The organism is Nocardiopsis synnemataformans (genome assembly GCF_965343085.1).
In the GTDB taxonomy this organism is placed as follows: Bacteria; Actinomycetota; Actinomycetes; order Streptosporangiales; family Streptosporangiaceae; genus Nocardiopsis; species Nocardiopsis alborubida.
Genome location: NZ_CBDRFA010000030.1, coordinates 1 through 56,610, shown reverse-complemented (window position 1 = coordinate 56,610; position 56,610 = coordinate 1). Strand labels below are relative to the sequence as shown.

The window sequence follows — 56,610 nt, the reverse complement described above, 5'->3', positions numbered from 1 at the left end:
GCCCCCGCTGTGAACCTCTCCCCCGGCCGCCCAGGGCAGCCGACGCCTACAGTTACCTCCTGGGTCTGTACCTCGGCGACGGTGCCATCAACCTGACAGGTGACGGCAGCCGGGGCGTGTGGCGGCTGAGGGTCTACTGCGGCGACTCCTGGCCCGGCCTCATCCAGGAGTGCGAGAACACCATGGCGGAGGTGCTCCCCGGGCACTCGGTGGGCCGGGTCAGCTGCGTTGGATGCACCGAGGTCTACAGCGACTGGAAGCACTGGCCGTGCCTGTTCCCACAGCACGGATCGGGTAAGAAGCACGAGCGGCCCATCGTCCTGGAGCCCTGGCAACAGAGGATCGTCGACACGCACCCCGAATCTTTCGTCCGAGGCCTGATCCATTCCGACGGATGCCGGATCACCAACAGGGTCCGCAGGCGGGTCGGTGATGAATGGAAGTACTACGAGTACCCCCGCTACCAGTTCGTCAATGTCTCCGAGGACATCACCGGCCTGCTCACCGACGTACTCGACCGCCTCGACATTCCGTGGAAGCGCCACACCAGTCCGCGTCCGCCGAGGCGGGACAAGATCGTCGTCTCGGTGTCGCGGAAGGACGCTGTGGCGCGCATGGACGCCTTCGTCGGGCCCAAGTACTGAGGGACCGGACAGACGGGCCAGAACCTGCGTAACTACCCAGCCGGTACCGCCCCAAATAGGCCCTTTGTCACTTTATGCCGGGGCATCCTGGCGGAACCGGTCACATCACGGCCACAACCTGAGTACAACCCGTGGGTTCGGTCGTCTCCGCGGGCGCGCGTCCATGATCCTTGAAGACCGGAAGCGAGTTCTCAGGAGAGGAGCAGCGGGTGCTGACCGCGGTGGCCGGGATCGTCGGCGCACTGGTTATCGGCGCCTGGGTGGTGGTGGCGTGGGGTTCCCAGCGCCGCCAGCCGTGGCTGCTGACCCCTGTCGCGCTGCTCATCGTCCTTCTTGTGGCAATCGGCCAGCCGGGCTGGGCCTTCGTGCCCGTCGTGGCGCTGGTCGTCGGTTCCTTCGCTGAGCTGGTGGTGGGCTCGCGCGAGTCCCCCGCCCTGCGCACCAAGGACCCCGACGCGCCGTTGAGCACCGAGCGCTGGGCGGCTGCCGTGGCGGCGCCGTTCCGGGTGGCGCTGGCCGAGCCGTGGGACGTGGTCGCCCGGCCGTCGCTGCGCCGTCCCTACCAGCGGATGCTGGAGCGCCAGTGGGGGGTGACCGACCGCGAGTCGCTGTTGGAGGCGGTGGACGCCCTGTTGGAGGAGCTGCGCGCGGGTCCCAAGCTGGACCTGGTGGTGGATCTGAGTGCGGGGGTGGCCAGGTCGCGTCTGCCGCGTGAGCGGGGTGGGCAGGTGACGGGGGCGCACGTGCGGCTGGGTGAGGAGCAGGTGGCGCGGTTGCGCGCGGTCACGGGGGTGGCCGAGGCGGACGAGACGGTGCTCATCGGGGCCTACCAGTGGTGGAAGTCGGTGCACGTGATCCGGCTGGTGTGCGGGGGCGCGTCGTTGGATTGGCTGAGTCCGGTGGAGACGCAGACGCTGTTGCGTCGGGTGGCCTCGGACCTCCAGCGGCGGTACGCGTCGTGGCAGCAGCTGTCGATGGCCTTCCACGCGGGTTACCTGTTGTGGCCGGAGAAGGGTGTGGAGGGCGACCACGGCGGGACGGACCGGGTGTGGGCGGCGCTGGGTCTGCTGACGGAGGACGAGCGCAGTCCGTGGAACCTGTTGCCGTGGGACATGCCGTTGGAGCGTGTGCTGCCCGAGGGCGGCGCGGCGGCTACCGGGCCGGAGCCGCGCGGGGAGTCGGCGGCCTGAGGGCGGCTCAGCGTCGGGGCCGCACCTGGTCCTGACCCGGTGGGCGGCGCGGCTCATACGCCGTGTCCTCCGGGCCGGACCTGATGCGGCACGTCGGGGGCGCCCTGTGTGTGGGGCGCCCGGGTTCTCCCTACCGCGCCGCGAGGGCGACGGCGTCGCCGAGGCGGTGGACGCGCAGGGAGTTGGTGGAACCGGTGGTTCCGGGCGGGCTGCCCGCGACGATGACGATCTTGTCGCCCTTGTGGTAGTCGCCGAACTGGAGGAGTTCGGCCTCCACCTGGCGGACCATGTCGTCGGTGTTGTCGACCCAGGGCACGAGGTTGCTCTCGACTCCCCAGGTGAGGGAGAGCACGCCGCGGGTGGTCTCCTCGGTGGTGAAGGCCATCAGCGGGATGGGCGAGCGGTAGCGGGCCAGGCGTCGGGCGGTCTCACCGGACATGGTGAAGGCGACCAGGGCCTTGGCTCCGACGGTGGCGCCGATCTCGGCGGCGGCGCGGGCGATGGCTCCGCCGGTGGTCTCGGGCACCCGGTTGAGGATGTGCGAGGCGCGCAGGGACTCCTGCTCGGCGGCGCTGACGATGCGGGCCATGGTCTCGACGGTCTCGACGGGGTACTTGCCGACGCTGGTCTCTCCGGAGAGCATGACGGCGTCGGCGCCGTCGAGGACGGCGTTGGCGACGTCGGAGGCCTCGGCGCGGGTGGGCCGGGGTGATCCGATCATGGATTCGAGCATCTGGGTGGCGACGATGACCGGTTTGGCCTTGTCGCGGCAGCGTTCGACGGCGCGTTTTTGCACCATGGGGACGTTTTCGAGGGGGAGTTCGACGCCGAGGTCGCCGCGGGCGACCATGACTCCGTCGAAGACCTCGATGATGTCCTGGAGCCGTTCGACGGCCTGGGGCTTCTCGACCTTGGCGATGAGGGGGACGGTGATGCCCTCCTCGTCCATGATGCGGTGGCACTCCTCGGCGTCCGCTGGGCTGCGGACGAAGGAGAGGGCGACCATGTCGACGCCCTGGTGGAGGGCCCAGCGCAGGTCCGCCTCGTCCTTCTCGGTGAGTGCGGGGACGCTGACGGAGACGCCGGGGAGGTTGAGTCCCTTGTGGTTGGAGACGGTGCCGCCGACGATGACGCGGGTGTGGACGTCGGTGCTGGTGGTCTTGGTGCACTCCAGCGCGATGCGGCCGTCGTCGATGAGGACGCGGTCGCCGGGGCGGACGTCCGCGGGGAGTCCCTTGTAGGTGGTGGAGACGCGGTTGGCGTCTCCGGGGACGTCGTCGGTGGTGATGGTGAACTCGTCGCCGACGTTGAGGTCGACGGGGCCGTCGGCGAAGGTGCCGACGCGGATCTTGGGTCCTTGGAGGTCGGCGAGGACGCCGACTGCTCGTTGTGCGGCCTCAGCGGCGCCTCGCAGGTTGGCGAGGTTGGCCCTGTGGTCGTCGTGGGTTCCGTGGCTGAGGTTGAGTCGGGCGACGTCCAGTCCGGCTTCGACGAGCCTGCGGAGGACTTCCGGGCTCGAGGTGGCGGGACCGAGGGTCGCGACGATTTTTGCTCGACGTGTCACGCATAACACTCTAGAGCGTCTGGAGGATGGAGTGGTCTAAACCAGGTTGCGAATGGACGTATGTGGGGCTGCGGGAAGTCGAACGGCGGGCACCCTGGGTGAGGGTTCGCTGCGGTGGGTGGGGTTGTGGGCTTTGGCTGGTGGGTGGGGGGTTGTGGGGTTGTGCCGGGTCGCGGAGGGGACGCTGAGGCGCGGGGGACCCGGCCTTGGTGGGCCCGGCGTGGGCCGGGTTCGGTGTGTCAGCCGTCGCGGCGGCGGGGTGGGAGGGAGCCCTGGACCCGGCCGTAGGCGCACAGGATGCGCAGGCGTTGGACGGTGCGTATGCCTTCGCGTTCGAGGGTGGCGGCGGTGTCCCAGTGCTGCCAGGTGGCGTCCCAGCCGCCGTCGGGTCGTTGGGTCTGTTCGAAGAAGTCGAGGTTGCGTTGGATCTCGGCGTCGGTGAACAGGGGTCGGGCGATGTGGTCTGGGTGGGTGGCGAGGTCGAGTGCGGTGTGGGCGTGTCGGCGCGGGTTGGGTTTGGGGTCGGTGTCGATGACGGCGCGGATCATGGGGTGGAGTCGGCTGGTGGCGCGTAGGGCGCGGTCGCGGTCGGGGGCGTGCTGGAGGAAGGTGCAGATGCCGATGGCCTGGTGTGGGTCGGTCCAGTGCAGGGCGTCGATGCGTTTCCAGCAGTAGGCGGTGGCGTTGTCGCGCCAGGTGTGGCTGATGTTGTGTTTGTGGAGGTATCCGGCCAGGAGTGCGGTGAGGCCGAGGTCGCTGGTGAAGTCGTGGTGCTGTCGCCACCAGGGGGCGGATTCGGTGTGGCGGACGCTGGGTCGTACGCAGGGCAGACCGCCGTCGGGGTTGGTGACGGTGACGAGGTAACGGCAGATGCCGGTGCCGAGGCTGGTGGGGATGCGGCCGAGGTCGTCGAGGTAGCGCAGGGCGAGTTCGGTGGCGGCGGGTTGGCTGGTGTGTCCGCGCAGGTCGGGGTCGAGTCCGTTGCCGTAGCCGCCGTCGAGGTTGCGGTAGGCGGAGAGTGCTGAGCGGATGGGTTCGGTGGGTCCGCTCTGGAAGAGGTGGGCGAAGCGGAGCCGGTCGATGAGCCGGGCGTTTCGCATGGTGAAGTGTTCTGCGGCGCGAAGGGATTCCCAGGTCACAACGGTCATGTCTTCGACGGTACGTCCGTGTCTGGGACGGGGAAATGGTCGGTGGGTCAATCCATTCGCGATTTTTACGCGCGGTCCGGGGTGGTGTTGCGTCTGCGTCTTCGGGTGAGGACGAGGAGTCCGGCCCAGGAGGCGAGGACGGCGAGGGCGACGGCGAGCTGTGCGGTGAGCAGGTGTTCGGCGGGGTAGACGATGCCGGTGAGGTAGTGGTCGATGAAGCCTTCCGGGGGGAGTCCTTGTTGTCCGGCGCGTCGGCGGGCCCAGTTCTCGACGTGGGTGAGGGGGCAGGGCCAGCCGATGAGGGTGATGGCGAGTCCGTAGAGGGCGCAGCCGAGGTGGATCCAGAGGGTGCGGGGCCACTTCCAGGCGAGGAATCCGCCGAGGGCGAGGTAGGCGAGGAAGGCCAGGTGCACGACCATGGCGGTGTCGGCGATGAGTCGGTAGGTCATCGTCCGCCTCCTGGCTGTGCTGTGTGGTGGGTCCTCCTGGTTTCCAGTATCGGCGCCGCTTCTCGGCGGGGCCAGGGGGTGTTGGCGGTTGTGGATTCTTCTGGTGGAAACCCGGATGGCTCCTCGCGTGGCACGCGGGGCCTCGGTCGTGTCCGGGGCCTCGTCCGGCCCCGGCGGTCGGGGCGGGCCGCGAGAGCCTCGGGTGGTGGACAGGTCGGCCAGACCGCTCTGGTAGACGCGGGGTTCCCAGTAGAGAAGGTTGCTCATGCCAGCGCCCCCTGACTCTGCCGCTGCTCGATCCAGAGGCGGGTCACGGAGGCCAGTTCGCCCCACTCGGCGTACCGGGCGGGCTTGGTGGGGCTGGTGGGACTGGTAGGGCGCGCGGCACCGAACTGGGGCGCGGGTTCGCCGAGCAGGTCACCGCTGGGGATGTTCCTCCGCTGCTGGTACAGGACGGCGGCACCTGTCTTGGCGCGGTCGAGCCCGCGCAGGACCTCAACGGTTTCGCCGCTGTGGGAGGCGGCGCTACGGGGTGCGGCTGCTCGGGGTGCGGGAGCCGGGTTCGTGGGAGCCGGGTTCGCGGATGCGCGCAGGCGTTCGTGGGCGGCGTAGTAGGGCCGCACGAGGGCAACGGCTTCAGCCGGGATGGTCTCGCTGGGCGGAGCCAGCTCGGGAACCCGCACGCGGGGTGCGGCCGCAGGCGCGGGTGCGGGTGCGGGTGCGTAGCGACGGACGCGGGTGGAGCGGCGGCGACGACCGGCCACGGTGGAGTGGCGTCCGCACGGGGAGGAGAAGAGCGCGATCAGCGGGCCGAGGGCACGGCTGAGAAGCGCAGCGCTAAAGTAGAGCACGCTGGCAAGTCCTGTTCTTGAAGGTACGTAGTTGCTGGCCACGGCCCCGGACGGTTGTATCCGTCGCGGGGTCATTGTGTCGGGTTCAGTTGTGTTCGCAGCCAGAGTAGAGCACAGCTGAACGGCCTGGACGAGGCTTTCGCAGAAACAGTCGAAAAAAGCTCGCTGGTGACGCGTCTTCCCAGCTCATGACACATGAAAAAGGGGTCAGCCGTATTTACTGACCCCGCCCAAAGTATTCCTCTTGCCCGGATTGATTGTTTTGCACCTCCGGAAAGCGTCGGACCCCCAAGGCTGTCCCTTGGGGGTCCGATGAGGCGGGAGAGAACGTCAACGACACAGGGATGTCCCCGGGACAGTGACCGCGATGATCGGCTCAGCCGACCGTCACCACTCCGTTCAGCGCGGCGAGCAGCGTCTCGCTGTCGAACTCGCCGTCCTTCACGCCCGCGACGAAGGCATCCCACTCGGCGCGGGTGAAGACCAGCGGAGCCCGCTCGGGGTTCTTCGAGTCGCGTACGACGAAGACCTCTCCCTCGCTGCTCTTGTTCGCCACGGTCACGTCTCGGCCCGGGAGCGTGGTCACCTCGACGCAGTGTCCGCCGTTGTTGCCGCTTCTGCGGCTCTTGCGCCACTGGGCACGGGACAGGTCCATCTGGGACTCCTGTGCGTTCTCGTTGATCACTTCAGGTCGTTCACCACCTGCTCCAGCATCCGCTGGGACTCCGAGCCGCTGAGCGCCTTTTCGCGCAGGTGGTCGAACATCAGGCTATACCTTTTGACCTGTGCAGGCTTCTCCACGTAGAGGCTTCCCGTCTGGGATTCCTGGTACACGACGTCTGGGTCGCCCTGCCCTGGGAAGTCGAGGATGACGAAGGCTCCGAGCATGGAAGCATGCTCGCCAGCACCGAAGGGAAGAATCTGGAGGGTGATGTTGCGGCGCTGCCCGAGGTCGATGAGGTGCTGGAGCTGGGCTCTCATGATGTTCCGTCCACCGACCAGGCGACGGATGACCGCCTCATCAAGGATCACCCACAGGCCGAGCGGATCCTCCTCAGCTGTGACGCGCGCCTGCCGCGCGAGCCTGACCTCCACTTGCCGCTCAATCCCGTCATCGTTGTCCGTTGCCGGTGCGGTTGACAGGATCGCGCGCATGTACGCCTCGGTCTGAAACGGGCCTGGGACCAGAGACATAGCGTATTCGCGCAGTCCGCTCGCGGCGTCCTCCAGCCCGACGTAGAACTGGAACCACGAGGGCAGCGCTTCGCCGTACTCGTGCCACCAGCCCTTCTCGGTGGCCTTGCGTGCCAGCTCCATAAGCGCGTCAAACTCCTCGTCATCCACGCCGTAGAGCTTCATCAGCCGCTTGACGTCGCGGGGGAGGACGCGGCTCTTGTCGTTCTCGATTCGGTACATCTTGGACTCCGACCAGCCCATTTCCTCATAGACGGTCTCCCACTTGAGACCGGCCCGCTCCCGGAGTCTGCGCAGCTCGCTGGTGAGTCGTCGTGTACGCACGGTGGGGATGTGCTTGCCCATGGGTGAACTGTACACCCACTACTTCAAATGACAGGTTTCATAGAACCCCTTGCATGTGATCCAACTTACGTGCATCCTGTCTTTAGTGACCGAGCGTCACCAAGCGTTGCCGGGTGAGACAGGCGATCCAGGGGTGATCTGTGTGGGCAGGGTGATCGAGTTGCGGGTGAAGGACCATACGGACACGGTTGAGGCCTTTTCACCTCCACCACGCCGTGTCACCGACACGAGTCTCCGGCGGCCGATCGTCGCCGCGGGTTCCTCTCTACCGCTCGGTGTCGCCATGGCCGTCGCTGGCCTGCCGGACCTGGTCTGGGTCGTTCGCCGCTTCGTCCGCGCACACTCGGGTCGTTCCAGGGAGGCGGCCGTGGACATCGACCTGATGACGACGGAACTGTTCGCGAACACCCTGCGGCACAGCCGCAGTGGAGAGCCCGGCGGTGAAGTGCTGGTGGTGGTCAGCAAGAGCCCGCGCACCACACAGGTCAAGCTCACCGATCAGGGACCCCGTGCGGGGACGCTTCCGCACATCCGCTCCGTGGACGTCGAGTCCGGGGAGGGCGAGGACGGTGGTTTCGGACTCCGTCTGGTGGACGAGTTCGCCTCGCGCTGGGGCGTCGTCCACGAGTCGGAGCGGACCACGGTGTGGTTCGAACTCGATCGCTCCACGGACCGGTGACCGCGTGGCGTGGAGGGTCGAGGACGACGAGCGCCGCTACCGGACCGCCGCCGGACTCCAGCGGGTTGTCGGTTCCCGCTGGTTGGTGTTCTGGGGCCCGGCGTCCCGCGTTTTCTGGGCCTTCCGGCGCGGCGGAGCCACCCCCCTCATGCTCTCCCATCCCGACCCGAACCAGCTCTACGCCCTCCTCCAGCAGCACACATCCCACTGACCGGCGCGGCGGTGCGGTAAGAGAGCGCCTTCCCTCAGCTCGCCTCGTACCGCCGGGCCTTCCAGACAGGCCGTTCGATCAGTGCGGTTCACAAGTTCCGTGCACCGAAGGGTGTGCGGTCCCCGGCTCCCGACCACGGGCGTCGGCCCCGTCCGAAGAGAGGACAACACAGATGGACGAGAACACGATGCCCCTGATCACTGAGGTCGATGACTTGGTCATCGATCTGGGCGACGCCGCCGACCTGACGCTCGGCGAGGGCTCTGCCCGCAGCGAGGCCAAGCGTCAGCCCTACAACTAGCCGTTCGGGTGCCCGTCCGCTGGGCGGGCACCCCCACTCCAAGGAAAGGACCGGTATGTGGTTCGGAGGCACCACCGACCCCCGAATGCGCATTCGACCCGCGAAAGCCGAACCCCTCGCGGGCCTTCCCTCCGTGTGGACAAGCCCGACCTACCAAGGCACTCCCCTCGTCGTTCCCTACTCCGAACGAGGCAGCGGCTTGGTGGTGATGGGAACCTGCGGCGCGGATGAGTACCAGGTCCGCAGGGCGATCGCTCACGGTGTTCCTGATGACGTGGCGTGGCGGTGGCCGGGGAGCTACATCGCCGCCGAGATCACGCCCGGCGGGGTGACACTGTGGACCGACCTGGGCGCCACACCTCTCTACACACGGCACACAGCACACGGCCACCTCGTCTGGGGTTCCAGCGCCCGGTTGCTCGCCTCGCTTGACGGCGATCCCGACATCAATCTCGATCACGTGGCGGACGCCCTCGCTGGGAGACGAGTCGAAGGCACCTACTTCACTCACGTGGGACCGGTCGCCTTCGGCCACAAAGTGCGGCTGTCGGCCCGGAACGTGGACCAGCGTCCGCTCTGGCGGCCCTCCGTCACCGAGGGAACCGACCACAACCATGGGCAACGTCTTCGCGCGGCGTTGGAAGGTGCCGTGGCCGTGCGTGTGGATTCCTCACGTCGGCCGACCACGGACTTCTCCGGAGGTTTCGACTCCACGGCTCTGGGACTCGTCGCGGCTGAACGTCTCGCACGTAAGGACGAGTACATCCTCGGTGTCACCCTGCACCCCGAAGGGGTGTACCAAGGCGGCGACCTCGACTATGCCCGTGAGGCCGTTCCCGACCGGGGGTTGCGGCACGCATGGATGCCGCTTAGCAAGGAACACCTGCCCTACCGGGGTCTCGATCTGGTTCCGGCCACAGACGAACCAGCGCCCTCCACCGCCTCCTACGCCTACTTCTCCGGTCAGATGGTCTGGCTCGCCGAACAGGGCTCGGATATGCACATGACCGGTGACGGTGGTGACGGGCTCCTGCTCACCCCGCCCGGCCACATCGCACGTGTGCTGCGACGTGGGAACTTCCGTCTGGGGCTTGGGGAAGCCGCCCGATGGGCGCACATACGACGCACTTCGATCTGGCGTGCGCTGAGCACCGTGCGCTCCGTCCCTCAGGTGCACACGCCGTTCGACTTGGACAGCCCTACCCATCACGCCGTAATCCAGAGCAGGATGATCGCCGCGCGCACCGCACGGGCTGACGTCGAGATCGCTCACGGCTTCGGAGTCCGTCTGCACAACCCCTACTTCGACGCTCAGGTCATCGACACCTATCTGTCCATCCCCGAATCCGACTTGCCCGGTCCTACCCGCTACAAGCCGATCCTGGTCGAAGCGATGCGCGACCTGTTTCCCGCACGGCTCGCTCAACGAACGACCAAGGGCGATGCCAGCAGCGACCACTACGGCGGGCTGCGGCAAGCCTTGCCGACACTGACGGGTTTCATTGATGGCCACCTGTCCGGCGCGGGGTTGATCGACCCTGCCGAGATCCGGAAGCGCATGCACTACGTGGCGGCCGGGGTGGGTGACATGTCGCTGGTACGGCCTGTGATTGAAACCGAAGCCTGGCTGCGCGCCGTTCGCAGCGCTCCCATCCTGCGCTGGGGGCGGCGTCCATGACCGCCAACGTGTGTGTGCCAACCGATGTCCGAGCCTGCGATCTCGGACCAGCGATTGTCCTGGTGTCCTACCGATCCGGGGCCGTGCAGGTTCTCACCGGTCCCTCACGGGAGTGGTGGGTCAAGGCCGCGCAAACGGGCAGGGCCGAGGAGTCAACGCCCGTGGTGCCCCGCCTTCTCGACAAAGGGGTGGTGGAGCATGGCACCGGCTCAGAGCGCCCTTGGCCTCTCGTGTTCGGGAAGTCCTGGGAGCCAAACTGGGGTACCCATGAGTTGCCCATGGGGTTCGCTTCTCATCCCCGTGTTCCCCCACGCGCCCACGTAACGGGCGCCATCGGGCTCATCCTGACGCTGACGACCGCAGTAGCAGGGAGCCGTCGAAAGCGCATGAGGCGCATGGTGCGCCTCGTGGACCACGCTTCGCGGTGGTCACGGAAACCTGCAACACGTCAGCAGGCCGAGCATGCTATCCATGCCGTGCGTCGTCTTGGTACGTTCTCGCCCGTCCGGACAGCCTGCTTGGAAGAATCTGTGGCAGCGACGCTGGCCCTCGCGCTGATCGGACGCCGGGGACGTTGGTGTCACGGCGTCATGGCAGATCCCATTCTCCTGCATGCCTGGATCGAAGCCGAAGGCGAACCTGTCGCAGAGCCGGACAGCACCCGAAAATGCGCTGTCTTGCTGGAACTACCCACGAAGGAGAACACGTGAGCGACCCCGTGATCTGGCTACGCGGTGAGAAGGCCGGTATCGGACCACTGCGCGCGGACCTGGAGCAGGAGTACTGGCGATGGGAGCAACAGATCCCCACCATCGTGGGCTACAACCGGAAGACTCCTCAGCCCATCGAGACGACCCGACTGATCCTCATCGAGGGCTACGACCGCGCTTCGGACCGCGAGATCCGCTTCACCATCTACGACCTGACAGGCGAAGAACCCCGCCCCGTCGGGTTGGCGCAGCTGATCACCATGCCGTCTCAGAGTACGGGCGAGTACATCGTCGCTATGGGCGAGGCTCGGGGCAAGGGCGTCGGTACTGAGGCGACGAAGCTCGTACTGGACTACGCCTTCCACGTCACCAGCCTGGAGTGCGTTCACCTGTCCGTCATCGAGCCGAACACGGGTGCGATCCGCGCCTACGAGAAAGCGGGATTCACACGGCAGGGAGTGCGACGCCGCTCGGGTCAGTGGCTCGGGCAGCGGGTCAACGAAGTGCTGATGGACGCCGTCCCCGAGGAGTTCGAGGGGCCTTCTCGGGTCAAGCAGATGTTCCGTTGACCACCCCTGTGCCACGGTAGCCGCGGGCGAAGGGCCTGCTGGACCAGGTGAGTGAAGCTCTTGGCGGCAAACGACGCGCCGGGTGCGGAGGTCGTCCTCCGCGCCCGGCGCGTGTGTGTGCCTGGTTGTGGCTAGACCAGCGGTCGCGCGGTCGGCGGGATGGTGACCGGCAGTGCGCTGTCGTCGGTGAGGTAGCGGTCCACTCCGGCGGCGGCGGAGCGGCCCTCGGCGATGGCCCAGACGATGAGCGACTGGCCGCGGCCCATGTCCCCGGCGCAGAAGACACCGTCGACGGTGGTGCGGTAGTCGGCGTCGCGGACGACGTTGCCGCGTCCGTCCAGCTCCACGCCGAGCTGGTCGATCAGGCCCTCCTTCTGGGGGCCGACGAAGCCCATGGCGAGCGTGACGAGTTCGGCGGGGATCTCGCGCTCGGTGCCCTCGACGGGTTCGAAGCCCTTGTCGGTGCGCTTGACCTCGACGAGCTTGAGGGCGCGGACCTGGCCGTTGTCGTCGCCGAGGAACTCGACGGTGTTGACGGCGTAGACCCGCTTGCCGCCCTCCTCGTGGGCGCTGGTGACCTTGTAGAGCATGGGCATGGTCGGCCAGGGCTGGTTGTCGGGCCGCGTGGCGGGCGGCTTGGGCATGATCTCCAGCTGGGTGACCGACGCGGCGCCCTGGCGGTGGGCGGTGCCGACGCAGTCGGCGCCGGTGTCGCCGCCGCCGATGACGACGACGTGCTTGCCCTGGGCGCTGATGGCGGGCGTGTCGTAGTCGCCCTCCTGCACCCGGTTGGCCAGGGGCAGGTACTCCATGGCCTGGTGGATGCCGCCGAGTTCGCGGCCCTTGGCGGGCAGGTCGCGCCAGGCGGTGGCGCCGCCGCTGATGACGACGGCGTCGTGTTCGGCGCGCAGCTGCTCGGCGGTGATGTCGACGCCGACGTCGACTCCGGCGCGGAAGGTGGTGCCCTCGGCGCTCATCTGGGCGAGGCGGCGGTCGATGTGCCGCTTCTCCATCTTGAACTCGGGGATGCCGTAGCGCAGGAGGCCGCCGACGCGGTCGGCGCGCTCGTAGACGGTGACGTCGTGTCCGGCGCGGGTGAGCTGTTGGGCGGCGGCGAGTCCGGCGGGGCCGGAGCCGACGACGGCGACCTTCTTGCCGGTGCGGGTGGTGGGGGGCAGGGGCTTGACCCAGCCCTCCTCCCACGCGCGGTCGATGATGGAGACCTCGACGTTCTTGATGGTGACGGCGGGCTGGTTGATGCCGAGCACGCACGCGGACTCGCACGGGGCGGGGCAGAGCCTGCCGGTGAACTCCGGGAAGTTGTTGGTGGCGTGCAGGCGTTCGATCGCCTCGGCCCAGTCGTGGGTGTGGACGAGGTGGTTCCACTCGGGGATGAGGTTGCCGAGCGGGCAGCCGTTGTGGCAGAAGGGGATGCCGCAGTCCATGCAGCGTGAGGCCTGCTTGGTGACGGTTCCCCGGTCGAAGTCCTCGTAGACCTCGCGCCAGTCCTGGATGCGCACGTCGACGGGTCGGTGCTTGGGGAGCTCTCGCTCGGTGGTCTTCAGGAAGCCCTTGGGGTCGGCCATGTGCCTTCCTCCTCTCGTGTCAGGACTGTGCGGAGGCCATGACGGCCTCGTTGACGTCGCGGCCCTCGCGTTCGGCCTCGGCCTGGGCGAGCAGGACGCGCTTGTAGTCGCGGGGCATGATCTTGGCGATGCGGTCGAGCCCGCTCCCGCCGTCGGTGAGGATCCGGTCGGCGACGGCCGATCCGGTCTCGGCGCGGTGGCGGGTGAGGACGTCGGTGAGGAACGCGCGGTCCTCGTCGGTGAGGGCCTCGATCTCGACCATCTCGGTGTTGACGCGTTCGCGGTCCAGGTCCAGGACGTAGGCGACGCCTCCGGACATACCGGCCGCGAAGTTGCGGCCGGTGCGGCCGAGGACGACGGCGCGGCCGCCGGTCATGTACTCGCAGCCGTGGTCGCCGATGCCCTCGACGACGGCGAGGGCGCCGGAGTTGCGGACGCAGAAGCGTTCGCCGACGACGCCGCGCAGGAGGATCTCTCCGGAGGTGGCGCCGTAGCCGATGACGTTGCCGGCGATGATGTGGTCCTCGGCGACCAGCTGGGAGGCGTTGTCGGGGCGGACGATGACGCGTCCGCCGGACAGGCCCTTGCCGACGTAGTCGTTGGCGTCGCCGGACAGGCGCAGGGTGACGCCCTTGGGCACGAAGGCGCCGAAGGACTGGCCCGCGGATCCGGTGAAGGAGACGTCGATGGTGTCGTCGGGGAGGCCGTCGGCGCCGTGGCGCTTGGTGACCTCGTGTCCGAGCATGGTGCCGACGGTGCGGTTGACGTTGCGTACGGGCAGTTCGAGGCGTACGGGCTGGCCGAAGTCCAGGGCGCCCTCGCTGAGCTGGATGAGGGTGTTGTCCAGGGCCTTCTCCAGGCCGTGGTCCTGGAGGCGCTGCTGGACGCGGTGGTCGCCCGCGCGGGGCTCGACCTCGTACAGGATGGGCGACAGGTCCAGGCCCTGGGCCTTCCAGTGGGTGACGGCGTCGGCGGTGTCGAGCAGGTCGATGGAGCCGATGGCCTCGTCCAGGCTGCGGAAGCCGAGCTGGGCGAGGTACTCGCGGACCTCCTGGGCGATGAACTCGAAGAAGTTGACGACGTACTCGGCCTTGCCGGAGAAGCGCTCGCGCAGGAGCGGGTTCTGGGTGGCGACGCCGACGGGGCAGGTGTCCAGGTGGCACACGCGCATCATGACGCAGCCGGAGACGACGAGGGGTGCGGTGGCGAAACCGTACTCCTCGGCGCCGAGCAGGGCGGCGATGACGACGTCGCGGCCGGTCTTCATCTGGCCGTCGGCCTGGACGACGATGCGGTCGCGCAGGCCGTTGAGCAGCAGGGTCTGCTGGGTCTCGGCGAGGCCGAGCTCCCAGGGGGTGCCCGCGTGCTTGAGGGAGGTCAGCGGCGAGGCGCCGGTGCCTCCGTCGTGGCCGGAGATGAGGACGACGTCGGCGTGTGCCTTGGACACGCCGGCGGCGACGGTGCCCACGCCCGCCTCGGAGACCAGTTTGACGTGGACCCGGGCGGAGGGGTTGGCGTTCTTGAGGTCGTGGATGAGCTGGGCGAGGTCCTCGATGGAGTAGATGTCGTGGTGGGGCGGCGGGGAGATGAGCCCGACGCCGGGGGTGGAGTGGCGGGTCCGGGCGACCCACGGGTAGACCTTGTGGCCGGGCAGCTGGCCGCCCTCGCCGGGCTTGGCGCCCTGGGCCATCTTGATCTGGATGTCGTCGGCGTTGCTGAGGTAGTGCGAGGTGACGCCGAAGCGGCCGGAGGCGACCTGCTTGATGGAGCTGCGCCGCAGGTCCCCGTTGGCGTCGGGGGTGAAGCGGTCGGGGTCCTCGCCGCCCTCGCCGGTGTTGGACTTGCCGCCGAGGCGGTTCATCGCGATGGCGAGGGTCTGGTGGGCCTCGGCGGAGATGGAGCCGTAGGACATGGCTCCGGTGGAGAAGCGCCGGACGATCTCCGAGACGGGTTCGACCTCGTCGACGGGCACGGGCTCGCGCACGCCGTCCTTGAAGCGCAGGAGACCGCGCAGGGTCATGAGCTTCTCGGACTGGTCGTCGATCTGGGAGGTGTACTCCTTGAAGATCTCGTACTTGCGGGTGCGGGTGGAGTGCTGGAGTTTGAAGACGGTCTCGGGGCTGAACAGGTGCGGTTCGCCCTCGCGGCGCCACTGGTACTCGCCGCCGACCTCCAGTCGCCGGTGGGCGTTGGGGTTGGCGGTGTGGGCGCGGCGGTGGCGGATGGCGACCTCCTCGGCGAGGACGTCGAAGCCGACGCCGCCCAGGCGGGAGGTGGTGCCGGTGAAGCAGCGGTCGATGACCTCGGCGCCCAGGCCCAGGGCCTCGAAGATCTGGGCTCCGGTGTAGGAGCTGACCGTGGACACGCCGATCTTGGACATGACCTTCAGGACGCCCTTGCCGAAGGCCTTGACGGTGTTGCGGACGGCCTGGTCGGCGTCGACGCCGCCGATGGTGCCGTGCTCGACGAGGTCGCGGACGGTGGCCAGCGCCAGGTAGGGGTTGACCGCGGAGGCGCCGTAGCCGATGAGCAGGGCGACGTGGTGGCATTCGCGCACGTCGGCGGCCTCGATGAGGAGGCCGACCTCGGTGCGGGTCTTCTCACGGACGAGGTGGTGGTGGACCGATCCGGTGAGCAGCAGCGACGGGATGGGCGCGCGGCCCTCGTCGGCGCCGCGGTCGCTGAGCACGAGGATGTGGGCTCCGTCGGCGATGGCGGCGGAGACCTCGGTGTTGATCTGCTCCAGGCGGGCGGAGAGCGCGTCGCCGCCGCCGTCGACGGGGTAGGTGCCGTCGACGGTGAAGCTCTTCAGGGCCGGGTTGCCCTGTCCGGCGGCGACGATGGCGGCCAGTTCGGCCTGGTCGACGACCGGGGTGGGCAGGACGAGGCGCTGGGTGCTTCCCGGTGCGGCGTCGAGGATGTTGTGCTCGGCGCCCAGGAGGGTGGCCAGGCTGGTGACCATCTCCTCGCGGATGGCGTCCAGGGGCGGGTTGGTGACCTGGGCGAAGTTCTGCGAGAAGTAGTCGAAGAGCTGGCGGGAGCGCTCGGAGAGCGCGGCCACCGGAGTGTCGGTGCCCATGGAGCCGATGGGTTCGGCGCCGGTGCGGGCCATCGGGGTGAGGATGACGCGCAGCTCCTCCTCGGTGTAGCCGAAGACCTGCTGGGCGCGCTGGAGTTCGGTGACCGGGACGGGCGGGGCGTCGGGCAGGTCGGCCAGGCGCAGGACGCCGGTGTCGATCCACTCCTGGTAGGGGTGCTGCGCGGCGAGTTCGGCCTTGATCTCCTCGTCCTCGACGATGCGCCCCTGGGCGGTGTCGACGACGAAGATGCGGCCGGGCTGGAGGCGTCCCTTGCGCACGACGGTGGCGGGGTCGATGTCCAGGACTCCGGCCTCGCTGGCGAGGACGACGAGGCCGTCCTCGGTGACCCAGTAGCGGCCGGGGCGCAGGCCGTTGCGGTCCAGGACCGCGCCGACGACGGTGCCGTCGGTGAAGGACACCGAGGCGGGGCCGTCCCAGGGCTCCATGAGGGTGGAGTGGTACTCGTAGAAGGCCCGGACGGCCGGGTCCATCTCGGTGTGGTTCTCCCAGGGCTCGGGGATCATCATGAGCACCGCGTGCGGCAGGGAGCGTCCGCCCAGGTGGAGCAGTTCCAGGGCGTCGTCGAAGGAGGCGGTGTCGGAGTCGTCGGGGTCGACGATCGGGAAGATCCGGTCGAGACGGCCGGGGATGAGGTCGCTGGCGAGCTTGGCCTCGCGCGCCCGCATCATGTTCCGGTTGCCCTTGACGGTGTTGATCTCGCCGTTGTGCGCGACGTAGCGGAACGGGTGGGCGAGCGGCCAGGACGGGAACGTGTTGGTGGAGAAGCGGGAGTGGACCAGGGCCAGGCCGGAGGCGTAGCGCCGGTCGGACAGGTCGGGGAAGAACGGCTCCAGCTGCGGGGTGGTGAGCATGCCCTTGTAGGCGATGGTGCGCGGGGACAGGCTCGGGAAGTAGACGTCGCTCTCGTGCTCGGCGCGCTTGCGTACGCAGTAGGCGTGGCGCTCCAGATCGATGCCGGTGAGGCCCTCGGTGGCGGTTCCGGGGGTGCCCGTGATGAAGAGCTGCCCGAAGTAGGGCATGGCCTGGCGGGCTGCGGGGCCGCTGTACTGGGGCTCGAAGGGCAGTTCGCGCCAGCCGAGCAGGGTCAGGCCCTCCTCGGCGACGATGGCGTTGATGCGCTCCACGGCGGCGGCGCGCTCGGCGGCGTCGGCGGGCAGGAACCCGATGCCGGTGGCGTAGGCGCCGGCCTCGGGCAGGGTGAAGTCGCAGACTTCGGTGTAGAGCTCGTGCGGGATCTGGGTGAGGATGCCCGCGCCGTCGCCGTCGTCGGGGTCGGCACCGGAGGCTCCGCGGTGGTCGAGGTTGCGGAGTACGGTGAGCGCCTTCTCGACAATGGAGTGGCTGCGACGTCCAGTGAGGTCGGCGACGAAGCCCACACCGCAGGCGTCGTGCTCGAAAGCGGGGTCGTACAGGCCCTGGGAAGTGGTCTCGGGGTTCGTTCGGACGGACGAACGCCGCACCTGGCCAGCAGGCATCTACCCTCCTGTCGTCTTGCGTCGGCTTCGTGAAAAGCGCATCCGGGACGACGTTGGCCCTGCTGCGTGCGGATGAAGTTGTGTCGCCGCGTGGTGCGGCGGTGACCGTCCTGTGGGCTCCGTGGCCGCCTCCGTCGTGCGTCCACGTCCTCGTGGTCGCCGGTGGCGGGCGGGGTCGCCCGTGACGGGCAGGTTCCCTTATACATGCCGGTCCAGCCGCGACGCCAATCGCAGGTCTAGACCATGTGGCGCCGCGGTGCGCCGGTGGCCCCCTGCCGTACCCGTGTGTGCGGGCTCGGGCACGGTCCCTTCCGGGAGGGTTCCCGGTGTGGGCTGGCCTAGCGGGTTTTTCCACGAGGGAACCCCGCTAAACCTCCCAAAGGGGCCGAAACACCGACCTGGGAGGTCGGGTACGCCACTTCGGGTATGCGGGCGCGACGCGCCGCGGCCCCACATTACCCCGGTGTTAACCCCGTCCCCAAGAGGGTGGGGGGCGGGTCCCCTAGTGATATGCCCCTCACCGGCCGGTGCCGCTGACCTGCGTGGCGGTGGACCACGCGCCGCCCCGGCGCGCGTGGGACGATCGACGCATGCACGCGACTCCTCCGGGCCCGGACGGCCCCCCTTCCGCTGCCTCCGGGCGGGTACCAGCCGCGGACGGCCGCGCCGCCCGCGCCGACCGCTCCCCCGACGGCCCGCCGCCCCTTCCCGAGCCCGCCTCGGAGCTGCTGCGCGGCCACGGTGTGGACGCGCCCCGGCTGCGGCGTGTGCTGGCGCTGCTCTCGGACGGGCGCGAGTGGGAGGCGAACGCGCTGGTGCGCGCCAGCGGCGTCGCGTACGCGCTGGTGTCCTCCCTGGTGGAGGCCCTGACAGAGGCCGGTGAGCTGGTGGCCGGGGACGGGCGGGGCCGAGTGCGCCTGGTGCGGCCGGAGCGCTACGCGGGCGCGGCCGGGGAGGAGCCCGCCGACCCGGTGGCCCACCTGCTCCCCCGTTACTCACGGGCGCTGGCGGAGCTGGCGCGCGCCGTGGAACAGGGACCCGCCTCGGACCTGGACCTGGACCACGTCGCGGCGACGGCCGAGACCGCGCTGCGCCGGGCGCTGCTGCTGTCCACCCGGTTCGACCTGCGCGACCGCACGCTGCTGTGCGTGGGCGACCACGACCTGACCTCGGTGGCGCTGGCCCTGGTGTGCCTGGGCGCCCGCGCGGAGGTCGTGGACATCGACGAGCGCGTCCTGGCCCACATCGACGCCCTGGCCGCCGACCTGGGACTGGCGGTGCGCACGCACGCCGCGGACCTGCGTCTGGGGTTGCCGCCCGCGGTGCGCGGCGTCGCGGACGTGGTGTTCACCGATCCCCCCTACACGCCCGACGGGGTGGAGCTGTTCGTGCGGCGCGGTGTGGAGGGGATGGCCGACCCCCGCCGGGGCCGGGTGCTGGTGGCCTACGGGGCCAGTGAGACCACCCCGCGGCTGGCCGCGGCCACGCAGGCGCGGCTGGTGCGGATGGACCTGCTGCTGGAGGCGGTGTGGCCGGACTTCAACCGCTACCACGGGGCCGAGTCGATCGGCGCGGCCTCGGACCTGTACGTGCTGCGTCCGCTGGCGCGCACGCTGCCCGCGCCCTCGGGTGAGGTGGCGCGTGTGTACAGCCAGGGGGTGAACGCCAAGGAGGCCCGGGGCGGCCTGGACGCCGACCGGGCCCGCGCCGTGCTGGACCGGGTGGCCGAGGAGACCCGGGAGACCGGTGGTGACCGTGCGCCGACTCTGGTGGGCGCGTGGCCCGGCGAGGTCGCCGGGTCGGGGCGGGTGCGCCTGTCCACGTGGATGGAGGCGCCCGGGCAGGGCGGCGGCTGCGCGGTGGTCAATCTCGCGGGCGGGTGGGACCGCTGGGCGGCGCGCGCGGCCCTGGCCGCCGCCGGGGACACCGTGTACGTGCTGGTGCCGTCCTCCGCGGCGTGCGTGCGCGACGAGGCGGGCCAGCGGGGGCTGCGCGCCCTGGTGGAACCGCGTTTCGGGGTGCGGTTCCTGCGCGGGTTCGGCGCGGACGGCCTGACGGCGGTGCGGCTGACCCGGCGCCCGGACGCGGACTCGGCGGTGGAGCGGCTGCTGGCGCACGTGCAGGAGCGGGCGCACGGCACGCTCACCGCGACCCTGCGGGCGGGGCTGGTGGAGGTGTCGGCGTGGCGGGGAGGTCCGGTCAACAAGCGCACGGCGCGCCACGCGGTGGCCGCCGCGCCGGAGTGGGTGTCGGGGCACACCCTGCTGGACCTGCCCGAGCACCGCTTCGGCGAGCTGCGCGGGGTGGCCGCCGACCTGTTGGAGCGGGTCCAGGCGCCCCCGTCCTGATCCGGTGACCGGAAAGGTCCACCGGCCCGCCCCCTTCGCCGTCGCAGGTCAAGGGCTCACGCCTCACACTGGTAACGCTTCCGGCCAGCCAACGGGCTGCTGCGTGCCCGCCCCGGGGACGACGAAGGGGCCTGCGACGCCGCAGGCCCCTTCGTGCGTGTGCGTGGGGAGGTCAGCCGGTGCCGGTGGTCCCGGTTCCGGGCAGCTCCGTGCCCGTACCCGTACCTTCGGTGCCGGTCACACCCTCGCCCTCGGTGCCGCTGCCCGTACCCTCGGTCCCGGTTCCGTCGGTACCCGTGCCCTCGGTTCCGGTGCCCTCGGTCCCCTCCGTCGTCCCCTCGCTGCCGCCGGTGGTGCCCTCCTGCTGCACCATGCGCCGGTAGAGCGGGTCGCGGAAGTTGGCCAGCGCCACGAGCGGCCCGGACAGACTGACCCTGTCCTCCACCGACTCCGACTCGGTGGGCTGCACCCACACCAGGACCAGGTAGTGGCCGCTGACGACCGCGTCGCTGGCGCTGTAGCCGCTGCCCAGGCGGTCGAAGGGCTCGGCCCCGGACGGGGAGAGCACGAAGCCGGGGTCCTCGGCGTCCTCCCCCTCGGGCTCGGTGAGGGCCGCGGCGACCGCGCGGCTGCCCTCGACGTCGGCGAGGTTGAACACGGCCACGACGCCGAAGTAGGTGTCGGAGACGTAGGTGGCGCGCCCGGCCTGGGTGCAGTCGGCCTCGGCCAGGGCGGCCTTGACGGGCTCGCCCCACACCGCGGCGGCGCAGTCCTCGGCCAGGGCCGAGTCGCGCAGGGCGAAGTCGATGCTCTGGCTGGAGATCTCGGCGTTGCGATCCCCGAACAGCTCGTTCTCGTTGAGGGGGCGGCTGTCGGCCTCGCGGGTGGCGAGCACCTCGTTCATGCTGCCGGCGTCGATGACCCGGTACACGGCGGGACGGGACTGGGGGGCGGCCTGCCCTTCGCCGCCCTCCTCCCCCGCGTTGAGGTACAGGACCACGCCGAGGGCGATCAGCGCCACGACCAGCACACCGGCCACGATGGCGATGAGGGGGCCCAGGCGCCGGGACTCCCTCTTCCTGCGCCCCCCGGCCCGTCGGCGCCCGCCCTCCCGGGAGGAGCGCCCCTCGGGCTCGGTGTCGGGCTCGCTGCTCTTCCTCCGACGCCCCGCGGGTCCGGACGCCGACGGTTCAGAAGGGGACACCCAATGGACCTTTCCTCGGATGCGGTCCGGCCCGCGCGTACGCGGGCCGGACCGATGTGTTCGGGGGTGTGTGAGGCCGGGAATCCTCGCCGCGCCTCATGTGACCTCGGGTCGGTCTGTCGCAGATCCTATCGGGGCCTCCGACAGGCCGGGACAGACTACTCCTCGGCCTGCTCCGCCGCCTGGTTCACGGCCACGACCTCCTCGTAGACGTAGCGCGCCGCGTTCATGGAGGCCACGCTCAGCGTCGCCATGTCGGTGTTGTCCCCGGGCGGGGTGCCGTCGGTGTCGGCCACCCAGAACACGGCCAGGTAGTGGCCCATGACCTGGGTCGTGGCCTGGCTGTAACCGTCCCGCAGGCCGGGGACCTCGTCGCCGGTCTGCGTGAGCAGGAACCCGGCGCCGCTCTCGGCGTTGGTCGGGTCCAGCTCGCGCTCGACCTCGGCCGCGGCTTCGGCGTTGGCCAGGTCGAACAGGGTGAACTGGGCCACGTGCTGCTCGTCCCCGTCGGTGTACACACCGGAGGCGGCCTGGACGCAGTTGGCGTCGATCAGGCTCTGGCCGAGTTCCTCACCCCACACCAGGGAGGTGCAGGAGTCGGTGACGGCGCCCTGGCGCAGCTCCAGGTTCATATCGTCCAGGCCGATCTCGCGGACCGGGTCGAACACGCTCTCCTCGGTCATCGGTTCGATGCCCTCGGGGCGCTCGTTGATGGCGCCGAAGACGTCCTCGCGGTTGGGCTCGGACAGGTACAGCTCCGGGGTGAGGGTGCTGTGCCCGTCCGGCGGGGTCACGACCGTGTCGTCCCCGCCCGCGACGGCGCCGCCGCTCCCGGTGAGGAGCTGGTAGGAAAGCAGGCCGAGGAGGGCGATCAGCGCGACACTGAACGCTCCGAGCAGGACGCCGAGCACGGCGGTGCCGCGCTTGCGCTTGCTCTGCTCGGCGAGGGTGTACACGATCTGGTTGGGCCGGTCGCCCAGGACCGAGACGCGCTTGATCGCGGCGGCGGAGAAGGCCGAGACCTTGTTCACTCCCGTGGCTCCGGCCCGCCTGCCTCCGGTGGCCCGGTTGCCCGGGGCCCTGCGGCGGGAGGGGCCGCGGGCCCCGCGGCCCTTCCTGCGGCGCGAGGCGCGGCCGCCCCCGGCCTCCTCGGCGCCGTCCGCGTCGATGCCGTCGGCGCCGTCGTCCTCGTCGTAGGAGCCCTCGTCGTAGCCGTCGTGGCCACCGTCGTCGGCGGGACGGGTGTGGCCGTACTCCGCGGAGAAGTCCTCCTCGGGGTCGTACCCCTCCTGGTCCTGGTCCAGGATCTGGTCGTCGGCGCGGTCCTCGGTGTGGGCGCGTCGGCCTCTGCGGCCGTGCCCGGACTCAGCTCTGCTCACGGTCTTTCTCAATCGTCAACCCGTGGTCTGCTCGAAAGGTACAGGGGCCCAGATGCGTGCCCGGACACGGCCGGTCCACGTGGCTTCCCTGTGTCTACTCGGGCTTCGTCCCGGGTTCGGTTCCCGTGTCCCCGGCGTCCCTATCGGTCGAGCCCTCGCTACTAGATCGTTCAGGGCTCGGGTGGTATTCCGTCCCCGCCTCCTGTGAGCTGGAGCTTTGCGAACCGACACGCGATTCCTCGCTGTCCAGGGCGCTGTAGACGGTGCTGTCGTCGCGCGTCTCACCGTCGGTTGTGGGCCCGAACACCTGGGTTCCGGCGTCGTGGCCGTGGGGGACGACGGCGCTGGAGAAGGAGTCGATACGCCGTCCCGCCCACACGAAGTAGGCCAGGGCGGCGAGGAGGACCAGGAGGGAGGTCCAGTTGTTCAGGCGCAGGCCCAGGAAGTCGTTGGCGGGGTCCACGCGCAGGTACTCGATCCAGAACCGGCCGACGCAGTAGCCCATGACGTAGAGGGCGAACAGGCGTCCGCCCTGGAGGGAGCGCTCGTAGCGGCGGCCGGCCCAGGCCAGCAGGACGGCCAGGCCAAGGCACCACAGGGACTCGTAGAGGAAGGTGGGGTGGTAGGTGCTCACGCCCAGTTCCATGCCCGGGCGCAGGGCCCCGTTGGGGTAGGGGGAGATCTCCACGGCCCAGGGCAGGTCGGTGGGCCTGCCGAACAGCTCCTGGTTGAAGTAGTTGCCCCAGCGGCCCAGGGCCTGGGCCAGGGGGATGGTGGGGGCGATGGCGAAGGAGAGTTTGGACATGGACAGGCCGCGTTTGCGGGCCACCAGCCACACGCCGAGGGCTCCCATGGGGATGGCTCCCCAGATGCCGAGTCCGCCCTCCCAGATGTACAGGGCGCGGATGGGCTCGCGGCCCTCGGCGAAGTACAGCTGTGCGTCGCTGATGACGTGGTAGAGGCGTCCGCCGATCAGGCCCAGGATCACGGCCCACACGGCCATGTCCATGATGGTGCCCTTCTCACCGCCCATGGCGGCCCAGCGCCGCTCGCTCCACAGCACCGCGACGATGACTCCGGCGAGGATGCACAGGGCGTAGAAGTGGATCTGAAGCGGCCCGATGGGGATGGAGTTGACCTGCGGGCTGGGGAAGGCCGCGAGGGCCCGGCCGAACTCGACCGCGCCCTCCGTGGCTGTCGACGACAATGTCACTGGTCTGCTCTCGGGTTCGCCCCGCGTGCGGGGGTGTCTTAGGGGATGGCTACTCCGCGCCACCCCCGTCGCCTGTGGGTTGGGTGTCGACCTCGCCGGGCTCCGCTGAGGCGATCGCCTCGTTGAGGCCCCGGGCGGTCATGGCGGTGTCGTTGTCGAGCAACTCACCGTTGATGTAGACGGAGGGCGTTCCGCGAAAGGCGTTGTCTCCGCTGTAGCGAGTGTAGGCGTTCCCGGTGGCTTCGATGATCTGGCCCGTGTACGTCCCCTCCAGGAACGAGGGGTCGTGGCCGTGCTCGGCGCCCCAGGCGAGCAGGTCGGTCAGCACCATGGTGGCGAGGGTGTCCTCGCCGATCTGCGCCATGGCGTCCTCGGTCAGGGCGGGCAGGAACTCCTCGGTGAACCGGGAGACCACGGCGGCCTCGTCCTCCACCCGCTGGTCGAACCGCTCCTGCTGCTCCGGGGTGGGGTCGGTCTCGGCGAACCACTCCTTGAGCTGGTCGACGGTGAAGCCCTCGGTGCGCTCGGTGGGCTGGTTCTCGAAGAGGATGTCGTTGTAGCGCACGAACCGGTCGTGGTCGGCGGCGGCGCGGGCGGCGGCCCCGGCGCGCAGCGAGTTGCTGCTCAGGGGCACCGGCTGCTGGGCGAAGATGCTGACCGGCCGGTAGTGGACGACGGCCTCGCCCTGGGCGGCGTTCTCCTTGAGGACGCCGCCGTTGAGGAGTTCGAACTGGCGGCAGGCGGGGCACTGGTAGTCGGCGTAGACCTCGACGACGGGGGCCGACGCGCCTTCCTGGGCCATGACGACGCTGCCGTCCTGCTGGAGGGTCGTCGGTGCCAGGGCCCCCTCGTACTCGCCGTCGCGGCGGTCGGCGTTGAGGGCGACGTAGCCGATGCCGACGATGAGGAGCACCACCGCGGCGGCGACGCCCACCACGATGAGGGTCCTGTTGCGCTTGGCCCTGCGCTTGTCCTTCTCCCTCTGCTCCTTGAGTTTCTCGCGGGAGCGCCTGCGCGCTTCACTGCCCATGTCTTCCCCTGTTCCTCACTGCTGCTGGATACGGTCGGCCGTCCGGGGTCACCGGAAGAGGCCGAGGGCGCGGTCGACGGCGAAGGGCGAACGCGGCCAGACCGCGACGAAGGCGCCCATCGCGGCGAAGGCGATGTCGCGGGCGATGGAGAGCCCGTAGGTGGTCTCCTCCGGGTCGACCTGGCCGCCGCCGCCGAAGCAGCCGCAGTCGATGCTCAGCCCCCGGGCCATGGCGGAGAGGATCCCGGCGATGAAGACGACCATGAGCAGCGCGCTGGCGGCGCCGACGTAGCGGGTGGCGAGTCCGATCAGGAGGAGGGCGGCCAGGGCGAGTTCGAACAGGGGGAGGGTGTAGCCGATGAACCGCGCGACCTCGGCGGGGAAGAGGTCGTAGGCCTCGACCGCCTGGACGGACAGGGCCGGGGGGAACTTGGAGACGGCGGCGAAGACCAGGACGGCGGCCAGTCCGACGCGGCAGGCGAGGCTGAGCCAGGGTTGGACGGCCTCCCAACGCGACCCTCCGGGCGCGGGGTCGGTGGCGGGCGTCTGGTCGGTTGTGTCCATCACTGCGGCCTCCGGGGAGAGAGCGGGCGGGTCATCTGGTGTGCGGGGCGGGTGTCTCCGCCTGCGGGCGGGAGGGAAGCCCCTGCCTCCTTGCCGTTCGGTGCGGCCGTGACCGCCGCGCCCGCCGGAGCGGGCGCGGGTTCCTCCATGGAGTCGTCACCGGGCCGTGCGGGGTTCCCGGGACGTGGAGATGTGGTCACCGCCACCGCGCGCCGCCACCCGCCCCGTGCGCGTCCGGGACGAGCACGGCCCGGTGGGCCGGAGGGGCGGGTGGGCGTCGGGAAAGAGGCCCCGTCACCACCATGCGTGGGCGTCTCGTCGCCCTTCGTGTCGGGTCAGATCCTACTGCCTGTGTTGGGTGCATGACGCTGAGTCCGGGATTTCGGGCGCAGTGGTTGATGCCCCTCGGGGCGGAGGGCGTCCCTCCCCCTTCATGGGTGCCTGGTCAGAGAGGTGTCACGAGGTTTTTTCGGGGGCTCTCCCACCCGGTTCTCACCGGTTTGACCGTTGCCTTGTCCGGCGCGGCTGCGGGGGTCCGCTGGGAAGCGGGGCCGCACGACGAAGGCGGGGGCCGTCCCGTGGACGACCCCCGCCGGTGTTCACGCGTCCCGCTGGCCGCGGGCCCCTCGGGTCAGGTGCGGCCCGAGCGCACTCCCCGCGCCAGTTCCTGGGCGAAGGAGCGGACCGCGACGAGTCCGGTCTCCAGGTCCGGCGCGTCCAGGACGCGCTGGCAGAACCCGGCGCCGACGATCACGCCGTCGGCGTAGGCGGCCACCTCGGCGGCCTGGGCGCCGGTGGAGATGCCCAGGCCCACGCAGACCGGCAGTCCGGAGTCGCGGGTCGCCTCGCGGGTGCGCCGCACCAGCGCGGCGGCGGTGTCGGCGACCTGGGTGCGGGTGCCGGTCACGCCCATGAGCGAGGCGGCGTACACGAAGCCGGTGCACTCCCGCGTGGTCAGGGCCAGGCGCCGGTCGGTGGAGGAGGGCGCGACCAGGAACACCCGGTCCAGGCCGCAGGCGTCGGAGGCGGCCACCCACTCCTCGGACTCCTCGGGGATGAGGTCGGGGGTGATCACCCCGGCCCCGCCCGCCTTGGCCAGGCCCGCGGCGAAGCGCTCGACCCCGTAGCGCTCGATGGGGTTCCAGTAGGACATCACCACGGCGGCGGCGCCGGTGGCGGCGGTGGCCTCGACCACACGGAACACGTCGTCGGTGGTGGTGCCCGCGGCCAGGGCCCGGTCGGCGGCCCGCTGGATGGTGGGGCCGTCCATCATGGGGTCGGAGTAGGGCAGGCCGACCTCGATGACGTCGCAGCCCCCCTCGACCATGGCCTGGATGACCCGGACGGAGGACTCCACGTCGGGGAACCCCGCGGGCAGGTAGCCGATCAGGGCGGCGCGTCCGGCCTCGCGGGCCTCGGCGAGCTTGGTCTGTAGTGCGGTGGCGCTCACGCCTGTCCCTCCGGGTCAACGAGGCCGAAGTAGGCGGCCGCGGTGTCAACGTCCTTGTCGCCGCGCCCGGAGAGGTTCACCAGGATGACGGCGTCGGGGCCGAGGCGCTCGCCGAGCTTGCGGGCTCCGGCCAGGGCGTGCGCGCTCTCGATGGCCGGGATGATGCCCTCGGTGCGGCACAGCAGCCGGAAGGCCTCCATGGCCTCGGCGTCGGTGATCGGTTCGTAGGTGGCGCGGCCGGTGTCGGCGAGGTAGGCGTGCTCGGGGCCCACCGCCGGGTAGTCGAGTCCGGCGGAGATGGAGTGGCTGGGCAGGGTCTGGCCGTACTCGTCCTGGAGCACGAAGGTGCGCGCCCCGTGGAAGACGCCGGGGCTGCCCGCGGTGATGGAGGCGGCGGTGCGGGTGGTCCGCGCGCCCTCTCCCCCGGCCTCGAAGCCGTACAGGGCGACCTCCTCGTCGGGGATGAAGGCCGCGAAGACCGCCATGGCGTTGGAGCCGCCGCCCACGCACGCGGCGACCGCGTCGGGGAGCCTGCCGACGCGCTCCAGGACCTGTTCGCGGGCCTCCTGGCCGACAACGAAGTGCAGGTCGCGCACGAGCTTGGGGAAGGGGTGCGGACCGGCGACGGTACCGAACAGGTAGTGGGTGCGGTCGACGTTGGCCACCCAGTCGCGGAAGGCCTCGTTGATGGCGTCCTTGAGGGTGCGGCTGCCGATGGTGACGGGGACGACCTCGGCGCCGAGCATGCGCATGCGGGCGACGTTGAGCGCCTGGCGGCGGGTGTCCTCCTCACCCATGTAGATCACGCACTCCAGGCCGAGCAGGGCGCAGGCGGTGGCGGTGGCCACGCCGTGCTGTCCGGCGCCGGTCTCGGCGATGACGCGGGTCTTGCCCATCCGCTTGGTGAGCAGGGCCTGGCCGAGGACGTTGTTGATCTTGTGCGATCCGGTGTGGTTGAGGTCCTCGCGCTTGAGCAGGACGCGCGCGCCGCCGCAGTGCTCGGAGAAGTTGCGGGCCTCGCTCAGGGCGCTGGGGCGCCCGGTGTAGTCCTTGAGCAGTTCGGCGAGTTCGGCCTGGTACTGGGGGTCCTGTTTGGCCTTCTCCCACTCGGCGGCCACCTCGTCGAGGGCGGCGATGAGGGCTTCGGGCGCGAAGCGGCCGCCGAAGCGGCCGTAGTGCCCGCGCTGGTCGGGCAGGGGTTGGTCGTGACTCATGGCACGCTCTCCTGGGAAGGGCCGACCGCGGGGCTCCCCCGGCCTCGCGCCGCGGGGTCCGCGCGCCGACCGGCTGTGCGCCGCCCGGCTCCGGCGGCGCGTTCTGACTGTGGGTCAACGCGGCGGCGGGAACCCGCGGCTCACTGGCGCGGGTTCCCTAGAGCCATCGCCATCTGCGGACGGGGCGTGTCGTCGCCGTGTCCGCCGGTGCCTGCGTCGACCCTCTCACGGGCTGTGGCTCCCTAGTTCCGGTCCCGCAGGGCGGGGTGGGCCCCGGCGGTGACCAGGTCGGCGACGGCCTCGCGCGGGTTGCGGCCGCGGACCAGGCTCTCGCCGACGAGGACGGCTCCGGCTCCGGCCCCCGCGTAGGCCAGCAGGTCGTGCGGGCCGCGGACACCGGACTCGGCGATCTTGACGACGTCGGAGGGGATGAGGGGGGCGAGCCGGGAGAAGGTGTCCCGGTCCACCTCCAGGGTCTTGAGGTTGCGGGCGTTGACGCCGACGACGGTGGCCCCGGCGTCGAGTGCGCGCGAGACCTCCTCCTCGTCGTGGACCTCCACCAGCGGCATCAGGCCGAGCGAGCGGGCCCTCTCCACCAGGGAGACCAGGGCCTCCTGGGGCAGGGCCGCGACGATGAGCAGCACGGCGGAGGCCCCGAAGACGCGGGCCTCCCACAGCTGGTAGGAGCTGACCACGAAGTCCTTGCGCAGCAGCGGGGTGTCGACCGCCTTGTGGACGGCCTGGAGGTCGGCGAGGCTGCCCTTGAAGCGGCGCTGCTCGGTGAGGACGCTGATCAGGGCGGCGCCGCCGGCCTCGTAGTCGCGGGCCAGGGACGCGGGGTCGGTGATGGCCGCGAGGGGGCCCTTGGAGGGGCTGGCCCGCTTGACCTCGGCGATGACGTGCACGCCCGGACGGCGCAGGGCGGCTTCGGCGTCCTTGGGGGTGGGCACCGACCCGGCCTGGGCCTTGAGGCGGTCAAGGGGCAGGTCCTCCTGCCGCTGCGCCAGGTCAGCGCGTACTCCGTCGAGGATCTCGTCGAGCACGCTCACCAGTTACTGCTCCCTCGTGAAAGTGGGCCGGCACGGTGGTGGCCCGTGGTGCGGACTCCTCGCGCGGCGGGATCGGACACCGCCGCACCGTGTTGCTGGTCATCGTATCCACCCGCGGGGACCGCGGGGCCGCCGACCCCGTGGGAGGCCACCGCGGTGGCGGCGGTGGGAGCCGGAAAAGGGGACTCGCGCACCGGTGTGTCGGTGCGGCGCGCCGACCGGCGGTCACATGGTCGCCAGTACCGCGAACATGAACAGGAAGTACACGAGCACGACCACGAGGTAGAGGACCACGGGGACGAAGCAGACCAGGCCGATGATGCCCAGGATCTTGGCGGTGTCGGAGGCGGACTGGGCTCCCGCGTAGTCGCCCGTCTCCCACTTGCTGTTGACCTGGATGGCGAAGACCAGGCCGATGATGCCGATCACCGGGATGCAGCTGACGATGCCCAGGATGTTGAACACCAGGTAGTTCCTGGGGGGTCCGCCGGGGGGCGGGGCATGGTAACCGTAGCCGCCGGGAGGGCCGTAACCGCCGTTGGGCGGGGGGCCGTAGTACATGTGGGGAACTCTCCAGAATCCGTGGGGCGTGTGGTCGCGGTTTCGCGGATCCGCTCGTTGGGTCAGATCGCGGGGAACCCGTTCCGGTTCCGTGTCACCATCCGGGGAACAGCGGGGTCCCGGGGGCGAGGAAGGAGAACCAGGGCAGGTTCCGGGCCACCCAGTACACGAGGATGAGGACGAGCAGGCCCCAGATGAACCATGTGGGCGTGAGCTGTCGCGGTCCGCGGCGGAAGCCGAGCGCGTCGGCGAACCAGCGCGCGTAGGACAGCAGCAGGTAGGGGGCCAGGACGAACAGCAGGGGGTTCATGCTGATGGCGCCGAGGATGTCCAGGTTGGTGGTGAGCGCGACCGCGCGCATGGTCCCGCAGCCGGGGCAGAAGGTTCCGGTGAGCAGGAGCCAGGGACATGTGGGGTAGTTGCCGGGCTCGTTGGGGTCCAGGACATGGAGGAGGAGGGCGCCGGCCAGGCCCGTCGCGCCCAGGGAGACCGGCCAGACAACCGGGTGCACGCGCTCGACGAGGTTCTGGAGGCGGCTGGGGCGGGGCTCGGACGGCGAGGCCGCCGGAGCGGGGCCGGTGCCGGGGTTCTCGTGGGGGTGCACGGGGTCAGCCTACCCATCGCGGGGCGCCGCCGGAAAAAAGGCGGCTCCGCCCTCGTGGCAGTGCGAGGGCGGAGCAGGGGATGTGCGCGGCGGGCCCCGATGTGTCGGCGCCCCGCTGCTAGTAGGTGTAGGTGCTGTCGTAGGTGGCCGCGCTACCGACCGCGACCACCATGAGGATGATGTAGAGGATCGTGCCGATCACGCTGATGATGAACAGCACCAGGCCGATGATGCCCAGGATCTTCGCGGTGTTCGCCGAGGACTCGGCACCGGCGTAGTCGCCGCTGGACCACTTGCTGTTGACCTGGATGGCGAAGACCAGGCCGATGATCCCGATCAGCGGGATGCAGCTGATGATCCCCAGGATGTTGTGGATCAGGTAGTTCTTCGGCGCCTGGCCCGAGGGTGGCTGGGCACCGTAGCCACCGGAGGGCGGGCCGTAGCCGCCCCCGGGGGGACCGTAGCCGCCGCCGGGGGGCGGGCCGGGGTTGCCGGGGGGAGGGGGACCGTAACTCATGCTCGGTACAACTTTCCGGAAGAGGACAAGGGATTTGCGCGGCGCACGGAGGAACACTCCGGTCCAACACGGGGCAGGGTTGGCTCACCAGGTCGCGTACACCGCGGGCAGAAAGGAATGATGCCAGATCGGTGGGACTCCCACCGAACCGAACCAACGCGGCAGCCGTGGCCGGTGGGCCGAATCTACCCGCCCCGTGGGACCTTCGTCCATATTTCCGTTACTCACTCGTTGTGAGCTGCTGCTCTCCCGATATCCCGTGTCCCTCAGACCTTGGTCGCGTCGGGGTCCAGCGCGGGGCCGGGCTGCGCGGCGGCGGGCTCGGGCTGCGCGGCGCCGGACTTGCGGCCGGCCTCCCACTCCTCGCGCGTGGGCGGGACGGGGCGGGGCTCCTTGCGGCCGTAGCCGGCCTTCTTCATGACACCGGCGATCGCGGCGAGCACGACGCTGGCGACGAGGGCGACGGCGGTCCACAGCAGCAGGTCGCCGCCGAGGAAGACGATGACGAAGGCCGCCACGGACCACGCCACGATCCAGGACACGGTGAGGAACCAGGCGGACAGGGTGTTGCCGTGGTCGTCGTGGTGCTCGTCGGCCATCAGGTGTTCTCCTTAGGTTCGGCTGGGCGTGCTGCCAGCGGTGCGTGTGCGGCGCCGCCGGAGTCCGCGGGCGTGGCGCCTCCGGGCTCAGCGTCGAGTGTGGGGTCGTCACCGGCGTCCAGCGACCTCCACAGGTCGGAGGGCGTCTCGGACCGGGTCGCGCGCGGTGCGGCGTCCCGATCGTACCGGGTGCCCATACCCGGCCAGGCAGGGGCTCGTAGGACCGCGACCAGCCCCGCAGCGACCAGGAGCACGGCTCCGGCCACGGCCAGGGCGGGCCCCAGGGCCAGCAGTCGGGGGTCGGCGGCCACCTGGGCGGCCCCGGCGGTGTCGGTGGTGTTGTCGGCCACCGCGTCCAGGAGCGCGCTGGGGCGGGTGGCGCCCCAGACGGCGTTGAGGGCGGCCGCTCCGCCCAGGGCGACGAGGAGGCCGACCGCGCGGCGGGCCCAGCCCCGGGTGGCGTACAGGCCAGCGATCCCGGCCAGCCCGGCCCAGCCGATGCCGCTCAGGGCGCCGGTGAGGTCGGTTCCGGTGAGTTCCACGGAGACGGGGGCGACCGGCCCCGGCGCGGCGAGCTCGCCGGTCGCCCACTGGCGTCCGGCGGCGGCGAGCAGCAGCCCGGCCCCGGCGGCCAGGGCGAGCATGGCCAGGCCGTACTCCCGGCGCGCGCGGGGCGGGAAGGCGGACGAACTCACAGGAGTCTCCCGGCGTCGAAGCAGGTGTGGTCGCCGGTGTGGCAGGCGGCGCCCTCCTGGTCGACGCGGACCAGCAGGGTGTCCCCGTCGCAGTCGAGTGCGACCGATACCACACGCTGGGTGTGTCCGGAGGTGGCGCCCTTGACCCAGTACTCGCCGCGGCTGCGCGACCAGTAGGTGGCGGAGCCGGTGGTGAGGGTGCGGTGCAGGGCCTCGTCGTCCATCCAGGCGAGCATGAGTACCTCCCCGGTGTCGTGCTGTTGCACGACGGCGGGGACGAGGCCGTCCGGGTTCCGCTTGAGGCGGGCGGCGATGTCCGGGTCGAGGCTGGTGACGCTCATGCACTCCAGATTATGGCCGCCGCCGGAGCGCCCCGCACCGGGTGTCCCCTGTCGTCGGGGTGGCTCGGGGTGACTCCGGGTGGCTCGGAGCGGGACGGCTCGGGGCGGAGGTCCGGGGGGACGGTGGGTGCCGGGAGGCGGGGGTCGCGGATGTCCTAGAGTTCGTGCGTCGTCCTTCGCCCTGCCTTCGTACCCTGGGGGTTTCGTGACCGCCGAGTCCCTGTCCCGCGACCTCGCGGGCAAGCCCGAGGCGCTGATCCGGCTCGCCGACCGCTTTCCGCGGTGGGATCCCTACGCCGCGCTGCCCGCGCTGCTCGACGACGAGCCCGCGGCGGTGCGCTTCCTGGGTCTGGGCGCGGCGCGGCACGCGTGCGAGGTGGCGGCGGCGCGGCTGCGCCGGTCGGGGATCGCGGCGAGCGCGGACTTCTCCTCGTCGGCGGAGGAACCGCCCGCGGGTCCCGAGACGCTCGTGGTCGCGGTGAGCCTGGGCGGCGGGCAGCGCGAGCTGTACACGGCGCTGGACCGCTACGTGGCGCGGTCGCCGGTGATCGTGCTGGCCCCGTCGGTGGACTCGGTGGTGGGGCGCCAGGCGGACCTGTTGGTACCGCTGCACGCGGGTGAGGAGGCGAGCGGTGTGGGCTGTCGCGCCTACCAGCACGCGCTGGCCCTGCTCCTGCTGCTGGGGCACCGTCTGGGCGCGCCCCGGTCGGGCAACAGCCAGACCCTGCCGGGGCTGCTGCGCCGCGCGGCGAACGCGACGGCGTCGCTGCTGGAGAGCGCGCCGGAGTGGGTGCCGGAGGCCGCCCGGGCCCTGGAGTCGCCGCACGGTGTGCACATGGTGGCTCCGGCCGAGCGTATGGCGTCGGCCTGGCAGGGGGTGCGGGTGCTGCGCCAGGGACCGGTGCGGGTGGCGCACGCGTGTGAGACCGGGGAGTGGTCGCACACCGACCGCCACCTGGCGGCGGTGACGGACTACCGGGCGCTGCTGTTCGCGGGTTCGGCCTACGACGAGCGCTTCGCCCAGCACCTGGGGCAGCTGCGGGGGGCGTTCGTGGCGGTGGGTCCCACCCCCGGCCAGGAGCGGATGCCGGAGGCGGAGCTGACCGTGCGCTACCCGGGCGACACCGACCAGGACGTGAGCCTGCTGGTGGAGCCGCTGGTGGCGGAGCTGCTGGCGGCGCACTGGTGGCGCGGCCGGTAGAGGTCACCGCGGGCGCAGGAAGCTCCGGACGTCGTCACGGCCGTCGAGGGCCCGAGCGTCCACGTCCGCGGGGTCCGCCTCGGCACGCGCCGCCAGCGACTCCGCCAGTGCGCGGGCCTCGTCGCCGAGGTGTCCGAAGCGTCGGGCGATGTGGCCCAGGCACAGACACGCCAACCCGAGCAGCGGGCTACCCGGCGCGGCCCGTGTCCCGACCCGCACGCACCAGCGCTCGACGAACTCCCCGTCGTCGTCGTTCAACGCGCTTCCGACCAGGGCGCTCGCCGCCTCCCCCTCCTGCGAGCGGTCGCGCAGAGCACGCTCCAACGTCTCGGCCACCGCCTCGTGCGGCAACGCGGGAGGGTTGACGAAGTGCGGCCGGGAGTGCATATCCCCGACACTACGCGCCCCGGACCGAGCGCACGGGGCCCGCGGGGGCTGGACGTCCACAGGCCCGGTCCGGGTGTTGCCCCAGCTCAAGTGGCACGGGGAGAATGGATTCGGGGGGCCGCCCCCCACCACGGGAGGAACGCGGCGCCCCCGAATCAACGGTAGCCCGGCGGCCGTGCGGGCGCACCCCCTCCGGCTGGCCTGTGGACGACCCGGGTCAGGCCGAGGAGCGCACCCAGGAGGCGTACAGGTCGGCGTACACGCCGGGCCTGTCCACCAGCTCGGTGTGCGAACCGCTCTGCACGATGCGCCCGTCGTCGAAGACGAGGACCCGGTCCGCGGCCTCGGCGGTGGACAGCCGGTGCGCGATGGCCACGGAGGTGCGCCCGCGCGTGAGCCGGTCCAGGGCGCGCTGGATGCGCACCTCGGTGTGCGGGTCCACCGCCGAGGTGGCCTCGTCCAGCACCAGCAGGTCGGGGTCGGCGATGTAGGCGCGCACCAGGGCCACCAGCTGCCGCTCCCCCGCCGAGAGCGACTCCCCTCGCTGGCCCACGGGGGTGTCCAGCCCGTGGGCGAGGCTGTCGAGCCACTCCGCCAGCCCCAGTTCGGTGACGGCGGCCTCCAGTTCGGCGTCGGTGCTCTCGGGGCGGGCGAAACGGATGTTGTCTCCCAGGGAGCTGTCGAAGAGGAAGCCCTCCTGCGGGACCATCACCACGCGGCTGCGCAGGGAGGAGAAGGCCACCTCGCGCAGGTCGGCGCCGTCGAGCCGGACGGTGCCCCGGGCGGGGTCCATGAGGCGGGTGAGCAGCTTGACGAAGGTGGTCTTGCCCGAGCCGGTCTCACCCACCACGGCCACGCGGGTGCCGGGGGTGATCTCGACGCTGACGTCGTCGAGGACGACGGGGCCCTCGGGATAGGAGTAGGTCACCTCGTCGAAGGAGACCCGGACCGGTCCGCGCGGCAGCACCCGGCCCGCCTCGCCGGGGTCGGCGATGTCGGGGACGGTGTCGAGCACGCCCAGGACGCGGCGCCAGCCCGCGATGGCGTTCTGGGCCTCGTTGAAGATCTCGGTGGCCATCATCATCGGCTGGATGAACAGGGTCATCAGGAACAGGAAGGCGATGAGCTGCCCTGCGGTCAGGCCTCCGCCCAGGCCGAGCCAGACGCCGACGAGGACGACGGCGGTGTTGCCCAGGGCCGCGATGATCTCGGCGAAGGGCGAGACCGCCATGGACAGCCGCTGGGCGCGCACCTGGGAGCGGCGCGTGGTCAGGACGGTGGTGTCGATGCGCTCGGCGGTGCGCCGCTCGGTGCCGTGGGCGCGGATGACGGAGGCGCCCATGACGGTCTCGCCGATGACGCCGAGCATGTCGCCGGTGTTCTCGCGGACCTTGAGGTAGGCCTTGGACAGCAGCTTCTGGAGCCAGCGCACGCCGAACAGCAGCGGCAGGAAGCAGATCCACACCACGAGGGTGAGCTGCCAGGAGTAGACCGCCATCAGGATGGTGGCGACCAGGAGTTGGCCACTGCTGACCAGCAGGAGCAGGCCGCCCCACTGCATGAAGGTGCTGATCTGGTCGACGTCGCTGGTGACGCGGGAGACCAGGGCGCCCTTGCGCTCGCTGTTCTGGGTGAGCACGGACAGGTCGTGCACGTGCCGGAAGGCCTTGCGGCGCAGCGTGGCCAGACCGGACTCGGTGGCCCGGTACAGGCGCACGTTCATCAGGTAGGAGCAGATCATGGTGACCACGAGCAGGGCGGCGCAGACGGCCACCATGCGGGTGACGAAGCCCAGGTCGGGTCCCTCCGCCCCGGACAGTCCGTTGTCGATGATCTGCTGGACGGCGACGGGCACGACGACCTTGCCCGCGGTGGCCACGACGGCGAAGGCCAGGGTGAGCCCCAGGCCGCGGGCGAACTCCGGGGAGAGCCGCAGGCCGCGCTTGAGCGTGTCCATCGCGCCCTCGGAGGAGCGGTGCAGCGACACGGCCGGGTCGTCGGAGGAGCGGTCGGGCCGCTCCTCCCGCTCCCGCTCTCGCTGCTCGTCGCGGGTGGGCGCGCTCATCGGGTGGCCTCCTCGGCGGCGTCGTCACGGGTGGGGTGGGCGGGTTCGAGGGGGCCGGGCTCCTCGGGCAGCGGGGCGTTCTCGGCCTGCCCCTCGGCGGAGGCGCGTTCGTAGGCGGTGACGAGCCTGGTGTAGCCGGGCGAGGTGGTGAGCAGTTCCTCGTGGGTGCCGCGGGCCAGCACGCGTCCGCGTTCCATGTAGACGACCTCGTCGGCGAGTTCGATGGTGGCGCGGCGGTAGGCGACCACGACCACGGTGGCGGCGTCGTCGCGTTCGCGCAGGCCCGCCAGGATCTGCGCCTCGATCTGGGGGTCGACGGCGGAGGTGGCGTCGTCCATGATGAGCAGCCGCGGACGGCGCACGATCGCGCGGGCCAGGGCCAGGCGCTGGCGCTGTCCTCCGGAGAGGGTGGTGCCCTTCTCACCGAGCCGGGCGTCGAGCCCGCCCTCCAGCTCCCGGACGAAGCCGTCGGCGCGGGCCAGGCGCAGGGCGGCCCAGACCTGGTCGTCGTCGGTGTCGGTGCCCAGGGTGATGTTGTCGCGGACGCTGTCCTCGAACACGAAGGTGCCCTGGGGCACCAGGGCCGCGTGCCGGGGGAGCTGGTCGCGGGCCAGGTCGCGCACGTCGACGCCGTCGAGGGTGACGGTGCCGGTGTCGGCGTCGACCAGGCGCATGAGGACGGTGGTGAGCGTGGACTTGCCCGATCCGGTGGGGCCGACTAGGGCGACGGTGCGCCCGGGGGCGATGTCCAGGTCCACGCCGTTGAGGACAGTGGTGCGCGGCTCGGTGTCGGCGCCGCCGTCCATCAGGTCGCGCGCGCCGCCCAGGGCGTCGTAGGAGTCGGCGTAGGAGAAGGTCACGCCGCGGGCGCTCAGGGCGATGCCGGTGGGGGTGTCCTCCAGGGTTCGGGGGCCGTACTCCATGGCGCCGCCGGAGTTGAGGACGGACTGGACGCGGTCCCAGCCCACGACGCTGCGGGGCAGGTCGCCCAGGATCCATCCGAAGGAGCGGATGGGCAGGGCCAGGAGGGTGAACAGGAAGGCGATCTGGACCAGGTCCCCGGCGTCGATGGCGCCGGTGGACAGCCGCCACATGCCCAGGAGCAGGACGGCGAGCACGCCGAAGTTGGGCAGGGCCTCCATGACCGGGTCGAACATCGAGCGCATCCGGCCGACCTGGATGAGCGCGTCGCGCAGGCGGTGTGCGGCGGAGGTGAAGCGCTCGGTCTCGGTGTCCTCGCGGCCCAGGGTCTTGACGACGAGGGCGCCGTCGAAGGACTCGTGGGCGACGCCGCTGACCTCGGCGCGCAGCGCCTGGGCGCGGGAGGCCATGGGTGAGACGCGGCGCTGGAAGACGACGTTGGCGGCGGCCAGTACCGGGAAGACGACGAAGGCGACCAGGGACAGGACCGGGTCGGTGGTGACCATGGCGACGGCCGCGATGACCAGCATGAACACGCTGCCGACGGCCATGGGCAGCGGGGCGAGCGGCTGCCAGGCGGCCTCGACGTCGGCGTTGGCGTTGGACAGCAGCTGTCCGGTGGGGTGGCGGTGGTGCCAGGACAGGGGCAGTTCGAGGTACTTGCGGGCGACGGCGCGGCGGTAGCGGGCCTGCATGCGGAACTGCATGAGCGCGGCGAGCATGCGGCGCATGGCGATGCCGGTGCCCTTGCCCAGGCCCACGCCCATGAGGAGCGCGGCGGCGCCGACGAGGGCGGCGGCGGTGGTGCTGCCCTGCTCGAAGGCGGGGAGGATGGTGGCGTCGGTGAGGTAGCCGAGGACGGAGGCGGAACCGACGGTGACGGCGGCGTGCAGCATGGCGCCGATGACGGCGGCGAGGAAGACCCACGGCTCGGTGCGGGCGGCGACCCACAGCACGCGCATGCCGCGGGTGAAGACCCCGGTGTGCTCGGCGGCGTCGGCTCCCTCGCGTGCTTCCGGTCCGTCCGCTGTCTCGCGTGCTCCCGGTCCGTCCGCGGCTCCGGGCGGCGCCGACCCCTCCTCGTTCCCCGGCTCCCTGGTGCTCGTACCCCGCGCCATACGCCCCCCGTTCTCCTCCGTGGCCGGGCAGGCCCGGCGCAGCCCGACACGCGCACGGCGGCCTCCGGGCATGCCGGAGGGCGTGAATGTGCGCGTGTCGTGTCAACCTATCCAGCGGCACCGACAAGGTTCCACCGGATTGTTTCAGCGCACGGCGCGACGGGGCTATTCCGTCTGGTTCGGGGTGTGGCGGAACCGGTTCCGGCCGGGGCCGGGTCGGTCGCGCGGGCAGGGACCCGGCCGGTCGCGCTCGGCGGTGCCCGGGCCCCGAGAGGGTGGGCCCGGACAGCGCGGGAAAGGGCGCGTCCTGGTTCCCTGCGCGGGTCGCGGGGCCGGTCAGCGGGCGTAGTCCTGATAGCTGATCACGGCGTGGAAGGAGACGGGCCCGAAGACACCGTCGACGCCGATGTCGAAGTACTCCTGGGCGTCGCGGACGGCCCGCTCCGTGGCGGGTCCGTAGACGCCGTCGGTGGCCAGGTGGGCGTTGAACTTGGCGTTGAGCTCGCGCTGGATCATGGTGACGACCGGGCCGGTGTCGCCGCGGCGGAACTGGTGCTGGCCGAAGACCAGCTCCTGGAAGTGTTCCCAGGTGTCGGGGTTGAGGTCGCCGTCGTCGTGCAGGCCGAAGGCCTGCTGGTAGGTGACGAGGGTGTCGTGGAGGTCCTGGTCGAATTCCAGGTCCAGCTCGCCGGGGTTGATCTCACCGTAGGAGAGCAGCATCTTGGCGGCGTAGACGTCGATGCTGGAGTCGCCGAGGGTGTATTCGGGCCAGACCTGGGACTCGATGGCGGCGAGGGCCTCGGGAGAGGTCTGGTCGAGGTCGTCCGCCAGGGCGGCGGGCGCGGTGGCGAGGGCGGTCGTCGCGGCGAGGGCGGCGGCCGCGAGAAGGGAGGCGGCCCGCCCGGTTGTGGTGGACATGGAGAGGTTCCTTTCCCCTGTGGTCCCTGTGGTCAGTGCTACACAGTGGTTCGGTGTTCCACACTGTTCGATGTGTGAGACCCGCATCACGTTCACAAAATGCGCGCCAATACCACTAAAAGGACACAGTTCTCTGTCCTTGTCCCTTTTTCTCAGCACATACGCCAACCGATTCGATGGCGTGCGCGTGTACGGGGCCACGGGGCGGAACCGGACCCCGGCCGGGGGCGAGGCTCGCCAGGGAACGTGCGGGCCGCGCACGCGGACGGCCTCCGCGCGCTCGCGCGGAGGCCGTGTGCCCGGAGCCGGCCGAGCCGTTAGGTGCCGGAACCCGCACCGTTCAGCGGACGGGGTGGCCCGCCTCGCGCAGGCTCTTCTTGACGTCGGCGATGGTGAACTGCCCGAAGTGGAAGACCGTCGCGGCCAGCACCGCGTCCGCGCCCGCCGCCACGGCCGGGGCGAAGTGCTCCACGGCGCCCGCGCCGCCGGAGGCGATCAGCGGCACCTCCACCCGCGAGCGCACCGCCCGGATCAGCTCCAGGTCGAAGCCCGAGCGGGTGCCGTCGGCGTCCATCGAGTTGAGCAGGATCTCCCCCGCCCCCAGCTCCGCGGCGCGCTCGCACCACTCCAGGGCGTCGACCCCGGCGCTGCGGCGCCCGCCGTGCGTGGTGACCTCGAACCCGCTCGGGGTCGGCCGCCCGCCCTCGCGCACCCGGCGCACGTCGGCGGAGAGCACCAGCACCTGGCGGCCGAAGCGTTCGGCGATCTCCCGGATGAGCTCGGGCCGGGCGATGGCGGCGGTGTTGACGCCCACCTTGTCCGCGCCCGCGCGCAGCAGCCGGTCCACGTCGTCGGGGGTGCGCACCCCGCCGCCCACGGTCAGCGGGATGAACACCTGGTCGGCGGTGCGGCGCACCACGTCGTAGGTGGTCTCCCTGTCACCGCTGGAGGCGGTGACGTCGAGGAAGGTGAGCTCGTCGGCGCCGTCGGCGTCGTAGGTGCCCGCCAGCTCCACCGGGTCGCCCGCGTCGCGCAGGTTCTCGAAGTTGACGCCCTTGACCACCCGCCCGGCGTCCACGTCCAGGCAGGGGATGACGCGTACCGACACGCTCACCGCCGCACGCTCCCGGCCTCGCGCACCGTGGCCAGGGCGTCCTCCAGGGTGAAGGCGCCCTCGTACAGGGCGGTGCCCATGATGGCGCCCTCCACGCCCAGCGGCACCAGTGTGGCGATCGCCCGCAGGTCCTCCAGGCTGGAGACGCCGCCGCTGGCCACCACCGGCTTGTCGGTGCGCTCGCACACGGTGCGCAGCAGGTCCAGGTTGGGGCCCTTGAGGGTGCCGTCCTTCTGGACGTCGGTGACGACGTAGCGGGCGCAGCCCTCCGACTCCAGGCGCTCCAGGGTCCGCATGAGGTCGCCGCCGTCGCGGGTCCAGCCGCGCGCGGCCAGGGTGGTGCCGCGCACGTCCAGACCGATCGCGATCCGGTCGCCGTGCTCGGCGATGATCCTCGCGCACCACTCGGGGTTCTCCAGGGCGGCGGTGCCGATGTTGACCCGCCTGCACCCGGTGGACAGGGCGGCGGCCAGTGACTCGTCGTCGCGGATGCCGCCGGACATCTCCACCTTCACGTCCAGGCGGCCGACGATGTCGCGCAGCAGGTCGCGGTTGTGGCCGCGGCCGAACGCGGCGTCCAGGTCCACCAGGTGGATCCACTCGGCACCGGCGGACTGCCAGGCCAGGGCCGCCTCGAAGGGGTCGCCGTACTGCCCGCCGGAGCCCGCCTTGCCCTGGACGAGCTGGACGGCCTGGCCGCCCGCCACGTCAACGGCGGGGAGCAGTTCGAGTACGGGGGTGGTGGTCTCGCCGGTCATGGAGTCATCTCGTTCTCGTCGGAAGGGTCGGTCTGAGGATGCGGCGGGCCAACGCGGTACCGGAGAGGTTCACAGGTCCGCCGTCCGCATGCGTGATCTTGTACTTGTAGCGAGGTTCGAGCGCCCAACCTGGCTACAAGTACAAGATCACCACGGGTCGAATCCCATGTGTCACACCGGCAACGTTTCCGGCCGGTCTGTCAGAGGGTGTCGACCCAGTTGGCCAGAATGCGGGCGCCCGTGTCCCCGGACTTCTCCGGGTGGAACTGGGTGGCCCACAGCGGCCCGTTCTCGACGGCGGCCACGAACGGCTCGCCGTGCTCGGCCCAGGTCACCCCGGGCGCGGGGATGCGCTCGTTCGTGGGCGTGAACCCCCACTCGCGCACGGCGTAGGAGTGCACGAAGTAGAAGCGGTCCTCGGGCCCGATCCCGACGAAGAGCCGGGTGTCCTCGGGCGGGCGGACGGTGTTCCAGCCCATGTGCGGAACGACGGGCGCGCGCAGACGGTCCACCGTGCCGGGCCACTCGCCGCAGCCCTCGGTGACCTCCTCCCCCGCTTCGGAGCCGGAGTCGGCGCGCTCCACCCCCTGGTCGAAGAGCACCTGCATCCCCACGCAGATGCCCAGGACCGGGCGTCCCCCGGCCACGCGCCTGCCGATGATCCGGTCGCCGCCCGCGGCCCGGAGGCTGGACATGCACGCGCTGAACGCGCCCACGCCCGGGACGACGAGGCCGTCCGCGTCGAGGGCGGCGTGCGGGTCGGAGGTGACGGTGACGTCGGCTCCGGTGCGCTCCATGGCGCGCTGCGCCGAGCGCAGGTTGCCGGAGCCGTAGTCGAAGACGACCACTCGTGACGGCATGGTGCTGCCCTTCCCCTTCAGAAGTAGTCCAGGCGCAGTACGCCGGAGGCCAGCGCGAGCGCCGTGCATCCGGCCAGGACGACGGCGAGGGGCCGGTTGACCCTCCACAGGGCGTACGCGCCCCCGGCGAGGAAGCCCCCGAGCACGATGAGGGCGATCCCCCACAGGTATCCGTCCATCTACAGGGCGCCCTTGGTGGACGGGATGCCGCTGACGCGCGGGTCGTCCTCGGTGGCCGCGCGCAGGGCGCGGGCCAGCGCCTTGAACTGGCACTCGACGATGTGGTGGGCGTTGCGGCCGTAGGGCACGCGCACGTGCAGGGCGACGCGCGCCTGGGCCACGAACGACTCCAGGATGTGGCGGGTCATGGTGGTGTCGTAGTCGCGGCCGATCACCGGGGCCATGCCCTCGGGCTCGCTGTGCACCAGGTAGGGGCGGCCGGAGACGTCGACGGTGACCTCGGCCAGGGCCTCGTCCAGGGGCACCTTGGCGTCGGCGAAGCGGCGGATGCCGCGCTTGTCGCCCAGGGCCTCGCGGAAGGCGGCGCCCAGGGCCAGGGCGGTGTCCTCCATGGTGTGGTGGGAGTCGATGTGCAGGTCGCCCTCGGTGCGCACGGTCAGGTCGAACAGGCCGTGCTTGGCGAGCTGGTCGAGCATGTGGTCGAAGAAGCCGACGCCGGTGGAGACGTCGGCGACGCCGGTGCCGTCCAGGTTGATCTCGACCAGGACCTTGGTTTCCTTGGTGGTGCGCTCGACGCGTCCGGTGCGGCTCATGGTGGCGGAACTTCCTCGCTCGGTGCGGTGGGTGCGGGGCTCGGCCGGGTCGGCTCCGGCGGAGGTCTCGGGGTCGGCGGGCACGGCTCAGCGTCCGGTGGCGCGGAGCAGGGCCCGGCGGAAGGCGGCCATCTCCTCCGAGGTGCCGACGGTGACGCGCAGCCAGCCGGGCGGGCCGACCTCGCGGATGAGGACCTGCTGGTCGAGCATGGCCTGCCAGACCCGGGTGCGGTCCTCGAACTTGCCGAACAGGACGAAGTTGGCGTCGGACTCGGCGACCGAGAAGCCGTGCTCGCGCAGCCAGGCGACCAGGGAGTCGCGTTCGGCGCGCAGGTCGGCGACGGCGGCGAGGAGTTCGCCGGCGTGGTCGAGCGCGGTGAGCGCGACCGTCTGGGTGACGGCGGACAGGTGGTAGGGCAGGCGGACCAGCTGGAGGGCGTCGACCACGGCCGGGTGGGCGGCCAGGTAGCCCACGCGCGCACCGGCCAGGGCGAAGGCCTTGGACATGGTGCGCGAGACGACGAGCCTGGGGTGGTCGGGCAGCAGGCTCAGCGCGCTGGGCGTGCCCTCGCGGCGGAACTCGGCGTAGGCCTCGTCCACGACCACGACGCCGGGGGCCGCTGCCAGGACGCGCTCGGTGTCGGCGAGGTCCAGGGCGGTGCCGGTGGGGTTGTTGGGCGAGGTGAGGAAGACGACGCTGGGCTGGTGCTCGGCGATGGCGGCCAGGGCGGCGTCCACGTCGATCCGGAAGTCGGCTCCGCGCGGCACGGACACCCAGCCGGTGCCGGTGCCCCGGGAGATGATCGGGTGCATGGAGTAGGACGGCTCGAATCCCATGGCGACCCGGCCGGGGCCGCCGAAGGCCTGGAGGACCTGCTGGAGGACCTCGTTGGAGCCGTTGGCCGCCCACACGCGGTCGGCGGTCAGGCCGTGGCCGAGGTAGGCGGCCAGGCCCTCGCGCAGGCGGACCGCGTCCCGGTCGGGGTAGCGGTTGAGGCCCAGGGCGGTGTCGGCGACCGCCTCGGCCAGTGCCTTGGCCAGGCGCGGCGAGGGCGGGTGCGGGTTCTCGTTGGTGTTGAGCACCACGGGCACGTCCAGCTGCGGCGCGCCGTAGGGCGAGCGGCCGCGCAGGTCGTCGCGCAGGGGCAGGTCGTTCAGGGTGAAGCTCACGGTTGCACGCTCATGGTCGGTCGGAGGCGGGCGGGGGCGTGCGGGTCGCGGCCGGTGCGGCCGCGGGGTCCGCGCTCCCGGGTCCCGCCGGGCGGGTGGCCGTCGGGCTCAGGCCGGGTCCGTGCGCGCGGCGACGGCCTCGCCGTGCGCGGGCAGGTCCTCGGCGTTGGCCAGGGCGACGACGTGGTGGGCGACGTCGGCCAGCGCCTCGCGGTCGTACTCGACCACGTGCACGCCGCGCAGGAAGGTCTGCACGCTCAGGCCGCCGGTGTGGCAGGCGCAGCCGCCGGTGGGCAGCACGTGGTTGGACCCGGCGGCGTAGTCGCCGAGGGAGACCGGCGAGAAGTCGCCGACGAAGATCGCGCCCGCGTTGCGCACGCGCGCGGCCCACGCGGCGGCGTCGGCGGTCATGACCTCCAGGTGCTCGGCGGCGTAGGCGTCGACGACGGCGAGGCCGTGGTCGAGGTCGTCGACCAAGACGATGCCGGACTGCGGGCCGGACAGGGCCTCGCGGACACGGTCGCCGTGCTTGGTGGCGGCCACGCGTACGGCGAGGCGGTCGGTGACCGCCTCGGCGAGCGCCTCGTCCGGGGTGACCAGGACGGAGGCGGCGACGACGTCGTGCTCGGCCTGGCTGACCAGGTCGGCGGCGACGTAGTCGGGGTTGGCGGTGGCGTCGGCGAGGATCGCGATCTCGGTGGGACCGGCCTCCGCGTCGATGCCGATGACGCCCTTGAGCAGGCGCTTGGCCGCGGCCACCCAGATGTTGCCGGGGCCGGTGACCATGTCGGCGCGCTCACAGGGGCCCGCCCCGTAGGCGAACATGGCGATGGCCTGGGCGCCGCCGACGGCGTAGACCTCGTCGACGCCGAGCAGGGCGCAGGCGGCGAGGATGGTCGGGTGCGGCAGTCCGCCGAAGGCGCTCTGGGGCGGTGAGGTGACCGCCAGGGAGCGCACTCCCGCCTCCTGGGCGGGGACGACGTTCATGACGACGCTGGAGGGGTAGACGGCCCGGCCGCCCGGCACGTAGAGGCCGACGCGGTCGACGGGGATCCACTTCTCGGTGACGGTGCCGCCGGGCACGACGCGGGTGGTGTGGTCGGTGCGGCGCTGGTCGCGGTGGACCGCGCGGGCGCGGCGGATGGACTCCTCCAGCGCGGCGCGCACGGCGGGGTCGAGTCCGTCCAGGGCGGCCTCGATCGCGTCCTTGGGCACGCGGATGTCGGTCAGTCTCACCCCGTCGAAGCGCTCGGTGAGTTCGACCAGCGCCTCGGCACCACGATGGCGTACGTCCTCGCACAGGGGGCGTACGCGCTCGGCGGCGGCCGCCACGTCCAGTTCCGCGCGCGGAAGGGCCTGACGCGGGTCGCCTTGGGTGCCTCGGAGGTCGATTCGACTGATCACGGTCCCAGTCTAGGGGGAAGTGCCCATTCGGTGGGCGGTGCCGTCCGGATGATGGACGCCACACGCGCGCCACCGGCGGGTACGCGCCGGTCCGGAAGGGCGCCGACGGGGCTCCTCACACACCCGCATAAGTGCGCCCTAAGTTTGGGACACCTAACCTTATTAACCTTCAGAAAGGCTTGCCTAAGAAATTCGAGTCACACCGATAAATGTCGCGAAATGCTTTTGTGTGCGTTATCGTGTACCCATGACTTCGAACAAGAGCAGCGATATCGGCCTTTCCAAGTTCCACCGGCTCCTCGTCGACCAGGTGCGGCACGAGTTCACGGCCTCGCACCAGTACGTGGCCATCGCCGCCTGGTTCGACGACCACGACCTGCCCCAGCTGGCGCGGGTCTTCTACGAGCAGTCCCTGGAGGAGCGCGACCACGCGATGATGATCGTGCGTTTCCTCCTGGACACCGACGTTCCGTTCTCCCTTCCGGGCGTGGACGAGATCGAGACCGATTTCGCCGTGCCCCGGGACCTGGTCGCCCTGGCCCTTCGCCAGGAGCGCGAGGTGACCGACCAGTTCCAGCGCCTGGCCAAGGTCGCCCGCGACGAGGACGACTACACCGGCGAGCAGTTCCTCCAGTGGTTCATCCAGGAGCAGACCGAGGAGGTCGCCAAGATGTCGACCCTCCTCAACGTGGTGGACCGCGCCAACGGCAACCTGTTCGACGTGGAGACCTTCGTCGCCCGGGACATGCCCAGCGAGGACAGCGGCAGCCAGGGCGCGCCCGGCACCGCCGGTCCGTCGGTCTCCTGACCCCGCGACCCGGGACCACCGGCCGCCCTCGGGCGGCCGTCTCCGAGGCCCGGGGCACCGGACGCCCGTTCCAGAGGGGGGACGCGGGCGCCGTGCCCCGGGCCGCTCCACATGGTGGGGGCCGTGGCCGGGCGGGGACGCGCCGCCGCTTTCGGCGCCCGCGTTCCCGGCATGAGGGGCATACTGGAACCATGCCCTTGGCCCTGCCGATCTTCCCGTTGAACACCGTGTTGTTCCCCGGTATGACCGTTCCCCTACACGTCTTCGAGCGGCGCTACCGCCGACTGGTCGCGGAGCTGCTCGGGCCCACCTTCGCCCAGGGGGACGATCTCGGGCGCGGCCGGGGACCGCTCCGGTTCGGTGTGGTGTGGATCGAACTGGGCCAGGAGGTGGCCTCGGAGTCCGGCCAGGGCGCGGGCGGCGCCGACACGGGGACGCCCACCACCGGCGGATCGGACACCGCGCTGCCCCGGGTCAGCGCGACCGGGTGCACCGCCCTGGTGCGCGACGTGCGCACCTACGAGGACGGCCGCTACGACCTGGTCGTGGAGGGCGGCGCTCGGTTCTCCATCACCGACCTGTCGGAGGTGGACGCCTCCTCCCCGGAGGAGTACTCGACCGCGTCGGTGGCCTTCCTGCCCGAGCCGACGGGCCCGGACGTGGAGGAGCACGCCGAGCGGGTGCGCGACCTGTTCGGGACCTACTCCCAGCGCCTGGCCTCGATCGGGATGTCGCCGGACGCCTCACCCGACCTGCCCAAGGACCCCATCGCGCTGTCCTACACGGTGGCCGCGGCCACGGTCCTGGACCAGGCGGAGAAGCAGCGGCTGCTGGAGGCCGAGGACGCCGCGACCCGGCTGGCCGTGACCGCCCGGTTCCTGCGCCGGGAGAACCGCATCGTGGCCGCTCCCACGCTGCCCAACCTCCCCGCGGGCCCTTTCCTCAACAACGGCGTGTCGTTCAACTAGGCGCGTCCGCCGAGCGCGTCCCGGGGTGCGCGGTGCGTTTTCCGACCCCTTTCCGGGCCGAAGGTCCCGATACCGGTGTCCAGCGGAGGAAACACCGCCTTTCCCCGCACGCCTGCGCGCGGTCCGGCCCCGTGTTGGCCTAGCCTGCTGTGCGAACCGGTGCGGCGTGCCCGGGGCCCCGACCCGGGCTGTTGCGACGCACGCACCAGCGCGTTCGCGCGCAGAGAAGGAACCAGGTACTCAATGAGCGCAAAAGCCACACCCGCGACCGTGGCCGCCGGGCGGACCAAGACCACGTACACACTGCACCCGTACGAGGTGGACGGCTCCTCGGACGGGCACTCCTACGGCACCGACGCGGCCGACGCGCTCGGCGTCCCCCACGAGCACGTCTTCAAGACCCTGATCGCCGAGGTGGACGGACAGCTCACCGTCGGGGTGGTGCCCGTCAGCGCCACGCTCGACCTCAAGGCGCTGGCCGCCGCGGTCGGCGGCAAGAAGGCCGCCATGGCCGACCCCGCCCTGGCCGAGAAGGCCACCGGGTACGTGCGCGGCGGGATCAGCCCCCTGGGCCAGCGCAAGCGGCTGCGCACCGTGATCGACGCGTCGATCACCGAGCTGCCCACGGTCTACGTCTCGGCCGGACGGCGGGGTTTGCAGATGGAGCTCAAGCCCCGGGACCTGATCACGCTCACCGAGGCGGTCACCGCGCCGATCAGCGCCTCCTGACCCCGGACGGGGACCGTTTCCGAGGACGTGCACGGACTGTTGCCGGGTTACCTACCCAGGGGTAGTTTTGTGACATGCGCAACACTTCATCCCCCTTTTCCTCCGTTCCCGGTATGTTCCTCTCCCGCGTCGCCGAGTCAGCCGACTCCGAGGCGTTCAGCTATCCCCTCCCCGGCGTGTCCGGCGCCCCCGAGAAGTGGGAGACCCTCACCTGGTCAAAGACCCGTGACCGGGTGCGTGACATCGCGTTGGGCCTGCACGACCTGGGCGTGACCCCCCAGGCCCGGTGCGCGATCGTCTCCAGCACACGCGTCGAGTGGATCCTCGCCGACCTGGCCGTGCTGTGCGCGGGCGGCGCCTCCACCACCGTCTACCCCTCCTCCACCCCGCCCGACTGCGCCTACATCGTCTCCGACTCGGGCAGCATGGTGGCCTTCGCCGAGAACGACGAGCAGGTCGCCAAGCTGGTCGACCAGCGCGCCCGGATGCCGGGGCTGTCGCGGGTGATCGCCTTCGAGGGCGCGGCCGGGGGCGACGACGACTGGGTGATGTCCCTGGAGGAGCTGGCCGCCCGGGGCGCCGAACTCCACGCCGGGAACCCGGACCTGTTCGAGGCGCTGGTCGCGGCGGTCGAACCCGACCACCTGGCCACGCTGATCTACACCTCCGGCACCACGGGCAGGCCCAAGGGCGTGCGTCTGGACCACGCGAACTGGCTCTACGAGTCCCAGGCCATGGCGGACCTGGACACCGAACTGCGCGCGCGGGGCTGGGACCTGATGGGCGCCGACGACGTCCAGTACCTGTGGCTGCCGCTGTCGCACGTATTCGGCAAGCTCATGCAGGTCAGTCAGCTGCGGATCGGCTTCCGGACCGCCGTGGACGGCCGCCCCGAGCGGATCGTGGACAACCTGGCCGTCGTGCGGCCCACCTTCATGGCCGCCGCCCCGCGCATCTTCGAGAAGGTGTACAACCGCGTGGTCATGCAGGCCCGGGAGGGCGGCGCGGCCAGGTACCGGATCTTCCGGTGGGCCGCGGGGGTGGGCGACCGGGTCGCCCGGCTCAGGGAGGAGGGCCGCGAGCCCACCGGGCTGCTCGCCGCGCAGTACCGGGTCGCCGACAGGCTCGTGTTCGCCAGGCTGCGGGCGCGCTTCGGCGAGCGGCTGAAGTTCTTCATCTCCGGCAGCGCGCCGCTGTCCCCCGAGATCGGCCGGTTCTTCTACGGCGCCGGGATCGTCATCCTGGAGGGCTACGGGCTCACCGAGACCAGCGCCGGGACGTTCGTCAACCGCCCCGGCGACGTGCGCTTCGGCACGGTCGGACTGCCCATGCCCGGCACCGAGGTGCGCATCGCCGAGGACGGCGAGGTCCTCATCCGGGGCGGCGGCGTGATGCGCGGCTACCACAACCTCTCCGGCGCCACCGAGGAGGTGCTCACCGCGGACGGCTGGTTCGCCACCGGCGACATCGGCGCGCTGGAGAACGGCCGCCTGCGCATCACCGACCGCAAGAAGGAGCTGATCAAGACCTCCGGCGGCAAGTACGTGGCGCCCCAGAGCATCGAGAGCCGCTTCAAGGCGCTGTGCCCCTACGTCAGCAACCTGGTCGTGCACGGCGACCGGCGCCCCTACTGCGTGGCGCTGGTGGCCCTGGACCCGGAGTCCATCGACACCTGGGCGGCGGAGCACGGATTGGGCCACCTCAACTACACGGGCCTGACGCGGGAGCCGAGGGTCCGGGAGATGGTGCAGGAGGCCGTCGACGAGCTCAACCGGGGCCTGCCCCGGCACGAGACCGTGAAGAGGTTCGCGATCCTGCCGAGCGACCTGACGGTCGAGGAGGGCGAGATGACGCCCAGCCTGAAGATGCGGCGGCGGGCGGTGGAGGACAGGTACCGCGACCTGCTCGACGGCATGTACGAGGAGAGCGTCCGCAGGTTCTGAGGACAGGGGCGGAAGGCAGGGGCCGGGCCGGGGTCAGCCTCGGGGGTCCTCCGGTCCCGCCTGGTCGTGCTCGGCCGGGATCGGCTCGCCGGGGGACGGATGCGCGGTCGGGTCCGCGTCCGGACCGTGGCCGACCGGCGCCCCGGGTTCGGCGTGTGCCTGCGCGTCCGGCTCCCGCCGCACGGGCATGTGCCGGGGCACGCCGGGCAGGTCGCGGCGCACGAGGCTGATCGCGTCGAGCAGCCCGTACTGGAGGACGAACACCAGGGGCCAGATCAGCAGGAAGGCGGTCGCGTCGAGCTGGAGTCCGGTCTGGACGGTGGCGCCTGGCTCGGCCGCGTCGACGGCGGCGTGCGCCGGACCGTCCAGGGCCACACCGATGCGCCAGGTGAGCACGGCCCCGCCCAGCGAGCCGAGGAAGCCCGCGACCAGGCAGACCATACGCAGGTCCTGGAAGCGGCGGCGCGACAGCGGGAACTGGGCCATGTAGGCGGTGTAGCCCGCGATCAGCCCGGTGAGGGCGGTGATGAGGGCGAACCAGCCCTCGCCCGCGAACACGTCCTCGGTGGTTCCGGTGAAGACCTCGCCCCCGCCCAGCGCGGTGCCCTCCGCGCGCGGCGCGAGGCCCCACCACAGCGGCCCCAGGACCGCGCCCAGCAGGAGCAGGACCCCCAGGACGCACGCTCCCACGACCAGTCGGCGTGTCGGCGCCGACGTCTCCCCCCGGTTGCGCTCCGCCATCTCCCCCACTCTCCGCGCCCCGTCCCGGCCTGCGGAAAACCAGTGGATACGGGGCATAGCCGGAACGGAGAATACCGGCATGAGTGACAAGAACAGCCCTCTGGCCGTCCCCGGACTCCAGCGTGTCGACCCGCCCAAGGCCGCCGACGAGCGCACCATGCTCACCAGTTGGCTGGACTGGCACCGCGCCACGGTCCGCGCCAAGTGCGCCGGGCTGTCCCCCGAACACGCCGCCGCCACTCCCCTGCCGTCGTCCCCGCTGATGAGCGTGGGCGCCGTCGTCTCCCATCTGCGCTGGGTGGAGCACGCCTGGTTCGAGGTGATCCTGCTGGGGCGGCCCGACGAGGGCTACGCCACCCCGGAGGACCCCGACGCCGAGTGGCGCCGGGGCGGGCAGGTCCCCCTGGCCCGGCTCCTGGAGGAGTACGAGGCCCAGTGCGCCCGCTCCCGCGAGATCACCGCCCGGTTGGAGCTGGGTTCGGGCTCGCGGCGTGCCCACCGATCGGAGGGACACACCACGCTGCGGTGGGTGCTGGTGCACATGGTCGAGGAGACCGCCCGCCACAACGGCCACCTGGACGTCCTGCGCGAACTCGCCGACGGAACGACCGGCGAGTAGTCCGCGCGGCGGGGCAGCGGGCTCCGGAGTGAACGACGCGCCCCTCGGACCGAGACACCGACGGGCCCAGGCTCTGGGGGGCTGGGGCGCTGGCACGCTGGCGGGCTGGCACGCTGGCGGGCTGGGGCGCTGACAGGCGGAGGCGTCGACGGAGAAGGGGTGCCCGGGGACGTGCTCGCGTCGTCCCCGGGCACCCCTGCGTCGTCGCCGTCACCGGCCGGTGCCCGGCGCCTCAGTCCTCGTCGTCGTCCGCCGGAGCGGAGTCGGTGTCGGCCTCCTCCTCCGCGAGGATGAGGTAGAGGCCCCGCCGGGTCTCGGCCAGGAGCCGCTTGGCCCGCTCCAACTGGTCGGCGCTGCCCGCCTGGGCGACCTGCGCCGCGGCCGCGCTGAGCTGGTGGGCCAGGGCCGCGACCTCCTCGTACCGGGACCGGGTGTCGGCGTAGGCGTCGGCGACCGCCTCCCAGGGCGGGGTGAGCCCGGCGCCGTGCTCCTCCAGATGGGCGATGCCCTCCTCGGTGAGCCGGTAGGGACGGCGGCGCCCCTCGCCCTCCTGTTGGACGACCAGGCCCTCGTCCTCCAACTGCTGGAGCATGGGGTAGACCGAGCCCGGGCTGGGCCGCCACATGCCGCCGCTGCGGTCGCGGCCCTCCCGGATGATCTCGTAGCCGCTGCGCGGCTCCTCCGCGAGCAGCAGCAGGATGCCGGTGCGCACGTCGCCCCTCTTGGCGCGGTGCCCGCCCCTGCGTCGGCCGCCGGGGCCGAACCCCGCGCCCGGACCGAAGCCTCCGGGACCGCCGGGGCCGAAGCCGCCGAACGGGTGGTCGGGGCCGAAGGGCCCCGCTCCCCAGGGCGGCCGCCCCGGTCCCATCGGGGGTTCGGGGGGCGGGGGCGGGCCGGGCGGACCGAACGCGAACCGCTCGCCGCCGCCTCGCGGACCGTGGTGGTCTCCGTGCTCGGGAAACCCGCGTCGCTCGTCCTGCGGCTGGCGGCCCCAGGGACGACGCGAACGGCGCGGTCCGCGTGCGTCCCAGGACCAGGGGCCGGGAAGTGCCATGGCGCTCATGGTGTTCTCCTTGAAGTTGTGCGATACAGAGCGACTGTCGCACTCTGTTCTGATAGCTCAAAGATATATCGCTAACTTCGATTGGGCAAGGGCGGGCACGAAAAAGGTCCCCACCCGCCCGAGGGCGCGCGAGGACCGTGAGGTCGCGGGGCGGTGGTCAGTAGTCGACCGCGAAGGCTCCCAGCAGGCTCTTGACCTCACCGTTGAACTCCGGGGAGATCCGCACCGAGTAGCGGTCCACGGCGTAGACCCGCGACCGGACCGGGTTGTCCACCCGGATCCGCACCGGGGTGTCCCCCTTGTGCGTGGCCAGCACCTGGCGCAGGTCGCCGACCAGCTCGGGGGTGAGGCGTTCCTCCGCGACCGTCAGCAACACCGGCGGTTCCCCCTCGGTGACGTGCGAGATGTCCAGGATCGACATCTCCGAGGCGAACATCGACCACGTGCCGTCCCGGTCGTTGAGCCTGCCCTTGACCGTGACCGCGGTGTCCTCCAGCAGGGCCTGGACGTACAGCGGATAGGTCTTGGGGAAGAACAGCACCTCCATCGAGGCGTCCAGGTCCTCGACCGTGGCGATCGCCCACTGGTTGCCCGCCTTGTTGGTGCGCTTGTCCACCTTGGAGATCAGGCCAGAGATGCGCACCTCACCGCGCTCGCGGGCCAGCTCCCCCGCCACGATCTGCGCGATGGAGGTGTCGCGCGAGCGGGCCAGCACCCGCTCGGCACCGGCCAGCGGGTGGCTGGAGACGTACAGGCCCAGCATCTCGCGCTCGAAGGCCAGCTTGGTCTTGCGGTCCCACTCCTCCTCGCCCCAGTCGATGTTGAGGCCGATGGGGGTGGAGTCACCGTCGTCACCGCCGCCGAACAGGTCGAACTGGCCGTGCGCCTCCTGCTTCTTGGAGCTGATCATGCCGTCCACCGCGGTCTCGTGGTGGCGGTACAGCTCACGGCGGGGCTGGCCGAGCGAGTCGAAACCGCCCGCCTTGACCAGCGACTCGATCACGCGCTTGTTGCAGGCCGCCAGCTCGATCTTGGACAGGAAGTCGGTGAAGGAGCTGAACTTGCCCTTCTCGGTGCGGGTCTTGATGACCGAGTTGACGACGTTGGCGCCGACGTTGCGGACCGCGCCCATGCCGAAGCGGATGTCCTTGCCCACCGGGGTGAAGCGCAGACCCGACTCGTTGACGTCGGGGGGCAGCACCTTGATGCCCTGGGCCCGGCACTCGGCCAGGTAGATCGCCATCTTGTCCTTGTCGTCGCTGACCGAGGTCAGCAGCGCGGCCATGTATGCGGCGGGGTAGTTGGCCTTGAGGTAGGCGGTCCAGTACGCGACGAGGGCGTACCCAGCGGCGTGCGACTTGTTGAAGGCGTATCCGGCGAAGGGCAGCATGACGTCCCAGATCGCCTGCATCGACTCCTGGGAGAAGCCCTTCTCGACCATGCCCGCGGAGAACTTGACGAACTCCTTCTCCAGGGCCTCCTTCTTCTTCTTGCCCATCGCGCGACGCATGAGGTCGGCGCCGCCCAGGCTGTATCCGGCCAGCTGCTGGGCGATGGCCATGATCTGCTCCTGGTACACGATCAGGTGGTAGGTCTCACCCAGGATCGTGTCCAGAGCGTCCTTGAGCTCCGGGTGGATCGCGGTGATCTCCTGGCGGCCGTTGGAGCGGTCGGCGTAGTCGTTGTGCGCGTTGGCCGCCATCGGTCCGGGCCGGTACAGCGAGATCACCGCGGTGATGTCGCCGAAGTTCGTGGGCTCCATCCGCTTGAGCAGGTTGCGCATGGCGCCGCCGTCCAGCTGGAACACGCCCAGGGTGTCGCCGCGCGCCAGGAGCCGGTAGGTCTTCTTGTCGTCCAGGGGCAAGGCGGACATGTCGAGGTCCACCCCCTCGGACTCCTTGATGGACTTGACCGCGTCGTCGATGATCGTGAGGTTGCGCAGGCCCAGGAAGTCCATCTTGAGCAGCCCCATGTCCTCGCACTGAGGATAGGGAAAGCCCGTGATGATGGCCCCGTCGGTGTCGCGCTTGTGCAGCGGGATGACGTCGAGCAGCGGGTCGCGGGACAGGATCACCCCGGCCGCGTGCACGCCCGTGCCGCGGGTCAGGCCCTCGATACCGCGCGCGGTCTCCATGACCTTGGCGACCTGCGCGTCGTTGTCGATGAGGTTGCGCAGCTCGGTGGTCTCGCCGTAGCGCTCGTGGTCGGTGTTGGTCACCGCCTCCAGCGGAATCTCGTTGCCGCCGACCGGAGCGGGGAAGGCCTTGGTGATCTGGTCGCCCACCGAGTAGGGCATGCCCAGGATCCGGGTGGAGTCCTTGATCGCGGCCTTGGCCTTGATGGTGCCGAAGGTCAGGATCTGCGCGACGCGCTCCTCGCCGTACAGGCGGGTGACGTACTCGATCATCTCCCCGCGCCGACGCTCGTCGAAGTCCAGGTCGACATCGGGCATGGACACGCGCTCGGGGTTGAGGAACCGCTCGAACAGCAACCCGTGGGCCATCGGGTCCAGGTCGGTGATGCCCAGGACGTAGGCGATCATCGACCCCGCCGCCGACCCGCGTCCCGGGCCCAGGGCGATACCGTTCCTGCGCGCGTACTGGCAGATGTCGGCCACCACCAGGAAGTAGGCCGGGAAGCCCATCTCGTTGATGATGCCGAGTTCGTAGTCGACCCGCTGGCGGTACTCGTCGTTGATCCCGCCCGGGTACCGGCTGGGGAGGCAGCGCTCGACCTCCTTGGCCAGCCAGGAGGCCTCGGTCTCACCCTCCGGGATGGGGAAGGCGGGCATGAGGTCGCGGTGGGCGAACACCGCGTCGTAGGCGCCCGGGTCGATGCGCTCGGCCACCAGCAGGGTGTTGCGGCACCCCTGCTCCCACTCGTCGAAGTTGAGGAGGCCGCGCATCTCGTCCGCGGTCTTGAGGTAGTAGCCCGAGCCGTTGAACCGGAACCGGGTGGGGTCGTCCAGGTTCTTGCCCACGCCCACCGCCAGCAGCGCGTCGTGCGCCGCGGCCTGGGACTCGTAGACGTAGTGGGAGTCGTTGGTCACCAGCGGCGGGATGTCCAGCTCACGGCCGACCCTGAGCAGGCCGTCGCGGACCTCCTTCTCGATGGGCACGCCGTGGTCCATCAGCTCCAGGAAGACGTTCTCCTTGCCGAAGATGTCCTGGAGCCCGGCCGCGTAGGCGACGGCCTCCTTCTCCTGGCCCAGCCGCAGCCGCGTCTGCACACCGCCCGAGGGGCAGCCGGTGGAGACGATGATGCCCTCGCTGTACTCCGACATCAGCTCCAGGTCCATGCGGGGCTTCATGTAGTAGCCCTCCATGGACGCCAGCGAGGACATCCGGAACAGGTTGCGCAGGCCCTTCTCGTTCTGCGCCAGCATCGTCATGTGCAGGTAGCGGCCACCGCCGGAGATGTCCTTGCCACCCTCGGACGAAGCGTCGTCGGAGCCGCTGGCCCGCCCCCAGAAGACCCGTTTCTTGTGGAAGCGCGACTCGGGGGCGACGTAGGCCTCGATGCCGATGATCGGGGTGACGCCGGTGCCCTTGGACTGCTGGTAGAACTCGTAGGCCCCGAACATGTTGCCGTGGTCGGTCATCGCGACCGCGGGCATGCCCAGCCGCGACGCCTCCTTGAACAGGGGCTTCAGCTTCGCGGCCCCGTCGAGCATCGAGTACTCGGTGTGGACGTGCAGATGGGCGAAGGAGTCGGCCATGGCTCAGATGCCCCCAGGAGGGTCGGTGGACAGGTGGTGACTCCTGAGCCTACGACTTTCCCGCGACACTCGCAGACCCCTGTGGACAACGTGTCCCGTCCGCCTCGCGGAGCCCTCGCCCGTCCCTCACACGTGCTTTGCCTGTGCCTCGTAGCCCCCGCCTGTGCCTCACCTGGGATGTGAAGCCAGGCACACAGGCCAGGAGTTGGGAAGAATGAAGAATATTTTGAGGGGTAGGGAGGGGCCGCCATCAGGCCTCTCCCCTACGCCGTTCCCGCCCGGGGTCGTTGGCGGCAACGAAAGCGCACCCGCTGCCGCGAAAGGGCGCGGGAATGCGAGGAAACGGTCAGCGTCCGGTGAGGGTGAGGGTCCCCGACGACAAGCGGCACCAAAGGCGGGAGCACCTGACGGAGGGCGACCAACGCCCGGGGTTCGGGAATGGCTGGGCTCTGCCGCGTCGGCACCAACGGCAGGCAGGACCTCCAGCCTCGGACAACGCCCCCGGCCCCTGCGGCCAGGGCGGGCGACGATGACACCAAAGGCGAGCGATCATTTCGGCCGCGCATTTACGGACACATTTTGACCCGCCCTAATCATGGCTTATCGATGAAGGGCAAGCCTTCTGAAAAGGGAGCCGGAAAGGCGGGGAATTCAAGGCTGTGAATGCTGGCACAATGGCGACTGCTGGCTTATAATAAGAAGCATGGAGATGATGCTTGCAGCGCCCGACGTGGCCCCCGGGGAATGCTCCCCGGTCGTGGCCGCGCTGGCCGGTGCGCGCGAGGTCATCGACCAGACGTGGGACGCTGAGTTGCCGCCGGGGGCGGACGAGAGTGCGGCCGAGGAGGTCGCGGCATTGTGGGCGCAGG

51 protein-coding genes and 1 pseudogene (1 of these 52 only partly in view) are annotated in these 56,610 nt (G+C 71.0%); 16 read left to right on the top strand and 36 right to left on the bottom strand.

All coding sequences use genetic code 11. The annotated features are described in order from the left end of the window. Both ACSIH6_RS18530 and ACSIH6_RS18525 read left to right on the top strand, forming a co-directional pair. On the top strand, nt 1-644 hold the 3' portion of the coding sequence (locus ACSIH6_RS18530) for a helix-turn-helix domain-containing protein (RefSeq protein WP_435109556.1). It extends 157 nt beyond the left edge of the window; the window shows 644 of its 801 coding nt (coding positions 158-801); its start codon lies beyond the left edge, outside the window; its stop codon occupies nt 642-644. 209 nt (nt 645-853) lie between these two features. Then, nucleotides 854-1,834 (top strand): DUF1266 domain-containing protein, encoded by a 981-nt coding sequence (locus ACSIH6_RS18525; RefSeq protein WP_435109575.1) that lies wholly within the window; start codon nt 854-856, stop codon nt 1,832-1,834. Between the two features lie 130 nt (nt 1,835-1,964). On the opposite strand, the gene pyk is transcribed toward ACSIH6_RS18525, so the two are convergent. The 6 genes from pyk to ACSIH6_RS18495 form a co-directional block, all read right to left on the bottom strand. Then, the gene (pyk, locus tag ACSIH6_RS18520) at nt 1,965-3,398 is read right to left on the bottom strand and encodes a pyruvate kinase (protein ID WP_435109555.1); all 1,434 of its coding nucleotides are present in this window, start codon (nt 3,396-3,398) and stop codon (nt 1,965-1,967) included. Nucleotides 3,399-3,637: 239 nt separating this feature from the next. Then, nucleotides 3,638-4,537: a prenyltransferase gene (locus ACSIH6_RS18515; protein ID WP_435109574.1), complete on the bottom strand. Its 900-nt coding sequence runs from the start codon at nt 4,535-4,537 to the stop codon at nt 3,638-3,640. 74 nt (nt 4,538-4,611) lie between these two features. Further along, entirely contained in the window at nt 4,612-4,995 is a 384-nt protein-coding gene (locus tag ACSIH6_RS18510) for a DUF2784 domain-containing protein (protein WP_435109554.1), read from the bottom strand. Nucleotides 4,996-5,258: 263 nt separating this feature from the next. Continuing rightward, the gene (locus ACSIH6_RS18505) at nt 5,259-5,846 is read right to left on the bottom strand and encodes a hypothetical protein (protein WP_435109553.1); all 588 of its coding nucleotides are present in this window, start codon (nt 5,844-5,846) and stop codon (nt 5,259-5,261) included. A 376-nt stretch (nt 5,847-6,222) separates the two neighbouring features. Then, nucleotides 6,223-6,531: a DUF397 domain-containing protein gene (locus ACSIH6_RS18500; RefSeq protein WP_435109552.1), complete on the bottom strand. Its 309-nt coding sequence runs from the start codon at nt 6,529-6,531 to the stop codon at nt 6,223-6,225. Next, nucleotides 6,528-7,385, bottom strand: coding sequence for a helix-turn-helix domain-containing protein (locus tag ACSIH6_RS18495; RefSeq protein ID WP_435109551.1), 858 nt, complete (start codon nt 7,383-7,385; stop codon nt 6,528-6,530). The genes ACSIH6_RS18500 and ACSIH6_RS18495 overlap by 4 nt, the downstream gene beginning before the upstream one ends. A gap of 283 nt (nt 7,386-7,668) precedes the next feature. On the opposite strand from ACSIH6_RS18495, the gene ACSIH6_RS18490 reads away from it, so the two are divergent. The 6 genes from ACSIH6_RS18490 (at nt 7,669) to ACSIH6_RS18465 (ending at nt 11,533) form a co-directional block, all read left to right on the top strand. Then, nucleotides 7,669-8,064: an ATP-binding protein gene (locus ACSIH6_RS18490; protein WP_435109550.1), complete on the top strand. Its 396-nt coding sequence runs from the start codon at nt 7,669-7,671 to the stop codon at nt 8,062-8,064. A 4-nt stretch (nt 8,065-8,068) separates the two neighbouring features. Next, entirely contained in the window at nt 8,069-8,275 is a 207-nt protein-coding gene (locus ACSIH6_RS18485; RefSeq protein ID WP_435109549.1) for a hypothetical protein, read from the top strand. 187 nt (nt 8,276-8,462) lie between these two features. Continuing rightward, a complete protein-coding gene (locus tag ACSIH6_RS18480) occupies nt 8,463-8,576 on the top strand; it encodes an albusnodin family lasso peptide (RefSeq protein WP_435109548.1) in 114 nt (37 codons plus the stop codon). A 55-nt stretch (nt 8,577-8,631) separates the two neighbouring features. Then, complete coding sequence (locus ACSIH6_RS18475) at nt 8,632-10,254, top strand: albusnodin/ikarugamycin family macrolactam cyclase (protein WP_435109547.1); 1,623 nt, start codon at nt 8,632-8,634, stop codon at nt 10,252-10,254. Continuing rightward, a complete protein-coding gene (locus tag ACSIH6_RS18470) occupies nt 10,251-10,964 on the top strand; it encodes a lasso peptide biosynthesis B2 protein (protein ID WP_435109546.1) in 714 nt (237 codons plus the stop codon). The genes ACSIH6_RS18475 and ACSIH6_RS18470 overlap by 4 nt, the downstream gene beginning before the upstream one ends. Then, the gene (locus ACSIH6_RS18465; RefSeq protein ID WP_435109545.1) at nt 10,961-11,533 is read left to right on the top strand and encodes a GNAT family N-acetyltransferase; all 573 of its coding nucleotides are present in this window, start codon (nt 10,961-10,963) and stop codon (nt 11,531-11,533) included. The genes ACSIH6_RS18470 and ACSIH6_RS18465 overlap by 4 nt, the downstream gene beginning before the upstream one ends. Before the next feature lie 131 nt (nt 11,534-11,664). On the opposite strand, the gene ACSIH6_RS18460 is transcribed toward ACSIH6_RS18465, so the two are convergent. After that, complete coding sequence (locus ACSIH6_RS18460) at nt 11,665-13,119, bottom strand: glutamate synthase subunit beta (RefSeq protein ID WP_435109544.1); 1,455 nt, start codon at nt 13,117-13,119, stop codon at nt 11,665-11,667. A 19-nt stretch (nt 13,120-13,138) separates the two neighbouring features. Then, entirely contained in the window at nt 13,139-17,695 is a 4,557-nt protein-coding gene (gltB, locus tag ACSIH6_RS18455) for a glutamate synthase large subunit (RefSeq protein ID WP_435109543.1), read from the bottom strand. A gap of 590 nt (nt 17,696-18,285) precedes the next feature. Between gltB and ACSIH6_RS18450 the strand changes: the two genes are divergently transcribed. Further along, entirely contained in the window at nt 18,286-20,043 is a 1,758-nt protein-coding gene (locus ACSIH6_RS18450; protein ID WP_435109542.1) for a bis-aminopropyl spermidine synthase family protein, read from the top strand. Between the two features lie 172 nt (nt 20,044-20,215). On the opposite strand, the gene ACSIH6_RS18445 is transcribed toward ACSIH6_RS18450, so the two are convergent. The 14 genes from ACSIH6_RS18445 to hisI all read right to left on the bottom strand — a co-directional run bounded on the left by ACSIH6_RS18445 (nt 20,216) and on the right by hisI (nt 32,463). After that, entirely contained in the window at nt 20,216-21,247 is a 1,032-nt protein-coding gene (locus ACSIH6_RS18445; RefSeq protein ID WP_435109541.1) for a hypothetical protein, read from the bottom strand. Between the two features lie 158 nt (nt 21,248-21,405). Next, a complete protein-coding gene (locus ACSIH6_RS18440) occupies nt 21,406-22,626 on the bottom strand; it encodes a hypothetical protein (protein WP_435109540.1) in 1,221 nt (406 codons plus the stop codon). Nucleotides 22,627-22,720: 94 nt separating this feature from the next. Further along, nucleotides 22,721-23,833 carry a prolipoprotein diacylglyceryl transferase gene (lgt, locus tag ACSIH6_RS18435; protein ID WP_435109539.1) on the bottom strand — a complete coding sequence of 371 codons (1,113 nt, stop codon included), beginning with the start codon at nt 23,831-23,833 and terminating at the stop codon, nt 22,721-22,723. 55 nt (nt 23,834-23,888) lie between these two features. Further along, nucleotides 23,889-24,869 (bottom strand): DsbA family protein, encoded by a 981-nt coding sequence (locus ACSIH6_RS18430; RefSeq protein WP_435109538.1) that lies wholly within the window; start codon nt 24,867-24,869, stop codon nt 23,889-23,891. Between the two features lie 48 nt (nt 24,870-24,917). Further along, complete coding sequence (locus ACSIH6_RS18425) at nt 24,918-25,433, bottom strand: MauE/DoxX family redox-associated membrane protein (protein ID WP_435109537.1); 516 nt, start codon at nt 25,431-25,433, stop codon at nt 24,918-24,920. Nucleotides 25,434-26,064: 631 nt separating this feature from the next. Next, nucleotides 26,065-26,883: a tryptophan synthase subunit alpha gene (gene trpA / locus ACSIH6_RS18420; RefSeq protein ID WP_435109536.1), complete on the bottom strand. Its 819-nt coding sequence runs from the start codon at nt 26,881-26,883 to the stop codon at nt 26,065-26,067. Then, on the bottom strand, nt 26,880-28,097 hold the full coding sequence (trpB, locus tag ACSIH6_RS18415; RefSeq protein ID WP_435109535.1) for a tryptophan synthase subunit beta: 1,218 nt from the start codon (nt 28,095-28,097) through the stop codon (nt 26,880-26,882). Before trpB ends, trpA begins: the two co-directional genes overlap by 4 nt. 242 nt (nt 28,098-28,339) lie before the next feature. Continuing rightward, nucleotides 28,340-29,146, bottom strand: a complete 807-nt coding sequence (trpC, locus tag ACSIH6_RS18410) for an indole-3-glycerol phosphate synthase TrpC (protein WP_435109534.1) — start codon at nt 29,144-29,146, stop codon at nt 28,340-28,342. 225 nt (nt 29,147-29,371) lie between these two features. Beyond that, nucleotides 29,372-29,707 carry a CD225/dispanin family protein gene (locus tag ACSIH6_RS18405; protein ID WP_435109533.1) on the bottom strand — a complete coding sequence of 112 codons (336 nt, stop codon included), beginning with the start codon at nt 29,705-29,707 and terminating at the stop codon, nt 29,372-29,374. A gap of 94 nt (nt 29,708-29,801) precedes the next feature. After that, nucleotides 29,802-30,311 (bottom strand): DUF2752 domain-containing protein, encoded by a 510-nt coding sequence (locus tag ACSIH6_RS18400; RefSeq protein ID WP_435109532.1) that lies wholly within the window; start codon nt 30,309-30,311, stop codon nt 29,802-29,804. Between the two features lie 118 nt (nt 30,312-30,429). Beyond that, complete coding sequence (locus ACSIH6_RS18395; RefSeq protein ID WP_435109531.1) at nt 30,430-30,828, bottom strand: CD225/dispanin family protein; 399 nt, start codon at nt 30,826-30,828, stop codon at nt 30,430-30,432. A 266-nt stretch (nt 30,829-31,094) separates the two neighbouring features. Beyond that, nucleotides 31,095-31,427: an HGxxPAAW family protein gene (locus ACSIH6_RS18390; protein WP_435109530.1), complete on the bottom strand. Its 333-nt coding sequence runs from the start codon at nt 31,425-31,427 to the stop codon at nt 31,095-31,097. Continuing rightward, nucleotides 31,427-32,122: a Trp biosynthesis-associated membrane protein gene (locus ACSIH6_RS18385; RefSeq protein WP_435109529.1), complete on the bottom strand. Its 696-nt coding sequence runs from the start codon at nt 32,120-32,122 to the stop codon at nt 31,427-31,429. The genes ACSIH6_RS18390 and ACSIH6_RS18385 overlap by 1 nt, the downstream gene beginning before the upstream one ends. Beyond that, on the bottom strand, nt 32,119-32,463 hold the full coding sequence (hisI, locus tag ACSIH6_RS18380; RefSeq protein WP_013154196.1) for a phosphoribosyl-AMP cyclohydrolase: 345 nt from the start codon (nt 32,461-32,463) through the stop codon (nt 32,119-32,121). The genes ACSIH6_RS18385 and hisI overlap by 4 nt, the downstream gene beginning before the upstream one ends. Before the next feature lie 205 nt (nt 32,464-32,668). Here hisI and ACSIH6_RS18375 point away from each other — a divergent pair, with 205 nt between their 5' ends. Continuing rightward, nucleotides 32,669-33,664: an SIS domain-containing protein gene (locus ACSIH6_RS18375; RefSeq protein ID WP_435109528.1), complete on the top strand. Its 996-nt coding sequence runs from the start codon at nt 32,669-32,671 to the stop codon at nt 33,662-33,664. Nucleotides 33,665-33,667: 3 nt separating this feature from the next. Here ACSIH6_RS18375 and ACSIH6_RS18370 read toward each other — a convergent pair whose 3' ends face one another. The 11 genes from ACSIH6_RS18370 to hisD all read right to left on the bottom strand — a co-directional run bounded on the left by ACSIH6_RS18370 (nt 33,668) and on the right by hisD (nt 45,152). Continuing rightward, nucleotides 33,668-34,051, bottom strand: a complete 384-nt coding sequence (locus ACSIH6_RS18370; protein WP_435109527.1) for a hypothetical protein — start codon at nt 34,049-34,051, stop codon at nt 33,668-33,670. 217 nt (nt 34,052-34,268) lie between these two features. Beyond that, the gene (locus tag ACSIH6_RS18365; RefSeq protein ID WP_435109526.1) at nt 34,269-36,116 is read right to left on the bottom strand and encodes an ABC transporter ATP-binding protein; all 1,848 of its coding nucleotides are present in this window, start codon (nt 36,114-36,116) and stop codon (nt 34,269-34,271) included. Continuing rightward, the gene (locus ACSIH6_RS18360; RefSeq protein ID WP_435109525.1) at nt 36,113-38,155 is read right to left on the bottom strand and encodes an ABC transporter ATP-binding protein; all 2,043 of its coding nucleotides are present in this window, start codon (nt 38,153-38,155) and stop codon (nt 36,113-36,115) included. The genes ACSIH6_RS18365 and ACSIH6_RS18360 overlap by 4 nt, the downstream gene beginning before the upstream one ends. 336 nt (nt 38,156-38,491) lie before the next feature. Next, complete coding sequence (locus ACSIH6_RS18355; RefSeq protein ID WP_150253226.1) at nt 38,492-39,073, bottom strand: peptidoglycan-binding domain-containing protein; 582 nt, start codon at nt 39,071-39,073, stop codon at nt 38,492-38,494. Between the two features lie 340 nt (nt 39,074-39,413). Beyond that, nucleotides 39,414-40,187, bottom strand: coding sequence for an imidazole glycerol phosphate synthase subunit HisF (hisF, locus tag ACSIH6_RS18350; RefSeq protein WP_061083102.1), 774 nt, complete (start codon nt 40,185-40,187; stop codon nt 39,414-39,416). Further along, entirely contained in the window at nt 40,184-40,945 is a 762-nt protein-coding gene (priA, locus tag ACSIH6_RS18345; protein ID WP_061083103.1) for a bifunctional 1-(5-phosphoribosyl)-5-((5-phosphoribosylamino)methylideneamino)imidazole-4-carboxamide isomerase/phosphoribosylanthranilate isomerase PriA, read from the bottom strand. Before priA ends, hisF begins: the two co-directional genes overlap by 4 nt. 200 nt (nt 40,946-41,145) lie before the next feature. Next, nucleotides 41,146-41,805 (bottom strand): imidazole glycerol phosphate synthase subunit HisH, encoded by a 660-nt coding sequence (gene hisH, locus ACSIH6_RS18340; RefSeq protein WP_435109524.1) that lies wholly within the window; start codon nt 41,803-41,805, stop codon nt 41,146-41,148. 17 nt (nt 41,806-41,822) lie between these two features. Next, the gene (locus tag ACSIH6_RS18335) at nt 41,823-41,984 is read right to left on the bottom strand and encodes a hypothetical protein (RefSeq protein ID WP_013154204.1); all 162 of its coding nucleotides are present in this window, start codon (nt 41,982-41,984) and stop codon (nt 41,823-41,825) included. Then, nucleotides 41,985-42,578 carry an imidazoleglycerol-phosphate dehydratase HisB gene (gene hisB / locus ACSIH6_RS18330; RefSeq protein ID WP_097635650.1) on the bottom strand — a complete coding sequence of 198 codons (594 nt, stop codon included), beginning with the start codon at nt 42,576-42,578 and terminating at the stop codon, nt 41,985-41,987. 87 nt (nt 42,579-42,665) lie between these two features. Beyond that, a complete protein-coding gene (locus tag ACSIH6_RS18325) occupies nt 42,666-43,748 on the bottom strand; it encodes a histidinol-phosphate transaminase (protein ID WP_435109523.1) in 1,083 nt (360 codons plus the stop codon). A 108-nt stretch (nt 43,749-43,856) separates the two neighbouring features. Beyond that, the gene (hisD, locus tag ACSIH6_RS18320) at nt 43,857-45,152 is read right to left on the bottom strand and encodes a histidinol dehydrogenase (RefSeq protein WP_435109522.1); all 1,296 of its coding nucleotides are present in this window, start codon (nt 45,150-45,152) and stop codon (nt 43,857-43,859) included. A 247-nt stretch (nt 45,153-45,399) separates the two neighbouring features. Here hisD and ACSIH6_RS18315 point away from each other — a divergent pair, with 247 nt between their 5' ends. The 4 genes from ACSIH6_RS18315 (at nt 45,400) to ACSIH6_RS18300 (ending at nt 49,600) form a co-directional block, all read left to right on the top strand. Then, nucleotides 45,400-45,960: a ferritin gene (locus ACSIH6_RS18315; RefSeq protein WP_017565153.1), complete on the top strand. Its 561-nt coding sequence runs from the start codon at nt 45,400-45,402 to the stop codon at nt 45,958-45,960. Nucleotides 45,961-46,151: 191 nt separating this feature from the next. Beyond that, complete coding sequence (locus ACSIH6_RS18310) at nt 46,152-46,928, top strand: LON peptidase substrate-binding domain-containing protein (RefSeq protein WP_435109521.1); 777 nt, start codon at nt 46,152-46,154, stop codon at nt 46,926-46,928. A 243-nt stretch (nt 46,929-47,171) separates the two neighbouring features. Then, nucleotides 47,172-47,657 (top strand): Cys-tRNA(Pro) deacylase, encoded by a 486-nt coding sequence (gene ybaK / locus ACSIH6_RS18305; RefSeq protein WP_435109520.1) that lies wholly within the window; start codon nt 47,172-47,174, stop codon nt 47,655-47,657. Nucleotides 47,658-47,731: 74 nt separating this feature from the next. Continuing rightward, nucleotides 47,732-49,600: an AMP-dependent synthetase/ligase gene (locus ACSIH6_RS18300; protein WP_435109519.1), complete on the top strand. Its 1,869-nt coding sequence runs from the start codon at nt 47,732-47,734 to the stop codon at nt 49,598-49,600. 33 nt (nt 49,601-49,633) lie between these two features. Here the strand turns inward: ACSIH6_RS18300 and ACSIH6_RS18295 are convergent, their stop codons facing one another. Next, complete coding sequence (locus ACSIH6_RS18295; RefSeq protein WP_435109518.1) at nt 49,634-50,341, bottom strand: hypothetical protein; 708 nt, start codon at nt 50,339-50,341, stop codon at nt 49,634-49,636. Nucleotides 50,342-50,420: 79 nt separating this feature from the next. Here ACSIH6_RS18295 and ACSIH6_RS18290 point away from each other — a divergent pair, with 79 nt between their 5' ends. Next, nucleotides 50,421-50,960 carry a DinB family protein gene (locus ACSIH6_RS18290; RefSeq protein WP_435109517.1) on the top strand — a complete coding sequence of 180 codons (540 nt, stop codon included), beginning with the start codon at nt 50,421-50,423 and terminating at the stop codon, nt 50,958-50,960. 232 nt (nt 50,961-51,192) lie between these two features. On the opposite strand, the gene ACSIH6_RS18285 is transcribed toward ACSIH6_RS18290, so the two are convergent. Both ACSIH6_RS18285 and dnaE read right to left on the bottom strand, forming a co-directional pair. Further along, nucleotides 51,193-52,023 carry a PadR family transcriptional regulator gene (locus tag ACSIH6_RS18285; protein ID WP_435109516.1) on the bottom strand — a complete coding sequence of 277 codons (831 nt, stop codon included), beginning with the start codon at nt 52,021-52,023 and terminating at the stop codon, nt 51,193-51,195. 157 nt (nt 52,024-52,180) lie between these two features. Continuing rightward, nucleotides 52,181-55,741 (bottom strand): DNA polymerase III subunit alpha, encoded by a 3,561-nt coding sequence (gene dnaE, locus ACSIH6_RS18280; RefSeq protein WP_435109515.1) that lies wholly within the window; start codon nt 55,739-55,741, stop codon nt 52,181-52,183. A gap of 712 nt (nt 55,742-56,453) precedes the next feature. Between dnaE and ACSIH6_RS18275 the strand changes: the two are divergent. Next, nucleotides 56,454-56,610 (top strand): annotated as a pseudogene (locus ACSIH6_RS18275) (HNH endonuclease); the annotation flags it as partial.

Excerpts from the sequence above, each read along its gene's own strand:
- ACSIH6_RS18510 (WP_435109554.1), bottom strand. The coding sequence starts at position 4,995 with ATGACCTACCGACTCATCGCCGACACCGCCATGGTCGTGCACCTGGCC.
- ACSIH6_RS18495 (WP_435109551.1), bottom strand. The coding sequence starts at position 7,385 with ATGGGCAAGCACATCCCCACCGTGCGTACACGACGACTCACCAGCGAG.
- ACSIH6_RS18490 (WP_435109550.1), top strand. The coding sequence starts at position 7,669 with ATGGCCGTCGCTGGCCTGCCGGACCTGGTCTGGGTCGTTCGCCGCTTC.
- ACSIH6_RS18480 (WP_435109548.1), top strand. The coding sequence starts at position 8,463 with ATGCCCCTGATCACTGAGGTCGATGACTTGGTCATCGATCTGGGCGAC.
- ACSIH6_RS18475 (WP_435109547.1), top strand. The coding sequence starts at position 8,632 with ATGTGGTTCGGAGGCACCACCGACCCCCGAATGCGCATTCGACCCGCG.
- ACSIH6_RS18470 (WP_435109546.1), top strand. The coding sequence starts at position 10,251 with ATGACCGCCAACGTGTGTGTGCCAACCGATGTCCGAGCCTGCGATCTC.
- ACSIH6_RS18460 (WP_435109544.1), bottom strand. The coding sequence starts at position 13,119 with ATGGCCGACCCCAAGGGCTTCCTGAAGACCACCGAGCGAGAGCTCCCC.
- gltB (WP_435109543.1), bottom strand. The coding sequence starts at position 17,695 with ATGCCTGCTGGCCAGGTGCGGCGTTCGTCCGTCCGAACGAACCCCGAG.
- ACSIH6_RS18450 (WP_435109542.1), top strand. The coding sequence starts at position 18,286 with ATGCACGCGACTCCTCCGGGCCCGGACGGCCCCCCTTCCGCTGCCTCC.
- ACSIH6_RS18430 (WP_435109538.1), bottom strand. The coding sequence starts at position 24,869 with ATGGGCAGTGAAGCGCGCAGGCGCTCCCGCGAGAAACTCAAGGAGCAG.
- ACSIH6_RS18425 (WP_435109537.1), bottom strand. The coding sequence starts at position 25,433 with ATGGACACAACCGACCAGACGCCCGCCACCGACCCCGCGCCCGGAGGG.
- trpB (WP_435109535.1), bottom strand. The coding sequence starts at position 28,097 with ATGAGTCACGACCAACCCCTGCCCGACCAGCGCGGGCACTACGGCCGC.
- ACSIH6_RS18405 (WP_435109533.1), bottom strand. The coding sequence starts at position 29,707 with ATGTACTACGGCCCCCCGCCCAACGGCGGTTACGGCCCTCCCGGCGGC.
- ACSIH6_RS18395 (WP_435109531.1), bottom strand. The coding sequence starts at position 30,828 with ATGAGTTACGGTCCCCCTCCCCCCGGCAACCCCGGCCCGCCCCCCGGC.
- ACSIH6_RS18390 (WP_435109530.1), bottom strand. The coding sequence starts at position 31,427 with ATGGCCGACGAGCACCACGACGACCACGGCAACACCCTGTCCGCCTGG.
- hisI (WP_013154196.1), bottom strand. The coding sequence starts at position 32,463 with ATGAGCGTCACCAGCCTCGACCCGGACATCGCCGCCCGCCTCAAGCGG.
- ACSIH6_RS18370 (WP_435109527.1), bottom strand. The coding sequence starts at position 34,051 with ATGCACTCCCGGCCGCACTTCGTCAACCCTCCCGCGTTGCCGCACGAG.
- ACSIH6_RS18365 (WP_435109526.1), bottom strand. The coding sequence starts at position 36,116 with ATGAGCGCGCCCACCCGCGACGAGCAGCGAGAGCGGGAGCGGGAGGAG.
- ACSIH6_RS18360 (WP_435109525.1), bottom strand. The coding sequence starts at position 38,155 with ATGGCGCGGGGTACGAGCACCAGGGAGCCGGGGAACGAGGAGGGGTCG.
- ACSIH6_RS18355 (WP_150253226.1), bottom strand. The coding sequence starts at position 39,073 with ATGTCCACCACAACCGGGCGGGCCGCCTCCCTTCTCGCGGCCGCCGCC.
- priA (WP_061083103.1), bottom strand. The coding sequence starts at position 40,945 with ATGACCGGCGAGACCACCACCCCCGTACTCGAACTGCTCCCCGCCGTT.
- hisH (WP_435109524.1), bottom strand. The coding sequence starts at position 41,805 with ATGCCGTCACGAGTGGTCGTCTTCGACTACGGCTCCGGCAACCTGCGC.
- ACSIH6_RS18335 (WP_013154204.1), bottom strand. The coding sequence starts at position 41,984 with ATGGACGGATACCTGTGGGGGATCGCCCTCATCGTGCTCGGGGGCTTC.
- hisB (WP_097635650.1), bottom strand. The coding sequence starts at position 42,578 with ATGAGCCGCACCGGACGCGTCGAGCGCACCACCAAGGAAACCAAGGTC.
- ACSIH6_RS18315 (WP_017565153.1), top strand. The coding sequence starts at position 45,400 with ATGACTTCGAACAAGAGCAGCGATATCGGCCTTTCCAAGTTCCACCGG.
- ACSIH6_RS18310 (WP_435109521.1), top strand. The coding sequence starts at position 46,152 with ATGCCCTTGGCCCTGCCGATCTTCCCGTTGAACACCGTGTTGTTCCCC.
- ybaK (WP_435109520.1), top strand. The coding sequence starts at position 47,172 with ATGAGCGCAAAAGCCACACCCGCGACCGTGGCCGCCGGGCGGACCAAG.
- ACSIH6_RS18300 (WP_435109519.1), top strand. The coding sequence starts at position 47,732 with ATGCGCAACACTTCATCCCCCTTTTCCTCCGTTCCCGGTATGTTCCTC.
- ACSIH6_RS18295 (WP_435109518.1), bottom strand. The coding sequence starts at position 50,341 with ATGGCGGAGCGCAACCGGGGGGAGACGTCGGCGCCGACACGCCGACTG.
- ACSIH6_RS18290 (WP_435109517.1), top strand. The coding sequence starts at position 50,421 with ATGAGTGACAAGAACAGCCCTCTGGCCGTCCCCGGACTCCAGCGTGTC.
- ACSIH6_RS18285 (WP_435109516.1), bottom strand. The coding sequence starts at position 52,023 with ATGAGCGCCATGGCACTTCCCGGCCCCTGGTCCTGGGACGCACGCGGA.
- dnaE (WP_435109515.1), bottom strand. The coding sequence starts at position 55,741 with ATGGCCGACTCCTTCGCCCATCTGCACGTCCACACCGAGTACTCGATG.